Origin of the sequence: Nocardia sp. NPDC060255, from assembly GCF_042727395.1 — a bacterium.
Classification (GTDB): Bacteria; Actinomycetota; Actinomycetes; order Mycobacteriales; family Mycobacteriaceae; genus Nocardia.
Map to the genome: position 1 here is coordinate 1 of NZ_JBHXAU010000017.1, position 57,671 is coordinate 57,671.

Sequence of the window (57,671 nt, forward strand, 5' to 3'; positions counted from 1 at the left end):
CCTTGAACGCCTTCGCTATCACCTTCGAAGGCCGCATCACGCCGAGTAGTAACTAACCGATGCCAGGGCAGATCCACCGTTAATCTGACACTCCCTGGCGAGGTTGGGTGGTTGCTGGGAGAGTGGGTTGGTGGGCTTTTATGGTGATCGGGTTGTGCCGCGGATCGTTGATGCCGCTTGTGGGATGCGGTTCAATGAGCCGTTGCGTGAGCGGGTCTGTTCGGGGTTGCGCGGGCGGGTGGTGGAGATCGGGTTCGGGTCGGGGTTGAATGTGCCTTTCTATCCGGGGACGGTGGACTCGGTCAGTGCGGTGGAGCCTGCTGATCTCGGGTGGAAGCTGGCGAGTGAGCGGGTTGCCGCATCGAAGGTGCCGGTCGAGCGGGCCGGCTTGGATGGACAGTCACTCCCCTTCGCGGACAACACCTTCGACTCTGCCGTGTCCACCTGGACCCTGTGCACAATCCCGGACGTCGCTACCGCATTGACCGAGGTCCGCCGAGTGCTCGCCCCCGGCGGAACCCTGCATTTCGTCGAGCACGGCCTCGCCCCGGACCACAAGGTCCAGGTATGGCAGAACCGCCTGAATCCGATCCAGAAAACCCTCTGCGGCGGCTGCAACCTGAACCGAGACATTCGCGGCCTGCTGACCACCGCCGGCTTCGCAATCCAAGACATCGACATCTTCTACGGCGAAGACGCCCCCCGTTTCCTCGCCGCCCAATCCCTCGGCGTCGCCGTCTCCCCTTAGCCGCTGCATCCGATCCCGCCTACCGCGCAAACCCTCGGCGGCTACCGTCCGAGCTGCTCCATCCCGTAGACAGCCGTCAGCCGCCAAGTTTCTCGCTCACGACACTTCAAAGGCAGGTCACGGAATGGCCAGCGCAAGCTTCAACGCAGTATTCAAAGCCATCACGGTGCTTGGACTGATCGTGCCGAGCAAGGCGCCGAGATCAGCGCGGAGCACCTGCTCGAGATCGTCGGTGACGATGTTGCCGACCAGAGGGTCCGCCGAGGAGAGCTGGACCCAAGTCGGCAGAACCGCACGTTTCTTTGTGGTGGTGATTCGGGCTGCCAGTACATCGGACAGCAACCGATTCCTCCGGTTGTTCGAGACGATCAACCACGGTTTCGGGCCGTAGCCGACGTCGGCTCGATATATCTGCCCACGGACCGGTGCGGAGTTCGTCACTCGGCATCACCTCTCGCATGCTCAGCCTCGCGGCGACGACGGAACTCTCGAGCCTCGTCCTCGTCGTGCACGTCTGGCCACATTGCGGCGAGTTCTGCATAGCCCTGCTCCAGCGCCTCATCGATCAGCACCTGGGCACCGATCGACATCAACACTCGGATCACGGTCGCTTCGGAGGCGTCGGGAGTGAGGGAGTAACCGAGGTGGGCGGCAATGGATTCGAACAGCACCCACTCAGCCCCCTTTCGGTCACCGAGCGTCGCCAACGTGCGTTCCTCCCGCTCGGTCAGAGTCAGGGTGGTTCGTCTGGTCATGCATCAGATTCTACATCGATCTCGATGCGCTATCCAGCATCAATTAGTGATGCACCTATTCGCACCACATATATTGAAATGATCGGTTCAAAACCGTGCTAGCCTCGTTCGCATGGCACGACCGAGGCAGTTCGACGAGGAGCGGGCCGTGGATGCTGCGATGCGGGCGTTCTGGACCGCGGGCTATGAGGCGACCTCTACCCAGGATCTTTGTGACGCAACCGGGTTGGGGCGCAGCAGTATCTACAACACCTTCACGAGCAAGCACGAGCTGTTCGAGCGGGCGTTGCGGCGGTACATGGCGACGAAGAATGCCACCACCTTCGCGACGCTCGACGGTGCCGAGTCGCCGAGGGCGAAGATGCGGGCGCTGTTGCAACAGATCGTGGACGCACCGCAGGACGATCCACTCGGCTGCCTGGTCGTCAATTCGATGATCGAGCTCGCGCCGCGCGATCCGGAAGTGGCGGCGGCGTTGCGGAAAGATCAGGAGCTCCGACTGGCCGCGCTGACGGAAGTACTCGAAAGCGGCAGGCGCGCAGGGGAAATCGACAAAGCCAAGGATGCCCGCGAGCTGGCGCACTTCATCAACGCCACCATTGCGGGTATGCGGGTGGCCGCGCGTGGCGGTGTCGGACGCGACGCGCTGCAAGCCATCGCCGCGACCGCGCTGAACGCCCTCTGACTTAGTCCCCCAAGACATCCCGAGACAACAGTCGCTTGCCACGTGCCAGTTTTGAACTGAATGATCCAAAACAGAGAGGTACCCGATGCCGTTCGCCGTCTACATCCTGGGCTTGTCCATTTTCGCCCAGGGCACCTCGGAGATGATGCTCTCCGGCCTGCTCACCGAGCTGTCCACCGATCTCGGTGTCACCATTCCGCAAGCGGGCCTGCTGATTTCGGCGTTCGCCCTCGGCATGCTGGTCGGCGCGCCGATACTCGCCGTCACGACGCTACGGCTGCCCCGGCGCAGTGCACTACTCGCGTTCCTCGCGGTGTTCGTCGGCGCCCACGTCGTCGGCGCGCTGACCTCGGACTACTGGGTACTGTTCGCGACGAGGGTGGTCGGTGCGTTCGTGTACGCCGGCTTCTGGTCGGTCGCGGCAACCACCGCCATCGGCCTGGTGCCCGCGAACGCCCGCGGCAAGGCGATGAGCATCGTCGCGGGCGGTCTCACCATCGCCACCGTGATCGGGCTGCCCGCAGGCACCGTGATCGGTCAGCACCTCGGCTGGCGCGCGGCGTTCTGGGCGGTCGCGATCATGTCCGCGCTGGCCATGATCGGCGTGCTCGCCAAGATCCCCGCCGGTCGTTCGGAAACACAGCCGGACCTTCGAAAAGAACTGCGCAGCATCGCGAATCCCCGGCTGTGGCTGTCCTACGGCACCACCGCGCTCTCCATCGCCGCGCTGATGGTCACCTTCGCCTACCTCGGCGCGCTGCTGTCGAAGACGACCGGCCTCACCGACAGCTGGATCCCGATCGTGCTGGTCGTGTACGGCGTCGGCAGCTTCCTCGGCATCCTCATCGGCGGCCGCACCGCCGACGCCCACCCGATCCGCACCCTGTACATCGGCATCACCGGCCTGATCATCACCTCGATCCTGCTCGCCCTCACCGCCGAGCACCCCGCCCCCGTCGTCGCCCTCACCTTCCTCCTCGGCGCCTTCGGTTTCGGCACCAACCCCACCCTCAACAGCCGAGTCTTCAACATCGTCCCCAACGGCCCAACCCTCGCCCCCGCCTTCAACGTCGCCTCCTTCAACGTCGGCATCACCGTCGGCCCCTGGCTAGGCGGCCTGGCCATCGGCGCCGGCCTCGGCTACGCCTCCATCGCCTGGATCGGCGCCACCCTCGGCCTAGCCACCCTCGCCGTAATCACCTGGGAACAACTCCTGAACCGCCACCCCACCCCCACCCCGTCTCCCCACAAGCAGCCCGAACTCATCCACTGACCCCAACACCCACCCCCTTCGACGAGATCCGCCCCCTCCCCGAGCACCTCCACCGAGGCGCAATCCCAAGAGCGAGTGCGGATCCCGCCGATCACCACACGATTCAAGATCACGGGGAACTGGTGCAGGCATCGCCCGACTCGGCATTGCCTGCACCAGTTCCGCACGATCTTGAACGACACCCCACCTCCATCGCCGCACCCACCTCCATCGCCGCACACCGACTCAGGAGTCGCTCTCCCCCGACACCCTTCAACCGGCACAACCCCGAAGCCGAGCCCCACCCACGCACACGCGACCGATGCCAGCAAAATCCGCACCCTGACTCGGGATCAGCACCGACTCTAGGGCCCTATTCCGAGTGCAGATCCCGAGAGCCAGTGCAGATCCCGAGCAACCCGGCCCCGCACCCCGGCCACGGGTAGCGCTGATCGACGCCGCTGCGGCCCCACGTGCCGAACCCACAGACCGTGCATACCCTTCACAACAGTTAGACACCCTGTGAGGAGTATGCACACTCTGTGAACCCCTTCCCTGCCAACAGGTTTCAGCACGCCGGGAGTGTTGGGGCGCGACCACGGCCAGGCCGCCACGCCGGAACTCAATCGCACCCTCTCCAAAGACCTGCACTCTCTCCCGGGATCGGCACCGACTTTAGGGCCCTATTCCGAGTGCAGATCCCGAGTCAGGGTGCAGATCCTGGGCAACGACCTCCGATGCCGATCCGGTGATCTTGGTCTCCGCTCGACCCACCCCCTTGGGCCTCACCCCACCGCGCACCGCCCGTCGAACCCACAGAGCGCGCATACCCTTCACAACGGTTAGACACTCTGTGAGGGGTATGCACGCTCTGTGAACCCCTTGCCTGCCACCGGGTTTCATCGCATCGGGGCCGGCACGGCGTAACCGCGGCCCGATCGGCACGCGAAAACCTATCCGGGCACCCACTGTGTCAGCCCGACACCGCCTGTACTGGGTGTCGGGCTGACACAGCGGGGGCGCGGCTGTAGCTTCACCACCTCCGGAGGCGAGATTCGCTGGTTCTCGAGCTCTCGAAACGCAACCACAGCCAGATGACCACCTCGGGAACCCGACACCTCGCACCTGACCGATAACTAAAGCCGGGTACCCCACCTGACGCGCCCAGCACTACTCGGTCATTCCCTTGGATAAGTACACCTATCGGATAGGTGCACCTAAGGACTTCCCACCCGCAGCATCTTCGACAAAGCCCGCCACCGAGAATCCGAAACGTGCCCGATCAGAACCTCAAACCGCCAAGCACCCCGGCCCGAGCAACGCTTTCAGATCACCCATCAACGCCGACGACGGCGTAACCCGCAGACTGTCATCGAGTTTCAGCAACGTCGTCTTCTCCCGAGCCCCCACATGCCGCACGTGCACATCGGCGGTGCCGGGATGCCGGGACAGAATGCGTTTGAACTCGCCGATCTTGTCGGGGGTGCACATCCGGGTGGACATGACCACGGCCAGCGGCTTCGCGACGCCGATCGACGACAGGTCGGGTACGGCAAGATCGTTGGCGATCAACGAGATCCGGTCGTCACGCACCGAAACCCGCGCCTTCACCAGCACCACCGCGTCTTCGACCACGTCCATCCCGTACACCGAGTACGCCTGCGGAAAGAACAGCACCTCGATGCCACCGGCCAGGTCTTCCAGCTGCGCCGAAGCCCACGCCAGGCCGTTCTTGTTGATCCGCCGGTTCACCGAGGCGAGAATGCCGCCGACGGTCACCTGGGTGCCGTCCTTGATGTCGCCTTCGAGGATCGCCGGAATCTGTGTATCCGATTGCGCCGCAAGGACATGCTCGACGCCGTTGAGCGGATGCCCCGACACGTACAGGCCGAGCATCTCGCGTTCGAGCGCCAGCTTGTGCTTGGACTCCCACTCGTCGTCGGGCACCTTCACGTTGAACACCGACGACACCGATTCGTCCGCGTCCACCCCGCCGAACAGATCGAACTGCCCGATCGCCTCGGCCTTCTTGGTGGACATCACCGCGTCGATGGCGTCGGAGTGGATCAGCAGCAGACCCTTGCGCGGATGCTCCAGCGAGTCGAATCCGCCCGCCTTGATGAGGGATTCGGTGACCTTCTTGGTGCAGGCGACCGCGTCGATCTTGTGCAGATAGTCGGAGAAGTCGGTGAACTTCGACTTCTCCTTGCGCGCCGCGATGATCGAGGACACCACGTTCGCGCCGACATTGCGCACCGCGCCCAACCCGAACCGGATGTCCTTGCCGACCGAGGCGAAGTTCAGCTCGGATTCGTTGACGTCCGGCGGCAGCACGGTGATGCCGAGGCGGCGGCAGTCCGACAGGTAGACCGCGGCCTTGTCCTTGTCGTCACCGACGGAGGTGAGCAGGGCGGCCATGTACTCGGACGGGTAGTTCGCCTTGAAATATGCGGTCCAGTAGGAGATCAGGCCGTAGGCGGCGGCGTGCGACTTGTTGAACGCGTAACCGGCGAACGGGAGGATGGTGTCCCACAGCGCCTTGATGGCCGGCTTGGTGAAGCCGTTCGCCTGCATACCCGCTTCGAAGCCCTCGAACTCGGCCTCCAGCACCGACTGCTTCTTCTTACCCATCGCGCGGCGCAGAATGTCTGCTCGACCGAGCGAGTACCCGGCCACCTTCTGCGCGACGTGCATGATCTGCTCTTGGTAGACGATCAGGCCGTAGGTCTCGCCGAGGATTTCTTTCAGCGGTTCGGCCAGCTCCGGGTGGATCGGCTTGACCTCTTGCCTGCCGTTCTTACGGTCGGCGTAGTCGTTGTGCGCGTTCATGCCCATCGGGCCCGGCCGGTACAGCGCGCCGACGGCGACGATGTCCTCGAAGGCGGTGGGCTGCATGCGGCGCAGCAGGTCACGCATGGGGCCACCATCGAGCTGGAATACGCCGAGGGTGTCGCCGCGGGCGAGTAGTTCATAGGTGGCCTTGTCGTCCAAGGCCAAGGTGTCGAGGTCGATATCGACGCCGCGGTTCATTTTCGCGTTGTCGATGGCATCACCGAGCACGGTCAGGTTGCGCAGACCGAGGAAGTCCATCTTCAGCAGGCCGATGGCCTCGCAGGACGGGTAGTCCCAGCCGGTGATCAGCGCACCGTCCTGGGGGCGCTTCCACACCGGGATCGCATCGGTGAGCGGATCACAGGACATGATGACCGCGCACGCGTGCACGCCCGCGTTGCGGATCAGGCCCTCGAGGCCGCGGGCGGTCTCGTAGATCTTCGCGACATCCGGGTTGTTGCCGATGAGTTCGCGGACCTCGGCGGCTTCCTTGTACCGCTCGTGTTCCGGATCGGTGATGCCGGCCACCGAGATGTCCTTGGCCATGATCGGCGGCGGCAACGCCTTGGTGATCTGGTCGGCGATGGCGAAACCGGGCTGGCCGAACAGGACTCGCGCGGAGTCCTTGATCGCGGCCTTGGTCTTGATGGTGCCGAAGGTGATGACCTGGGCGACCCGGTCGGTGCCCCACTTCTCACTCGCGTAGCGGACCATTTCACCGCGGCGGCGATCATCGAAGTCGATATCGATATCGGGCATCGATACGCGTTCGGGGTTGAGGAATCGCTCGAAGAGCAGACCGTGCGGGAGCGGGTCGATATTGGTGATGCCGAGCGCGTACGCGACCAGCGAACCGGCGGCCGAACCACGGCCGGGACCGACCCGGATACCGACCTCGTGCGCGTGCTTGATCAAGTCACCGACGACGAGGAAGTAGGCGGGGAAGCCCATCTCCAGGATGACGCCGATTTCGAACTGGGCCCGGTCGAGGTATTCCTGCGGCGCGCCGTCGGGGAAGCGGCGCTGCAAGCCGAGATCGACCTCGCGGCGCAGCCAGGTGGCCTGGTTGTAGCCCTCCGGCACCGGGAAGATCGGCATCCGGTCGCGGTGTTCCCACACGTCGTCGTAAGGCTGCACGCGCTCGCCGATGAGCACGGTGTTGTCGCAGGCGCCGGGCACCTCGGCGTCCCACAGCGCGCGCATCTCCTCGGCGGACTTCAGGTAGTAGCCGTCACCGTCGAACTTGAACCGAGTCGGGTCGCTGAGCGTCTTGCCGGTCTGAATGCACAGCAGCGCTTCGTGATTGGTCGACTGATCCTTGGTGACGTAGTGGCAGTCGTTGGTCGCGATCGGCGGAATGCCGAGCTTCTGGCCGATCTCGATGAGGCCCTCGCGGACCCGGCGTTCGATGGACAGCCCGTGGTCCATGATCTCCAGGAAGAAGTTGTCCTTCCCGAAGATCTCCTGCCACTTGGCCGCGGCCTCCAGCGCCTCGCGATCGTGGCCGAGGCGCAACCGCGTCTGCACCTCGCCCGACGGGCAGCCGGTGGTCGCGATGATGCCCTCGGCGTACTGGGCGATGATCTCCTCGTCCATGCGCGCCCACTTGCCGAGCTGTCCCTCCAGCGATGCCAGCGAGGACAGCTTGAACAGGTTGCGCAGCCCGGTCGCGTTCTCCGCGACCATGGTCATGTGGGTGTAGGCGCCGGAGCCGGAGACGTCGTCGCCCTTCTGGCTCGGATCGCCCCACTGCACGCGCTTGGTGTCGAACCGGGAGGCGGGGGCGATGTAGGCCTCGATGCCGATGATCGGCTTGATGCCCGCCTTCTTGGCCGAGTTGTAGAACTCGGAGGCGCCGTACATGTTGCCGTGGTCGGTCATCCCCACCGCGTTCATCCCCAGCCGATTCGCCTCCGCGAACAGTGGCGATATTTTGGCCGCACCGTCGAGCATGGAGTACTCGGTGTGGTTGTGCAGGTGAACGAACGATCCGGACGAGGCGGCCAAGACGGTCCTTCCTCCCAAGGTCTCGACGGGGGTTGGCCTAGCGATTCTAGGCACGTCGGTATGACATTTTTTCCGAGGCGCGCGGCGCGCAACGTGACGTCCCAGGAGGGCCCGGCGTGTCGGTGTCGAAGATCACCGGCGCGTCTGGCGAGTCGCCCTGGAGCTGTCTGATTTCCGCGAGTGACGTCTAGCGCGGACCGGTCGACCTTACTCTGACCCATTCGCGCCATTCGCGGCAGTCGGCCGCGACACACACGGTCAGGTCTTCTTCCGCCAGACGAATTTCAAACTGGACCAATCATTGTCGAGCGCGGCGACCTTCACGTCCACGACGCCGATCGGCAGCAGCAGCTCGCGCAGATCGTTCTCGGCGATGTCGCTGACATGTCCGCCCGCCTTGCGCGGCCACGCGATCCACAGCATGCTCCCGCGCGGCAACTGCGCCGCGAGATTCGGCGCCTCGCCGGCCAGGTCGGCATGCGTGCGGTAGAAGGCGAGCAGCACATCGGCGGTTCCGGCGTCGACGATCTCGACGTCGGCGGGGAGATCGGGGATCTGCCAGCCCGGCGGCCGGTGCCGCAGCACGACTCGATGACCGGGCTTGATGCCCAGCTTCTTGGCCAACGGTGTTCCGGAGTAACCGGCTGTCATGGTTCGACTGTAGGTCCGTGGCGACCGGATGCCCCGGGAATCGGGGGCAGCAAATCGGGGATATCAACCTGCGGAAGGGGCATAGTCAAGGAGATACAGAGTGATCCCAAACCTGTCGAGGTGTTGATGAATTCGCTCAGAGCACTCTTCGCAATCCCCGCCGTACCGGCCGTCGCCGTGGCAGCCATGGTCGCCACTTCGGCCCCCGCCGCAGCCCAAATCGTCGACCAGTTCGACAGTTTCTACTCGCTCACCGAGGGCCTCTGCGTCGCCCAGGTCAGCTCCGCCGTGACGAGCAACGCCTATCCGGAGCACGCGGCGTTCAGCGTGGCGACCACCATGTTCGGCGCAGGCAGCTGCCACCTGTCGCTCACCCTGAACTGGCGCAATGCCGAAACCGGCGAGACCGGCGACTTCACCGTGACCGCGAACGGACCTGGATACTGGAGCAACAGCGGCTATTCCGCCCTCTTCCACCCCGGCATCGGCCGATTCACCGCGACCATGACCGTCGGCGCCGCCCACATCCCCGAGCCCGGCTCGGTCGAATTCCGAGTCGACCCGTACCACGGATAGGCAAGCCACCAGCCCGGCTCAACCCGCCCGACTGTCCGCGAGCCGCGCACCCTTCCAACCACGCGCCACAAGCAAGGCTGTGGTTCTCACTTGACGTACATTGCGTCCTCTTGACGCGTGCTGCAGCATGCGTCAAGAAGGTGCAACGTACGTCAAGTGCGAGGAATACGCCGCTTCACTCGCGGCGAAAGCCATAATCGGCGGATGAGCGTGCTGTGTTGGTTTTCGGGGCGGCGATGACGACAACTGTTGTCGCCCTCGTTGTCTCGGCGGCTTTGATTGCCGGGGCGCTGGTGATCTGGCCGCGGACTCGGCGGGTGGTGACTACGCCTGCTGAGCGGGCGGTGCATTCGGCGTTGCATACCGCGTCCTTGGCGGCTATTCCGTTGCGGCGGGGGCTCACCGCGCAGTCGGCGCAGGAGTCCGCGCCGTATTTGCGGGTGCTCACGGGGGCCGATGCGCTCGGGGTGGCCGATCCGGACGGCACGTTGCTTGCCTGGGATGGGTCGCATGCCGAACTGGCGGAGCACTTCACGGAGGCGGCCAAGCGTGCGGTGGCCGGGGAGCGGCCGGTGCTGGTCGCCGGGCCGGGGAGTGGTGAGCATGCGGGGCGCACGCTCATCGCGCAGCCGCTGCTGATCGACAGCACGGGGGTGGCGGGGGCGATCGGGGTGGTCACGACTGGGCAGCCTGGGCCGGGGTGGCTCGGGGCGGTGGCCGAGGTGGCCAGGTATGCCTGCGGGCAGCTCGAATTGGCCGAGCTGGATGCCTCGCGGGCCCGGCTCGACCGCGCCGAGGTGCGGGCGTTGCGGGCCCAGATCAGTCCGCATTTCATCTACAACGCGCTCAACACCATCGCCTCGTTCGTGCGCACCGACCCGGACCGGGCCCGCGAACTGATCCTCGAATTCGCCGACTTCACCCGCTACTCGTTCCGTGCCGCGGGCGAATTCACCGTGCTGGCCGACGAATTGCGCAATATCGAGCGCTATCTCGCCCTCGAACGCGCCCGCTTCGGCGACGCACTCGACGTGCGCCTGCAGATCGCGCCGGAGGTCCTCGGCGTGGTCCTGCCCTTCCTCGCGCTGCAGCCGCTGGTGGAAAACGCGGTCCGGCACGGTCTGGCCGGTGCCACCCGCGGCGGCACCGTGAGCATCACCGCCACCGACGCGGGCACCGACTGCCTGATCAGCGTCGAAGACGACGGTGTCGGCATGGACCCGGAACTGCTCCGCTCCGGCGCCCTCGACGCCGTCGAAACCGGCAGCGGCCCGGCCGGTTCCCGCGAATCGGCCCACGTCGGCCTCGCCAACGTCGACGACCGCCTGCGCGCCGCCTTCGGCAACGACTACGGCCTCATCGTCGACACCGCCCCCGGCGCGGGCACCAAGGTTTCCCTCCGCGTCCCCAAGTTCCGCGCGGGCATCCAAGCGTGAGCGCGGAGACTCGGCGTCGGGGATACGGACCGAGCGCCTGGGCTGATTGCTTACGATGGAGCGGTTGTGACGCGGACCACCGATAACACCGTCGGCACCTTGCGGGTGCTGGCCGTCGATGATGAAAAGCCTGCTCTGGACGAGCTGGTGTATCTGTTGCGCGCGCAGCCAGGGGTCGGTGAGATCCACGATGCGGCCGATGCGACCACCGCGCTGCGGGTGTTGCGGGCGCATCCGGTCGACGCGGTGTTCCTGGATATCAACATGCCGGGGCTGGACGGGATGGAGTTGGCGGGCATCCTGTCGGAGTTCGCGAACCCGCCCGCGGTGGTTTTCGTGACGGCACACGATGATCGGGCGGTTGCCGCCTTCGATCTGGGTGCAGTCGACTACCTGTTGAAGCCGTTGCGTGAGGCGCGGCTGGCCGAGGCGGTTCGCCGCATCGCCTCGACCCGCGGCACACCGGCTCCCGTTCTCGATGAACCGCGGGCCGATCCGAGTGAGGTCATTCCCGTCGAACTCGGTGGCGTGACCACGCTGGTGCCTCGGTCGAGCGTCAGTTGGGTGGAGGCGGACGGCGACTACGCGCGCCTGCACACCAGCGGCGGCTCCCATCTGGTGCGGATTCCGTTGTCCGCATTGGAATCCCGGTGGCAGGACGCGGGATTCCTTCGCGTGCACCGTTCTTACCTGGTCGCGCTGCGGCTGGTGACCGGTCTACGCACGGTCGGCACCGGAACGGTGGTGTGCCTGCGCGCCGACGGCAGCACCGCGGCGGTGGAATTGCCGGTCAGCCGCCGACAGGTACGCGAGCTGAAACAGCGTCTGGTGCACGGCCCCCGGCAACAATGGACCGGCCAATGACCGGGCCACACCGCCCCGCCCGCCAGCGCGTCGTACTGTCGGAACGTCGTGGCGCGCGCCGAGTGCGCACCCGGATGGAAGTGGCAGAGCAGACCGAGATCGGCGAGGCCTTGATCGGCGGCCTGATCCGCGCCCAACTCGGTCTCGCGCTCCGCCTCGGCTTGGTCACCGTCGTCGTATTGTGCTCACTCCCCGTCCTTTTCGGCATCGGCACCGTCGGCTCGACGGTCATAGTCGGCATCCGCCTGCCCTGGCTCCTACTCGGCGTCGCCGTCTACCCACTGCTGTACCTCGTCGGACGGCTATACGTCCGCCTGGCCGAACACAACGAGCAGGACTTCCTCGACCTGGCCGAGGACTGACATGAACCGCCGAACCACAGCCGATGTCAGGCCGACCGCACCACAACCTCAATTGCCACACCACCCTGCGGCCCCGGCACGGTGGCCGCGCACTGTTCAGCCTGCCGCGCACGAAACAGCTGGCAAACCTTTACGCGGCGGCCCAAAACGGGCGCGGCACGCAAAGGCGTGCGCGCTGGCATCGGCACCATCGCTGGCCTGCCGCGCGCAATTTTCGCAGTCGCGCACAGAACAGTGGGCGATTCAGTGCGCGGGGGGCAAAACGGTGCGCGGGCTGCGGCAAGGTCCGCGATGAGGCGAGTTGCGCTGGCGGGGCGTCAGGGAGTCGCTTGGTGACCGCGGGATCGGTGCCGTTATTGACGGTGTTCGCGCTGCTGTTCGCCGCTCTCGCCACCGTCGCGATCGGCGCTTACGGAGTTCGTTTGGCGCGCACCACCTCTGACTTCCTGGTGGCTTCGCGCAGCGTGCGATCCGGGTGGAATGCCGCCGCCATCTCCGGCGAATATCTTTCGGCTGCTTCATTTCTCGGCGTTGCGGGGCTGATCGCGAAGTACGGGGCGGATGCGCTGTGGTATCCGGTGGGTTTTACCGCCGGTTACCTTTCGCTGCTGCTTTTCGTTGCTGCGCCGCTGCGGCGATCCGGTGCCTACACGGTGCCCGACTTCGCCGAATTCCGTTTGGGCTCGGTGCGATTGCGCAGGATGGCGGCCACCGTGGTCGTCCTTGTGTGCGCTGTTTATCTGATTCCGCAGTTTCAAGGCGCCGGGTTGACGTTGCACACGTTGCTCGGGTTGCCGGATTGGGTGGGGGCGGCGGCGGTGGGGGCCATCGTGATCGCGAATGTGGCCGGTGGCGGGATGCGGTCGATCACGTTGGTGCAGGCGTTTCAGTACTGGTTGAAGTTGACCGCAGTGGCGATTCCGGCGCTGGTACTGCTCGGTCATTTCCTGGCGGAGGACCAGCAACTGGGTGCGCCCGCTCCGCCGGTCGTCACCGAGCGCACCACGGTGGACGTCCGCACCGACGTGGTGGTGCAGGTCGGTGCGACACAACAGGTTTCGATCACCGGACGACTCGACGATCAGCCGGTCGATGGCCGCGTCCTCCTGGCCCCCGGTACGCACGAACTGTCGGCGGGCACCGAACTGATACTGGAGGCGGGCACCGCGGTACCGGTGGTCGCCGGTGCGCCGGCGGACGGTGCCGAATGGCTGGAGCCGGGCGGCGGCTTCGGCGGCGCACATCCGACATACCAGGTGTATTCGCTGATCATCGCGACATTCCTCGGCACCATGGGTCTGCCGCATGTACTGGTGCGCTTCTATACGAACCCGGACGGACGGGCCGCGCGCGCGACCGCCGTCGCGGTGATCGGACTTGTCGGGCTGTTCTACCTATTCCCAGTGCTGCTAGGGGTTTTCGCGCGACTGTACGTGCCACAACTGTTGATAACCGGCACCTCCGACGCGGCGGTGGTACTGCTGCCCGGCTCGGTCGTCGGCGGACTGCCGGGCCAATTGCTGGCCGCGCTGGTGGCGGCGGGCGCGATCGCGGCGTTCCTGTCCACCTCGTCGGGCCTGCTGGTGAGCATCGCGGGCGTGCTCAGTACCGACATGCTGCGCGGGCGCATTCGCGACTTCCGGGCGGCGGCACTGGTGGCCGGTGTTGTGCCGCTTACCCTTTCGCTCACCGTGGCCTCACTCGACCTGTCGCGCACCGTCGGTCTCGCGTTCTCGGTGGCCGCCTCGACGCTGTGCCCACTGCTGGTACTCGGCATCTGGTGGCGCGGACTGACCGCGACGGGCGCGGCGGCCGGGCTGACCGCGGGCGGCCTCGCCTCCGGCGGCGCGACGGTGGTGTCGGTGACCGGTGGTCTGTCCGGCGAGGTAGCGGGCGGGTGGCCGGCCGCGCTGATCGGCTATCCCGCGGCAATCAGCGTCCCGCTGGCGTTCGCGGCAATGGTACTGGTCAGCAAGGTGACTCAAGGTCCGGGCAGCCGACGGGTCGGCCGCATCTTCGTCCGCATGCACGCCCCGGAACGACTGGGCATGGGCGCCGACCGCGAACGCGCGTTGCGCTCGAACTGAGCCGTCGAATGGGGCGCACCCGCCGACCGCTCGTCGTGCCACACCGACCGTTCACCGCACAATCGGCCGCCTTCCCGGAGTGATCCACGCCACATCATCGTTTCCTCACGCGGGCCTGGCTACGGTGCTCTGCAAGTAAGCCATGTCACAAGCTAGGACGCCCATGACCAGTACCGAACTCGACGGCACCGCCCCACGGCGCACGCCGAGTGCAGAAGAATTCATCGACGTGCAGGCCGGCCCGGACTTTCAAGAATTACGAACGCGCCTGCGCCGCTTCGTGTTTCCGATGACTGCCCTGTTCCTGGTCTGGTACCTCAGCTATGTGCTGCTCGGCGCCTACGCGCATGACTTCATGGCGCACAAGGTCTTCGGCAACATCAACCTCGGATTGCTGCTCGGCCTGGGCCAGTTCGTGTCCACCTTCGCCATCACCGCGCTCTACGTCCGGTTCGCCAACCGGGAACTGGATCCACGCGCGGCGGCCATCCGCAGCAAGCTCGAGGGAGGCCACGCGTGACCAACGTCAGTACCTACGCGGCCGCTACGACCGTCGGCAACCCGACGGCCAATATCGCCATCTTCGCGGTTTTCGTCGCGATCACCATGGTCGTGGTCGTCCGGGCCAGTCGTAACAACGCCACCGCCGCCGACTTCTTCACCGGCGGCCGCGGCTTCTCCGGCCCGCAGAACGGCATCGCCATCGCGGGCGACTATCTTTCCGCCGCAAGCTTTCTCGGCATCGCGGGCGCCATCGCGGTGTACGGCTACGACGGGTTCCTGTACTCCATCGGGTTCCTGGTGGCCTGGCTGGTCGCGCTGCTGCTGGTCGCCGAAATGCTCAGGAACACCGGCAAATTCACCATGGCCGATGTGCTGAGCTTCCGGCTCAAGCAGGGCCCGGTACGCACCGCGGCGGCGTTGACCACCCTCGCGGTGTCGCTGTTCTATCTGCTCGCGCAGATGGCCGGCGCCGGTGGCCTGGTCGCGCTGCTGCTCGACATCTCCGACAAGACCGGGCAGTCCATCGTGATCGCCGTGGTCGGCGTGCTGATGATCGTGTACGTGCTGGTCGGCGGCATGAAGGGCACCACATGGGTGCAGATCATCAAGGCCGTGCTGCTGATCGCAGGCGCGGCGCTGATGACGGTGATGGTGTTCGCCAAGTTCGGCTTCAACCTGTCCGACATTCTCGGCTCGGCCCAGGAGCATGTGACCGGGTCGAAGGCCAAGGGCGTGGCCGCCCGCGACGTGCTCGCGCCCGGTGCGCAGTACGGCGCCAACGCCACCTCGAAACTGAACTTCCTGTCTCTCGGTTTGGCGCTGGTGCTCGGCACCGCGGGTCTCCCGCACGTGCTGATGCGCTTCTACACCGTGCCGACCGCGAAGGAGGCGCGCCGATCAGTTGTGTGGGCGATCGGGCTGATCGGCGCGTTCTACCTGTTCACGCTGGTGCTCGGCTACGGCGCCGCCGCGATCGTCGGACCGGATCGGATCCTGGGCGCGGCGGGCGGACAGAACTCCGCGGCACCGCTGCTCGCGTTCGAGCTCGGCGGTGTGGTGCTGCTCGGCGTCATCTCCGCGGTCGCCTTCGCCACCATCCTCGCGGTGGTCGCCGGGCTCACCATCACCGCGGCGACCTCGTTCGCGCACGACATCTACGCCGGAGTCATCAAGCGCGGCAAGGTCGATGACGCCAAGCAGGTGCGGGTGTCCCGCATCACCGCGGTGGTGATCGGCTTGATCGCGATCGGCCTCGGCATCCTGGCCAACGGGCAGAACATCGCGTTCCTGGTCGCGCTGGCGTTCGCGGTGGCGGCGGCGGCGAACCTGCCGACGATCCTGTACTCGCTGTTCTGGAAGCGGTTCAACACCACCGGCGCGCTGTTCAGCATGTACGGCGGCCTGATCTCGACCATCGTGCTGATCGTGTTCTCCCCGGCCGTGTCGGGTACCGCGACCTCGATGCTGCCCGGCTCCGATTTCGACTGGTTCCCGCTGTCCAACCCCGGAATCGTCTCCATTCCACTGGCTTTCGTGCTCGGTGTGGTCGGGACGTTCCTCGGCAAGGCCGACGAGAACCCGGCCAAGCAGGCCGAGATGGAGGTCCGCTCGCTGACCGGCGTCGGCGCCGAGAAGGCGGTCGTGCACTGACCCACTGACCGATAGTTGTTGTCCCCCTTGTTCTCTCGATAGGAGATATCGCGTGACCAGCGCAACCACCGATCCCCGCGACACCACCGCACCGGCGTCCTACCGCCCCGGCGATTCCTTCGCCGCGACGGCGAATGCCGATGCGGGACTGTACGACCTGGCGGCGGCCGATCGGTTGGCGTTCTGGGCCGAGCAGGCGCGACGGCTGTACTGGGAACAGCCGTGGTCGCAGGTGCTGGACTGGAGCGACGCGCCGGTCGCGCAGTGGTTCGTCGGCGGCAAGCTCAATGTCGCCTACAACTGCGTCGACCGGCACGTGCTGGACGGGCACGGTGACCAGATCGCCATTCACTGGGAGGGCGAGCCCGGCGACTCACGCGATATCACCTATAGCGAACTTCGTGACGAGGTATCAAGGGCGGCAAACTATCTGACCGAGCTGGGGTTGCGGGCGGGTGATCGGGTCGCCATCTATCTGCCGATGGTGCCCGAGGCCATCGTGTCGATGCTCGCCTGCGCCCGGCTCGGGCTGACCCATTCGGTGGTGTTCGCCGGCTTCTCCCCCACCGCCCTGCGCCAGCGGGTGGACGACGCGGGGGCGCGGCTGGTGATCACCACCGATGGGCAGTGGCGGCGCGGCACGGCGGTGCCGCTCAAGGCGGCCGTGGACGAGGCGCTGGGCGGCGCGCGATCGACCGTCGAGCATGTACTCGTGGTGCGGCGCACCAACATCGACGTGCCGTGGACCGAGGGCCGGGACCTGTGGTGGCATGACACCGTCACCGATGCCTCGCCGGAACACGAGGCGCAGGCGTTCGACGCCGAGCATCCGCTGTTCATCCTCTACACCTCCGGCACCACCGGAAAGCCCAAGGGCATCCTGCACACTTCTGGCGGATATCTCACCCAGGCCGCCTACACCCATCACAACGTCTTCGATCACAAAGCGGGACAAGACGTTTACTGGTGCACCGCCGACATCGGCTGGGTCACCGGGCACAGCTATATCGTCTACGGACCGCTCGCCAATCGAGCCACCCAGGTGGTCTACGAGGGCACGCCCAACTCCCCGGACGAGCACCGGCATTTCCAGATCATCGAAAAGTACGGCGTCACCATCTATTACACGGCGCCGACCCTGGTTCGGACCTTCATGAAGTGGGGCCGCGAGATCCCCGACGCCCACGACCTGTCCTCGCTGCGACTGCTCGGCAGCGTCGGCGAGCCGATCAACCCCGAAGCCTGGCGCTGGTACCGAGAAGTCATCGGCGGCAACCGCACTCCGATCGTGGACACCTGGTGGCAGACCGAAACCGGTGCCATCATGATCTCCCCGCTGCCGGGCGTCACCGCGACCAAGCCCGGTGCCGCGATGGCCGCACTGCCCGGCATCTCGGCCAAGGTGATCGATGACGACGGCACCGAACTCGATAACGGCACAGCGGGATTGCTGGTGCTGGACCAGCCGTGGCCGTCGATGCTGCGCGGCATCTGGGGCGACCCGCAGCGCTTCCGCGAGACCTACTGGGACCGATTCGCCGCCGCCGGTTGGTATTTCGCCGGTGACGGCGCCAAGCTCGACGACGACGGCGACCTCTGGGTGCTCGGCCGGGTCGACGATGTGATGAACGTGTCCGGCCACCGCATCTCCACCGCCGAGGTCGAATCCGCGCTCGTCGGGCATGCCGCGGTCGCCGAGGCGGCGGTCGTCGGCGCCAGCGACGACACCACCGGCCAGGCCATCGTCGCCTTCGTCATCCTCACCGCGGGCGCGACGAACAGCGGCGACCCGCTCGTCAAAGAACTCAAAGCGGCGGTGTCGCACGAGATCAGCCCCATTGCCCGGCCACGCGAGATCCATCTCGTCCCGGAGCTGCCGAAAACGCGCAGCGGCAAGATCATGCGCCGCCTGCTCCGTGACATCGCCGAAGGCCGCGAGCTGGGCGATACCTCGACCTTGGTCGATCCCAAGGTTTTCGAGGCCATCGCCCGCGGGTAGCCCCCGCCCCCGCGACGGACCCGGCCACCCGTAATGGCGATGAGGGGACGGGTCCGTCGCCCAGGGAATCGAGGGCATGTGCAGAGCTCGGCGCGTGGTCTACGCTCGCGGTGTGCGAGTCACCGCGCTTCGCCTCTCCGCCGTCCTCGGCTCCTTTCTGCTGATCGCCGCCTGCCTGCTGTCCGGCGCGCCGGGCGCGCAAGCCCAGATCGACAAGCGCTGCTTCACCAATGGTGCGGGCACCCGCTGCTACTACCTGCATCTGCCACCAGGAGACGCCGCGGGCAAGCCGCTGATGGTGTACCTGCACGGCTGTGACGATCCGATCGACCATCCGGAGCCGACCGGCTTCTCGCTCACCACGGTCGCCGACGAAATGGGTTTCGTGCTCGCCTACCCGCTGCAGGATCCGGCGGCGAACAAGGAGCTGTGCTGGAACTGGGACAAAGCCGGGAACCAGCAGCGTGGTGAAGGCGAGCCGTCCATCATCGCGGGCATCACCACCGCGCTGATCGATGAATTCCAGCTCGATCGCTCGCGCGTCTACCTGGGTGGATACTCGGCGGGCGGCGCCATGACCACCAATCTCGGTGCCACGTACCCCGACCTGTACGCGGCGATCGCCCCGATGGCGGGCGCGCCGTATCTGAGCAAGCCCGAAGGCGAGGTCATCATCGACGCGATGGGCCCACGAGTCCGCCCGATGCCGACCTACTTCCTGCAGACCCTTTTCGATGAGATCAGCACCATCGTCATCGGCCGAGCCAACCTCGCCCAGTGGCGCGCGGCCGACAATCTCGCCGATCCGGGTTCCGTACCGACGCTGCCGACCGAGGTACAGGTTCTCGATCTCGGGCGGGGCATACCGAACCCGCTCATCGTCGAGCATTACGCCAGCCCCCGGGGATGCGAACTCGCACAGTTCACTACACCGCTGCTCGCCGAGCACGGGATCGGCGCGTGGCTGATGCAGCAGGATCACGGCATCGAAATGCAGCGAAACCTGATGCGATTCCTCTTGGCGCATCGCATGCCGCCCGCCCACCAAACCTGCTGAAATCCACAGCGCCGCAAGATCACCCCGATCGAATCCGAGGTTTCCGAGGCGATCGCCCGGGGGTAACCCCAGAGCGGCGGACCTGGCCACCGCAGCGTTGAGGGGGGCCGGGTCTGCCGCCGAGCTAGGGCACGAACGGGGTGGTGGCGCGGGCGGTGTGCAGGGCGGTGGCCCACCACACGAGTTGGTCCAGTAGGGCGTTGACGGATTCGTCCAGGTCAGGGTCGCGGCGGGGCCAGGTGCCGTCGGCGGCGAAGCGCTGCCAGGTTTTCGTGATGGTGAGGGTGCGACGGATCGGGACGGCGTTCAGTTCGGCGAAGACCTGGCGCAACTGGGCTGCGGCATGGCCGCCGTCGGTGTCGCTGCCGTAGCCGACGATTGTGACGGGCTTGGCGGCCCATTCGGTGTCGAACCAGTCGATGGCGTTCTTCACCGCGGCGGGGAAGCTGCGGTTGTATTCGGGGGTGACCACGACGAAAGCGTCGGCGGCGGACAGTCTTTCGCCGAGCTCTCGTACCGGTACGGGCGGTGGCTCGTCGTGGCCGGCCAGTTGGTCGGGCAGCTGCGCGGTCGCGAGGTCGATGCGATCGAGGTCGAGGGCGCGGCGGCGGAGTCGGCCGGCGAACCAGTCGGCGACGGTGGGGCCGAACCGTCCGGTGCGGGTGCTGCCGACGATCAGCGCCACCCGCAACCGGTTCGGGTCGGTCATCGGACGGGCGCGTCGAGGAAGGCCGGGATCATCGGCAGCAGCAGTTCCGGACGGTGCACCAGGGTGATGTGCGAGGTGCCGGGCAGGATGGCCAGTTGCGCGTTCGGCAGGCCGGCCGGGGTGTCGCCCATGACGCCGCCGCCGAACAGCCGGAACATCTCGACCGCGTGCTCAGGCCGGATGATGTCGGCATCGCCGATCACGGTCAGCGTGGGCGCCTTGATCTGGCGCACCGCGTCGGCCGCGAACACAGGGCTCGCGTGCTGATCGTGTTCGGTTACCCGGGCGACCAGGCGCGGGAAGTCCTCGGGGCGAGGGGCGTTCGTCAGATAGTCATTGTGGAAGGGTGTGCCATATAGCTGTTCTGGCTGCAGCTCGGCCAGACCGTCCAGCAGACCGGGCTGCATCGCGGAGGCGTCGAGACCGCCCGCAGCCAGGATCTGCTTGCGCACCAATTCCGGGTGGGTGAGCGAAATCTGCAGGGCGACACCGGCACCCATGCTATAGCCGAGGATGTCCGCGCGCTGGACGCCGAGGGTGCGCAGCAGGGCCACGGTGTCCTCGGCCATCTGCGGGGTGCGCAGCGGGCGGTCGATGTCGGCGGTGTGGCCGTGCGCCTGCTGTTCCACGGCGATGACCTGACGAGTCTTGGACAGTTCCGGGATGAGCTGGCCGAAGTCGGTGCCGATGCCGGACAGCGCGCCGTGCAGCAGGAGCAGCGGGGGCTGGTCGGTCGGGGCGCCGTGCACCTCGTAGTACATGTGCAGGCCGTTCACGTCGGCGTAGGCGCCGGGCTTGCTGGTGTGGCCGGTGGCACCGCAGCCGGTCAGCAAAGCGGTCGCGGCCAGGGCGGCGATGGCGAAGACGGTGGTGAGTTTCATGTCCGGGCTCTTTTCGGTGGGTTGATTTCCGCGTTGTCACCAACTGTGGCCGGGGCACCTTCCGGTTTGTTTACGATGCGTTTCCGCTGAGCAGGGCCGTCGCTAAGCTGCCGGTATGCGTTTCGGTGTGCTCGGTCCGTTGGCGGTCTGGACGGATTCCGGTACTCCCGTACCGATCCCCGGCACCAAGGTGCGGGCGTTTCTGGCGGATCTGCTGGTCAACGCCGGGCAACCGGTGTCGGGTGATCGGCTCATCGATGACATCTGGGCCGAGGATCCGCCCGGTAATCCGGCGGGCACGCTGGCCGCCAAGGCGTCTCAGCTGCGGCGGGCGTTGGAAGACGCGGAGGCCGGTGGGCGCGACCTGGTGGTCTCACCGCCGCCCGGGTATCGGCTTGCGAGCATCGATCTCGATTCGCTGCGGTTCCGTGCGCTGATCGCGACCGCACGTGCGGAGACCGACCCCAAGGAGCGAGCCCAGGTATTGAGCGAAGCGCTCGGTCTGTGGCGTGGGCCCGCGTTCGCGGATTTCCGTGATGCCGTGTTCGCGCAACCGGCCATCGCGCAGTTGGAAGAGCAGCGACTCGTCGCGGTGGAGGAGTTGGCCGAGGCGCGGCTGTCGCTGGGCGAATACCGCGATGTTGCCAGTGAACTCGCCACCGCGGTCACCGAACATCCACTGCGCGAACGGCTTCGGGCCGCTCAGCTGCGGGCGCTGTACGGTGCGGGGCGACAAGCCGAGGCGCTGGACAGTTATGAGGAGCTGCGCAGGCAACTGGCCGATGAGCTCGGTCTCGATCCGAGTCCCGAACTGGTTGCGCTGCAATGGTCGATCCTCGGTCAGGAGCTGGAACTCGCCGCTAGGCCGGAAACCGTGCTCCGGCGGCGCAGTTCCAATGTTCCCGCCCAACGCACCGAACTCATCGGCCGGGCGGCGGATCTCGTCGAGCTGCAGCGCGCGGTCGGCGAGGCTAGGCTCGTCACGTTGACCGGTCCCGGTGGCGTCGGCAAGACCCGGCTCGCGCTGGCGACCGCGGCTGCGTTGACTGACCGATTCCCGCACGGCACTTGGCTGGTCGAGATGGCGCCGCTGCAGCCGACCGCGGCCGACGGCGCGACGTTCCTCGTCGACGCAGTGTCGCAGGTGCTCGGCATCCGGGCTGCCGACGGCGCCGATCCGACCGATCTGCTCTGTGAAGTGCTTGCCGAGCAGGAATTGCTGCTGGTCCTGGACAATTGCGAACACGTCGTGGAGCATGCCGCCGAACTCGCCGAATTACTGCTCAGTGCGGCACCGAAGTTGCACATTCTGGCCACCAGCCGCGAGCAGTTGCGCCTGCCCGGCGAGGACGTTGTCTCGGTGGAGCCGCTCGCGGTGCCCGCGCCGGATGCGGAGGTGGCGGAGCTCGAACAGTCCAGTGCGGTACAGCTTTTCGTTACCCGTGCGCGGGCGAGTGCCCGTGATTTCGTCCTCGATACCGCTACCGCCGAACCGGTCGTGACCCTGTGCCGCAGGCTCGACGGTATCCCGCTCGCGCTGGAGTTGGCGGCGACCCGGGTACGCGCGCTCGGCGTGCACGAGATGGTCGCCCGGCTCGATGATCGGTTCCGGCTGCTCGCCACCGGGCATCGTGGTGCGCCGCCGCGGCAGCAGACGCTGACCGCGATGATCGACTGGAGTTGGGAGCTGCTCGACGAGACCGAGCAGGCGGTGTTGCGACGGCTGGCGGTGCATGCGAGTGGGTGCACGCTTGATGCCGCCGAAGTCGTCTGCGCCACAGCTGGTTTCGAGAATTACGCGACGCCTGCCGCCGGGTGTTCCCCCGAACCGAACTCCCTTGCGGGGATCGGCGAAGGTTCGCGCGCCCAGGCCACGACGGGCGTGCGGCTCGATGAGTCCACGGTCGCCGATGTTGTTGCGCGACTGGTGGATCGGTCGCTTGTGCAGGTCGCGGGCCGACGGTATCGACTGCTGGAGTCGGTCGCGGCGTTCAGTCTGGATCGGCTGACCGAGGCGGGCGAGTTCGAGGGAGTGCACCGCGCGCACCATCGGTACTACCTGGCGCTGGCCGAGCAGGCCGCGCCCGAACTGCACGGTGCTGATCAGCAGCGCTGGTTGCGTCGGCTCGATGCGGAGGCAGCGAATCTGCGTGCCGCACTGGTCGGATTCGTACGAGCGGGTGCCGCCGACGAGGCCTTGCGTCTGGTCAACGCACTCGCCTGGTACTGGCTGCTCCGCGGACGGCTGGCCGAGGCACAACGCTGGTTCGACGCCACACTGGCACTGGGCGGGGCCGCGCGCTGGCGCGCACCCGCACTCGCCTGGCGGGTCGGATTCACCTTCCAGCAGGGCGAATTCATCGATGGCGCGACCAGGCGGCGCGAGATAGCGGCGATCTACGACACCGTCGACGACCCGGCGGGCCGGGCCCGCGCCGAACTGTTCCTCGCCTTCTCCGCGCTCGAGTCGGGCGAGGTCGCCGAGCTGGAAACCCTGGTACGCAAGGCACTTCCGGTATGCGAGCAACTCGGCGACCACTGGGGCATCGCCCTCGGACACGTCGCCTTGGCGAAGTCCGCGCACAGCCGCGTCGACCTGGCCGCGCTCGAACACCACGCCCGCGCCGCCGCCCGGCTGTTCGCCGAAATCGACGACCGCTGGGGCAGGCTACAGGCCGCCGAATGGTTGGGTGGCCTCGCCGAATTGACCGGTGACCTCGCCGACGCCACCGACATCCACACGGAAGCACTGGGTTTGGCCCAGGATCTGGAGCTGTGGGGCCAGGTATGCACCCACCTCTGCTGGCTCGGCTGGATCACCATGCAGCACACCGACTTCGACCGCGCCCAAGCCCTCGGCGAACAAGCCATCCGCATCGCCGCCGAACACGGCTACGGCCCCGGCCGCATCTTCGCCTCCGTCGTCCTCGCCTTCACCGCCCGCCGCAACGGCAAACCCGAAGTCGCCGAACCCATCCTGCACGAACTACTGGCCTTCACCCCCACCGATGGCGAGGAAACACCCCTGTTCATCCCCATGCTCCAGGTCGAACTCGGCTACCTCCTCGAACAACGCGATCCCGCCGCCGCACTGGCCATCTCCCTCACCGCCCTGGACGGCGCCCAACGCATCGAAGCCCCCCGCGACACCGCCTTCGCCCTAGCCGCCCTCTCCGCAGCCACCGCCGCCCTCGGCCACTTCGACACCGCCGCCCAACTCCTCGGCGCCGCCCACACCGTCCGCGAAACCAACGGCATCCCCCTACTCCCCGCCGAACGCCCCGACATCGACCGCCCAACCACCACCACCCGAGCAGCCCTTGGCGCCACCTTCACCGCGGCCCACACCGCAGGCACAAAACTGACCATCCCCGAAGCCCGCGCCCTCGCCGCTACAGCAGCCCCGTAACCACCGTTCCGGGCCCAGGTCTGCCGCCTAGCCTGTCCTCACCACCGCAGGTCGTCCGTTGTCCCTGGCAACACCTCTCGCAACTCTTCGCGCTGACCAGAGACGTCCGGGCCGAGCCGATCCAGCTCTTGGACGATCTCCGCTGCCGAAATCCACTGCCTCCGCCGAGCCAACGGGACAATCCTCGCGACCGGGCGGCCACCCTTCAGGATTTCGATCTCCTCACCACCTTCGACACGTCGCAAAACCTCCGCGGTGCGATTGCCCAGTTCACGAATGGTCAGAGAATTCACGCTGCGACGGTAGCCCTCCAACCGAACATTCAGGGTGGCGCGACACGTTCGATCGACACGCCGAAAATTGGGTGTCGCGAATGTCCAGTTGAACCAGTGGGTGGGCTGTCCCGTTGACATTGCGAAGAGCGGTGCCGGTACAGCCTGACGTTCGGGGATCGCTTCGGCCGGATTGCCGACGGTCGGATATTGAGGAGATCCTGTGAAACGTTTTGGGCCTTGGCTCACTCTGGCGGCGGTGGCCGTGCTCGGCATTGTGTTGTTGGTCGTCAATATGTCCAAAGAGAGCGAACCGGCGGCGGCGAAAACGAATACGCCGGTGGTGACGAGTAGTGCCGTTGTGGCACCGTCGACTACCGCCCCACCACCGACGAGCAACGCACTCGCACCGGTGCTATTTCCATCGAAAGCGGACTACGTCGGCAAAATTCCGTTGGCGACCGGTGCGCCGATCACGCTGTCGATCACTGTCCAGGGGGACAAAGCGACTGCCTATGCCTGTGATGGGAAGGCGGTCGAGTCGTGGTTGCAGGGTAGTGCGGCCGGTGGCGCGCTGCAGCTGACCGGGAAGAACGACGCCAGGCTGGATGGGCGTTACGACGGCAAGGTGGTCGGCGGGACGTTGTGGCTGGGCCCCAAGAAGTGGGAATTCACCGCCGCGCCAGTGCAATCGCCCGCCGGACTCTATGTCTACAGCGAGGGTGGTGCGCGGCAGAGCTGGATCGTCGATGGCAACGGCAACGTCACCGGGGTGCAGCGCGCCGCCGACGGTGCGACCTCCCCGGCCCCGAGGCTGAGTCCGGACGCGACGGCAATCGTCAACGGCAAGAAGATAACTGCGAACAAGGTAAGTGGTGGTGACAGTGTCGGCTGATCGAGAGACGCCGCCCGGCGGGCGGCCGCAGCCGAGTGCAATGGCGGTCGCGGCCATCGCGATCCCGGTGCTGATCGGCGCGGCGGTGTCGGTGCTACTCGGCGTCTACGCCAAAACGCATGAGCCAACGGGCTTCTCGATCAATGTCGCGGGATTCTCCAGCCCGCAGGCGGTCAAGACGTGGCTGGCCACCATTGCGTTCTTACTTGCCATCTTCCAATTCGTCTCCGCGCTGGCGATGTACGGCAAGCTGCCGGTCAGCGCCCCGTCCTGGATCGGCACCGCGCATGTTTGGTCGGGCAGGCTGGCCGTGCTGGTCAGCGTCCCGGTCGCGGTGCACTGTCTGTACGCCTTCGGTTTTCTGCAGTACGACACCCGAGTGCTGCTGCATTCCCTGCTCGGCTGTTTCTTCTACGGCGCGTTCGTCGCCAAGATGCTGCTGCTCACTCGAAAAGGGTTGCCCGGCTGGGTGATCCCGGTCGCGGGCGGCCTGGTGCTGGCCGGCCTGACCGGCCTCTGGCTCACCTCATCGCTCTGGTTCTTCCAGCACAACGGCCTCACCTTCTGATCGGAGATCCATTACATGACCAACGACGAATCGGTTTTCACCCGCCGCAGTGTGGTCGCGGCGGGCGCTGGCGCCGTTGTCGCGGCTGCGGCACTGACCGCATGCACCACCTACGGCAAGGAAAACACCGCTCCCGCACCGAATCCCACACCGGCCGGCACCCCGGCCGCCCCGGGCCAACCCGCGGGCAACGCACTCGCCAAGACCGCTGACATCCCCGTCGGCGGCGGCGTGATCGTCGGCGACACCGTGGTGACGCAGCCGAGCGCAGGCACCTTCGTCGGCCTGTCCGCGACCTGCACACACGCCGGTTGCACGGTCGCCTCGGTAGCCAACGGCACGATCAACTGCCCGTGCCACGGCAGCAAGTACAAGCTGGACGGCTCGGTCTCCAACGGCCCGGCCACCAAGGCGCTGGCCGCGAAAACCGTTCGGGTCGTCGGTGATTCGGTGGTGACGGGCTAGCCCGTCACGGGCCGGGAACACCCTGCAGCCGACGCACCTGCGCGGCGGTGAGATCGCTGAGCACCCCGGCCTCGACGGGTTCCGGCGCGGTCACCGCCACCTGCGCCAGCGTGCTGCCCACCTGCACGATCGCGACCGAGGAGTACAGCGTCAGCCCGTCACTGGTGGCGCGCACCTGAAACGCGGTGGCCGCGTCACCGGCCTGCGGCGGGGTGAGACCACCGACCCGGTAGTCGACCGCGATGCCGGTGGCGTCGTTGCCGGAGTAGTGGGTGCAGCGCCGCAAGGTCGCCTGTACCTCCGAAAACGCGGGCGCCACTACGTCGTTCGCGAAGCTCGCCGCATCGATATCGACGCTGGAGAAATTCGGGCCCGAGTACTGAACAGCTGCCTTGGCAAGCGAGCCCGGCCGCTGCGCACTCAGTGGCGTAAGCACTTTCGCGCATTCCGCGGGATCGGTCGGCGAGTCCTGCGCACCGGCGGGCGCATCGACCCGGGTGGGCAGCATGGTGAAGTTCGGCGGCAGATTCGTACTGGTCAGCAGCTGATCGTGCAACCGGTCGGCATCGGTGATCGGGGCGACGGTCACCGGTGCGGCGGTCGCGGCCGGACCGAGCGGCGGTAGTTCCGCCGAAGCGGGAGCCGCCGATTTCGACGATCCGCACGCCGCGACGAGCGCGGTGCTCGCGGCGGCCAGCAACAGCCCGAACCCGCGGCTCACTCCGTCCACGACACCTGCGTGTCGATCGTCTGCTGCAGCACGCTCGCACTGCGCGCGTCGCGGTACCCCTGATGGCCGCCGACGGTGATGGACCCGGCGACCGGCAGCGGCAATCCGAGATCGACGGTGATGGTGCCGTTGCCCTGCATGACGTAGTCCTGGATGTCGAGCTTGCCCGCGTTGTTGGGCAGGTTCCATACCGCGGACTTCGGCTGCTGGATGACATCGAGCTCGATGGTCAGCCGGTCGCCGTCGCGTTTGGTCAGCGTCGCCGTGGTGACCTGATCGAGGGTGACGCCGCCGCTGATCTCCTGCCGCACCGTCCAGACCGCGCCCTCGCCGACCGGCTGATCGGGGAACGCGATCGAGCGGTAGACCGCTTGATAGAAGGCCTGCTCCAGCGCGGCCCGCGCCGGGTTGGAGGTGTCCGGCGACGGCTCGAGCCGCAGTGCGGTGATGGCGCCGAAATCGCTGAGGTCGAATCCGGCATGCGAGCCGCCGGTCTTGATGAGCGCCTTGGCCAGCGACGGGTCCGGCGTGGTGACGGCGCCGAGCGTCAGATCGATGCCCTCGGCGTCGGTCTGCGCGGTCATCGGGATGGACAGGGCGGGCGCGGAGAAGTCGCGCGCGGGCTGATCGTTGATCTGCTGCGCGATCCGGTGCGAGGTATGCAGCGTCACCTGCTGCACCGTGCCCGCCGGGTAGTCGCGGTGCAGCATCGAGCGCGGCTCGGCGCCGGGCGAGACGAGGACGGTGGTCGCGGCCGGGATCGGCACGGTCACTTGCTTGCCGATGCCGAGCGGCTCGGTGCCGTCGGTCTCCGAGCGCGACTCGGTGCCACCGCTGCAGCCGGTTCCGAACGCGGTCAGGCCGACCGCGAGCACTATCAGCAGCACACCCGACCGCGCGAACCGGGGGATGTGGGGGGAAGACAACACCGTCACGAGCATCAGCGTACGACCGGATCCTGAGTGTCAGCTTTGACTTGCGGGTGACCACCGCACAACGTGTCGGGTAGCTCGAGAGATGATGGTGCGTGTGAGTGAAGAGCCGCCGTCCGAGGAGAGCCCAGCGAATACCGCCGAGGAGGCGACACCAGCGAGTCCGCCACAGCGGCTGCGGACCCTACTAATCATCGCCGGAGTGCTGCTCGGCCTGGACTTACTCACCAAATGCATCGTGGTGGCGAACCTGAAGCCGGGCGAGCCGGTGTCGATCATCGGCGACTTCGCGCGGTTCAGCCTGGTGCGTAATCCGGGCGCGGCCTTCTCCATGGCGACCGGCATGACCTGGCTGCTGACCTTGGTCGCGGCGGCCGTGGTGATCGGCGTGGTGCGCATCGGGCGCACGCTGCGGTCGCTGTGGTGGGCGATCGGGCTCGGCATGGTGCTCGGCGGCGCGCTGGGCAACCTGGTGGACCGGCTGTTCCGGGCGCCGGGGCCGCTGCAGGGACATGTGGTCGACTTCATCGCGATCGGCTGGTGGCCGGTGTTCAACGTGGCGGACTCGTCGATCGTCTGCGGCGCGATCCTGCTGGTGGTGCTGACCGTGTTCGGTTTCGAGCCGAACGGGACGCGCACCGGGCGCGACGAGCCCGACACCGCCGATGACACGACCGAGACCACTGTCGAAGGGAACACCGCATGAGGGAAACACGAACCATGCCCGTTCCCGACGGGCTCGACGGCATGCGGGTGGACGCGGGCCTGTCCCGGCTGCTCGGCCTGTCCCGCACTGCGGTCGCCGCGCTCGCCGAGGAGGGCTCGGTGCAGCTCGACGGCATCGCGGCGGGCAAGTCCGATCGGCTCGCCGCGGGCGCCTGGCTCGAGGTGATCTTCCCGGAACCGAAGCGCGAGCTCTCGATCGAGGTCGCGCCGGTGGAGGGCATGCGGATCCTCTACGCCGACGACGACATCGTCGCGGTGGACAAGCCGGTCGGCGTCGCGGCGCACACCGGCGTCGGATGGACCGGGCCGACGGTGATCGGCGGGCTGGCCGCGGCCGGCTACCGCATCTCCACCTCCGGCGCGCACGAGCGTCAGGGCATCGTGCACCGGCTCGATGTCGGGACCTCCGGGGTGATGGTGGTCGCACAGTCCGAGCACGCCTACACGGTGCTGAAGCGGGCATTCAAGCAGCGCACCGTGGCCAAGCGGTATCACGCACTGGTGCAAGGACATCCGGACCCGAGCAGCGGCACCATCGACGCCCCGATCGGGCGGGCCCGCGGCAACGACTGGAAGTTCGCGGTGACCGCCGACGGACGTCCGAGCATCACGCACTACGACACCGTCGAGGCGTTCCAGGCCGCCAGCCTGCTCGACATCCACCTGGAAACCGGCCGCACCCACCAGATCCGGGTGCACTTCTCCGCGATCCGGCACCCATGCTGCGGCGACCTCACCTACGGCGCGGACCCGCGGCTGGCGCAGCGCCTCGGCCTGGAACGGCAATGGCTGCATGCCCGTTCGCTCGGCTTCCACCATCCGGCCGACGGCCGCTGGCTGGAGATCACCAGCGAGTACCCCGACGATCTGAAGCACGCGCTGGACGTCCTGCGCAATGCCTGACCGGCGGACGCCGCCCCTTGGGCGCATTGCCCTCGGGGCGGCGGCTGTCGCGCTGGTTGTCTTCATCGTGCTGCTCGGCGTGCTGAATCCGCCGCGCAAGGCGGGGGTGTTCACCGATCGACTCGGCCCGGAGCAGGGTGAGCGGGTCGCGGATTATCTTGCGCGCGCTCATGATTCGCTCAACGGCACGGACAGTGCTGAGCACTGGGCGCTGGTCTCGTTCGCCGAACCCCTGGTGCCGGAACAGATCCCACCGAACAGCGGTGGGATGCGGATATCGCAAGTGCTGTACCAGGTTCCGGTTCCCAGGGTGCAAACCCCGTTGGTCTCGGTCCCTGTCCCGGCGGGCGACGAGGCGGCGGTTACCTCCGCTGAGTCGGCCGCATGGCTACTCCCCCGAACCGCACCCGACGAACGCGGCACCCGCATCACCGCTCTCTCGGCCGCCCGTCTTCGCGCAGGCTGCGCCTGCACCGTCGGACTCGTTGTCCGCGGCCCACTCGACGGCCTCCGAAACCTGGCCTCCCGGAACGGAATCCGCGCGGTGCAGGCACTGCCCGCCGATGCCGTAGCCGGTCGATTCGGCGTCGTACCGCTACTCCCCGACCAACTCGACGTCGTCCTCCCCGGACCGAACGACGGCCCGGTCCCGGAGCAGTGACGCCCACGCGGCGCACCAGTTCTCCTGCCGCGCACGAATTCGCTGGCTGATTCGTGCGCGGGAAACCAAAGGATGCGCGTCAGTGGGGACAGACCTCCGCCGGGATGATTCATCCCCACTTCATCCCGGCAGAGGCCTGCGATCACCACGGCGGATCAATGATTCGCCGTGGTGACAGCGCACGACTCGGCGGCGCGGCCACGTTTCGTCGGCGCTATGGGCAGCGCGAGTCCTGTTGGCCGCGTACACGAGTCGCGAATGCTCGGATCAATCCGGCAGCTGGACAACCCCATCGAGGTACCGGCGGCACCGACCGACGAGCAGCACCCGGTCACCGGCGAGCTCACAGCGCAGGCTGCCGCCGCGCCGGGAGAGCTGGCGGGCGCTGAGCTCGGTCCGGCCGAGCTCACGCGCCCACAGCGGAACCAGTTGGGCGTGCGCCGATCCGGTGACCGGGTCCTCCAGCACGCCGACACCCGGCGCGAAGAATCGCGACACGAAATCGGCACTCTCGCCGGGAGCGGTGACGATCACGCCACGCGGCAACGGCGGGAACGCGGTGAAAATCGGTACAGCGTCGCGGACTTCCTGTTCGCTGGCCACCACGATCACCTCGTCGGTGCCGGTGAAGGCGCGCACGGCGCTCACGCCGAGCGCGGCGACGAGCACCAGATCAGGTTCGGTCTCGGTGGACGGCACCGCGGGCAGATCGAGCACGAATTCGTCGTCGTCGGTGCGGTCCACGTGCAGCCAACCGCTGCGGGTGAAGAAGCTCACCCGGTCGGCGCCGGGATGCATGTCCTCCAAAATCTGTGCGGCACTGGCTACCGTGGCGTGCCCGCACATGTCCACCTCCACCGTGGGCGTGAACCAGCGCAGGTGGAACGCGGGCCAGTCTCCCGGAGGCGCACCGGCCTCCGGCGGTAATTCCGTGGTGTAGAAGGCGGTTTCGGCGAGGTTGTTCTCCTCGGCCAGGTGTTGCAGCAACGAATCCGGGAGCCACGACGAGAGCGGCATCACCGCGGCTGGGTTGCCCGAGAACGGTGCGTCGGCAAACGCGTCGATCTGGTGCAGCAGTACCTCCATATTCGGAGAAGGTACTCCAACACTGAATGGTCGCTTCGCACAAGGCTTCTCGCGGCGCGCCGGGTCAGATGTCCAGTTTGTCAGGAATCGCCGTTATTCACGGTCGGGAACAGCTTCCCCTGCTCACCGAGCAGCTTCGCGCTGACCCACCACGCGACCTCGACCAGCACGATTCCGACAGCGCCGCAAATGAATGCGGCCGTGGTGAGCCCCACGTCCGACGGATCCAGCTTGAAGAAGTGCCGGGTGAACGGGACGGTGAACAGGATGACGTACGCGGCCACCGAGGCCCCGATCAGCACCACCTTCCACCACACATACGGCCTGGCCACGATGGCGAGCACCCACACCGCGATCATGATCAAGGTGATCAGCGCGGTGGTGCCTGCCTGCTCCTTCTGCTGCGCGGTGGCGTCGGGACCGGAGTAGGCGATCAGGTAGGCGACGAAGGTGGCGACGCCGATCACCACACCGGACGGGATGGCCAATCGCATGACGCGCCGGACGAATCCGCTGCGGGCGCGCTCGTTGTTGGGCGCGAGCGAGAGGATGAACGCCGGGATGCCGATGGTGAACCAGGCGGCGATCGTGACATGCCGCGGCAGGAACGGATAACCGATCGGGTCGTAGCCGAAGATCTGCGAGCCGATGCCCGCGATGCCGATCAGGAAGGCGAGCAGCACCGAGTAGACGGTCTTGGTGAGGAACAGATTCGAGACCCGCTCGATGTTGCCGATCACCCGGCGGCCCTCCCCCACCACGTACGGCAGGGTCGCGAACTTGTTGTCCAGCAACACGATCTGCGCGACCGCGCGGGTGGCCGGGCTGCCCGCGCCCATCGCGACGCCGATGTCGGCGTCCTTGAGGGCGAGCACGTCGTTCACGCCGTCACCGGTCATCGCGACGGTGTGGCCGCGCGACTGCAGGGCGGCCACCATGGCGCGCTTCTGGTCCGGGCGGACCCGGCCGAAGGTGGTCTCGTGGTCCAGTACATCGGCGAGTTGCTCACGGTCGTCCGGCAATTCGCGCGCGTCGACCGCGTGATCACCGCCGGTGAGGTCCAGCGAGGAGGCGACCGCGCCGACCGAGACGGCGTTGTCGCCCGAGATCACCTTGATCGAAACATTCTGGCTGGCAAAGTATTCGAGGGTTTCCTTGGCGTCCGGCCGGACCCGCTGTTCCAGCACGACCAGCGCGGCGGGGCGCACCGTGCCCGGCGCGTCCGCGGCGTCCACCGGGCGATCGCTGCGGGCCAGCAGCAGGATGCGCAACCCCGAGGAGCCGAGTTCCTCTGCGACCCTGGCCTCTTCGGAGTTCGGGTCGAGCAGCACGTCGGGCGCGCCGAGCAGCCAGTCGCCGTGCTCGCCGTAGGAGCAGCCGCTCCACTTCTTGGCCGAGGAGAACGGCGCGACCGCGGTGCGCTGCCAGCCGGGGCTGTCCGGCAACGCCTCGGCGATGGCCTGCACGCTCGCGTTCGGACGTGGATCGTCGGCCGCCAGCGCGGCCAGGGCCTGCCGAACGTCGTTGTCCTCGAACGATTCCAGGGTCTTGATGTCGGACAGGCGCATGCCGTTCTCGGTGAGCGTGCCGGTCTTGTCCGCGCAGACCACGTCCACCCGGGCCAGGCCCTCGATGGCGGGCAGCTCCTGCACCAGGCATTGCCGCCGCCCCAGCCGGACCACGCCGACCGCGAACGCGACCGAGGTCATCAGCACCAGGCCCTCGGGCACCATCGGCACCAGCGCCGCGACCATGCCGCTCACCGCGGGCCGCCACGACTCCTTGCTGGAGAACAGCTGGTTGTAGATGCTCAACAGGCCGGCCGGAATCAGCAGGTAGGTGATCACCTTCAGGATGGTGTCGATGCCGCTGCGCAGCTCCGACTTCACCAGCGTGAACTTGCTCGCCTCGTCGGCCAGCTTGGCCGCGTAGGCGTCCTTGCCGACCTTGGTCGCGCGGTAGCAGCCGCTGCCGGAGACCACGTAGCTGCCCGACATCACCTCCGCGCCGACCTGCTTGTCCATCGGGTCGGCCTCGCCGGTGAGCAGCGACTCGTCGATCTCCAGCAGCGAGGCCTCGGCGACCTCGCCGTCGACCACGATCTGGTCGCCGGGACCGAGCTCGATCAGATCGTCGAGGACAACCTCGCGCGGCGCCACCTCGACGGCCTTGCCATCACGGCGCACGGTCGGCTTGGTCTGGCTGACGATGGCCAGCTTGTCCAGGGTGCGCTTGGCGCGGACCTCCTGGATGATGCCGATCGCGCTGTTCGCGATGATCAGCAGGCCGAACATGCCGTCGATGATCGAACCGGTGGCCAGCACCAGGATGAACAGCACGCCGAGCAGGGCGTTGATCCGGGTGAAGACGTTCGCCTTGACGATGTCGCGGACCGAGCGGCTGGCCCGATCCGGCACATCGTTGGTGAGCCCGTCGCGGCGACGTTGCTCGACCTCCGCCGCGGTGAGTCCGGTGGCGCGCGAAGCCTGCACGGTTGTCGACATGACCGCAAGGCTACGTGAGAAGTAGCGTCGGAAGCGTGCAGCGGAGCAGGTCTATCCCGGGTGTTGCGTTCGGTATGAGCGCGTTTTTCCTCTGGGGTTTGTTCCCCGCGTTCTTCGGGTTGCTGGCGTTCGCCAGTGCGGCGGAGGTGGTCGCGCAGCGCATCCTGTGGACGTTGCTGGTGGTGCTCGCGGTGCTGATGGTGTCCGGACGGTTACGCGAGCTGCGTGGCATCGGCGCGCGGATCTGGCGGCTGGCCGCGGTGGCGTCGGCGGCGATCGCGATCAATTGGGGCGTGTACGTGTACGGCGTCACGTCGGGACATGTCGTGGAGTGCGCGCTGGGGTACTTCATCAACCCGCTCGTCACCGTCGCGTTCGGCGTGCTGATCTTCCGCGAGCGACTGGCGAAGGCGCAGTGGGCCGCGCTCGGGCTCGGCGCCGCCGCGGTGGCGGTGCTCACCGTCGACTACGGCAGGCCGCCGGTCATCGCGCTGATACTTGCCTGCTCGTTCGCGACGTACGGCCTGGTGAAGAAGGTGATCCCGCTGGACGCGTTGCGCGGCATCGCCGCCGAGGGGGTGGTCGCCGCGCCGTTCGCGCTCGCCTTCGTCATCGTGCTCGCGGTCACCGGCCGCAGCGAATTCGGTTCCAGCGCAGGGCATGCCGCGCTGATGCTGGCCACCGGCCCGGTCACGCTGGTCCCGCTGCTGCTGTTCGCCGTTGCCGCGCAACGGGTTCCGCTGTCCACCATGGGCCTGCTCCAGTACCTCACCCCCGCCCTCCAGATGGCCTGGGGCGTGGCCGTGGCGCACGAACCCATGCCCGCATCCCGCTGGGCGGGTTTCGCCCTCATCTGGACGGCCCTGGCCATCTTCACCGCGCACGCCCTGCTGCGCGCACGCCGCACGCATCGCGAGGGGCGCGACTTCGTCCAGAACTCTATGCAGAAATCTGCATGAGGGGGTACAGTTCTCTGCATGCGGACCACCCTTGATCTGGACGATGCGCTGCTTCGCGCCGCCAAACAACGGGCGGCGCGGGATGGCCGGACCCTGACCAGTCTTATCGAGGAGGCGTTGCGCATGTTGCTCGAAGAACTCACCGAGCGTGACACGGCCAAGATGGACATCGCCCTACCCACCTACGGTGGCGACGGACTCCAGGTCGGCGTCAACTTCGGCGACTGGAAGACCGTCCGAGACGCCGACTACGAGGAGGACGACGCGCGGCTGCGATCGGCACTGACCGATGCTGCTACCTGACGTCAATGTCCTGGTCTATGCCTACCGAGTCGAGTCGCCCGACCACTCTGACGTCCATGCGTGGCTGACCACACTGGTGAACGGGCCCGCCACCTTCGCACTGAGCGAACTGGTGCTCAGCGGATTCGTTCGGGTAGTGACCAACCCGCGCATCTTCCGGACGCCGACACCACCGGACCAGGCCCTCGAATTCACCGAAATCCTGCTCGGCGCACCGAATTCCCGGCCTGTACGTCCCGGGCCTCGCCACTACGAGATCTTCGCGGACCTATGCCGCGCGATGGACGCCAGAGCCAATGATGTTGCCGACGCGTACCACGCCGCGTTGGCCATCGAGTCCGGCAGTGAATTGGTCACGTGTGACCGTGGTTTCGCTCGGTTCCCCGGTCTTCGCTGGCAGCATCCGCTGCCGGCGAAGACGAAAGGCAAGCGCGCAGCCAGGTGAAGACACGAGACGGGTCCGCCGAGTATGCGACTTCGACGGACCCGCTCGATTACTCGACCAATTCCTCAGAGCGGCAGGACCTCCAGCGTGGACGTGCCGTGGGCTTCGCTGGCGCCGCCGAGCAGGCAGACATCGCCACTGAAGAGGGAGGTGTATTCACCGACGCCGGTGTAGTGCTGGTTCGCGAACCAACTTCCGCCGGTAACGGTGCCGGTCCAGGTGAAGGCCCTGGTGCCGTCCTCACGAGGCACCGTCGACACGAGGCCGGTAAGCGTGCTCGTACCGTCCGGGCCACCCGGGCCGGGATCGAACCACGTGTCATGTTCGGTGACGGCCTGTTGCACGATCTGCTGCGTCTTCAGTTGCAGGCAGCTGGTTTCGATGGTGGCCGAGCCGCCATAGGTGCCGTTGAAGGCCCGCAGGCTCGGCGGCAACAGCACCACCGAGTTGCAGGAATAGTTACCCGACCAGGTGATCGTTGTCGTTCGCAAGGTGTTCGTCAGTGGCGGACTGAAGTGGTAGTCGATCGGCCCGTCGCAGACCGCGTTCCTCGGCGACGGTGACGCGGAGGCCACGCCCGGCCAGACGACAGGCAACAGAGCAACCGCAGCGAAGGCGGTCGCGGTCGCAGCAACACGCGATCGCCTATGAGCGCGAGCACCAGACGTGACAGTCATGGCCTGGCAATCCGAAGTGTTCATGGTGTTTCTTCGTTCTCCTGGTGCCGCCGACTTCGACTACCAGTACTTACCAGCAGAATCCACGGCACGTGATGTAGATCACATCGATAAGATCGAATACTCCGTTACACCAGTGCAAACCCGCGTCAGCACAGCACAGCCGGGTCCATGCGGCCGCGCACAGACCCAGCCGACGAGATCCGTTCGCTACCAGTCGGTGTTGATGTGGCCGGGGGTCCAGGTGCCCCAGCGTTGGGTTTTGTCGATGGTGACGTGTGCGGGCTGGGCGTTGGGGTCGAGTGGGAGGTACTGCTCGATCGAGCCCCAGTCCCGGTCCCAGTCCTTGTCCAGATAAGTGGGCAGGGCGCGAGCGGTGAAGAGCAGTTGGGTCCAGCCGAGCGGGCCGCCACCGTCGTGGGCCTGCCAGAGGTTGGTGATGGTCGCACCGTTGCGGTCCGGCAGGATTCGGTACGCGGGCAGGTCGCCGACACCCGCGTGCGTGGGAACGAGGTTCTGGCAAGGGAAGTTCAGGCCGACCTCCCAGTCCAGCAGCACCGGTGTCCGCGAACCGACCACGGCGGTCATGGTTTTCGTCTGCGGCACGCGCGGCGGGGTCACCGCAAGCCACTGGTCCTTGCCGAGATCCTTGTCGCTCGCGACGATCCGGACGACGTCCGCGTCGCCGGGCAGCTGGTCGAATGGAACGCGCACGTTGCGCCATGTCGGGGACGGCCCGATGTCGATCGGGTCCACACTGCCGAGCGCGGTAGCCGTGCCGTCGGTTCCGGCGCGGCCGTACTCGACGCGCAGGTCCTGACCGGGATGCACGATGCCGTCGCTGTCGACGTGGCGGATCCGCCCGGCGACCGCGATCGAGATGATGTCGCCGCGACTTCCGTTGGTGGCGTTGGGAAGTCGATACCACCCTGATGTCAGCTCGGCCGGCACCTGGGTGCCTTCCCGATAGCTACCGAGCACCGGGGTTGTCGCCGGATCCAGGCCGTAGGGCAGCGGGACACTGCTGCCGTTGATGCCGGCACCCGACGTGCCGGTCTCGGACCCAGGCGATTTCGACCCGGCCTTCGGATCAGCCTTGTCCCCGGAGTCGGCGCTGGCGACGGAATTCGCCTTGCCCGTGGTGGATTCGACCTCATCAGAGGTGAGATCGGTCGCCACCCCGTTCGGCGTGAAGCCGGTCGCGTCGGCACCGGCGAGCGCCGTCGCGGCAGAGCCTGCCAGCGGGCGCAACATCGACGCGTTGGGATCTGTCTCGATCAACACGTCGTCGGCCATCCCGCAGCCGCCGGAGAAGGCCGCGGACAGGTTCGATTGCGCTATCGAATACGACGGGTACTGCGCCACTGCCGCTTTCGCGAACGACACCACCTCGAACAACACCATGGCGGCTGCGACGACAGCGAGCACGGGAACGCGCGCGATCCAACCCGGCACCAAGCCGAGACGCGGTCGGGGGGCGGCAGGAGGCGTAGCCGACGGGGTCGGCGAATACAGCGACTCCGGGCGAATGTGGAACCAGGCCGCGACCGCAAGCGCCAGCACCGAAAGCCCCGCGGCGAAGGTCGACAGTCCGAAGCCCGCGAATGTCGGCGGCTTGTCCCACCACGGAATTCCCCACGCCGACACGTACCAGTAGCCGTTGGCACCGACGAAGGTCAGCGCCATCGCGAAGAAGACACCGGCGGCGAACAGTGCCCGGTTGCGCAGCGGGCGCGTGACGGCGGGACTGATCGATACAGCGGTCAGTGCTGCGACACAGGCGGCCAGTCCCGCGAAAACGCCGAACTGGTGGGTCCACTTCGTCGGCGAGAACATCATCAACACCATTGCGGCGACGGTGATGCCGATGAGTCGTCGCCCGGGTCCGAGGGCGGTCCCCGGAATACGCCCGCCCCGGCGCAGCATCGTGACCACGCAGACCACCAGGCCGATCAGCATCATGAACATGCCGAACCGCCGGGTGATCCAGCCATCGGAGTTGATCTGCAGCAGATACTGGTAGCGCAGGAACTCGAAGAACCAGGACTCGCCGGGGCCGATCCTGCCGTGCACATAGAACATCTCGCGGGCCCCGGCCAAGGTCCGATCCGCGAACACCACGGTCAGCACGACCGTCCCGGCCGCGAGCACGGGTAGTAGCAGCGTCAGATAACCGGAGTTCTTGGCCCGCTGCACGAGCACCGCGGTCATCGTGCGTGCCCCGGCGGCAAGCGCGCCGAGACAGATCAGTCCCGACGGCGCGCAGGTCAACGTGAACGCCGCGATGATGATCGCGAACGCGTACGGCAACAGTCGCCGGGTGGCGATGGACCGCTCGACCGAGGCCCAGGTGAGGATAACGCCAAGCGCCACAAAAGGTTCGGCGCGCAAGCCATTGTTGTAGGGCAGCCAGAACGCGAGGAATACCAGTGCGCTGGTCCAGATGACGATCGCGTTGGCGCGCAAGGCAATACCGAGCCGGGGCAGGATCTCGCGGCTGATCACCCACCAGGCGACGACACCAACGAGCAAGGTGGGCAACCGAACCCACGGACTCGCCGACGACACGTGGGTCAGCAACGAGATCATGTCGGTATACGGCGTGTAGAACGGCCCCTCGTCGACACTGAACCAGCGGTAGTAGTTCGACATAAAGCCGGAACTCTGTGAGGCGCGCGCCATCCCGAGGATGTAGCCGTCATCGGAGGTGTTGGCGCCGATGAAGTGCCACACCAGCAGCGTCGCGAACACCAGGTAGTCCGGCGGCTGCAACCGCCACCACCGGGTGGGCAGGAACCGTCGCGACCTGCGGCCGTCGAGGCTGTCCAAGCGATACAGCGCCACCAGCGCAACGAGTGTCGCCAGCGCGGCGAGCGCGATCATGGCCTGCTTCAGCAGCGTCGGTGACGACGAAAAACGGGAATCGACTTGCACATTCACGTGCAGTCCGGCCGGCGCCGCGCCGGTGAGCTCACTGAAGACGCCGACGACCTGCGGGCGGATATCGCTCGTGAACTGCTTGTCCGCGTCCGCGAGACCGGGCGCCGACACCGTGGTCTGCTTGGTGTTCATGTCGATGCCGACCGAGCAGGACTGATCGCGGACCGCACTCAACGGCGACGACCACAGCAGCATGTTGCGCGACACCACGTCGACCCGGCCCGGGCGATCCGGCGCGTCGGCGACGACTTTGACGACGAATCCGTAGCGCTCCGCGTCGGGTGACTGATGCGGAATCGTCGACACCACAACGCCGCCCGAGCCCGCGAGAGCGCCGAACGCCGCGCACGGAATCTCGGCGGACAGAGTCATCGGCGCGTAGGTCAACAGTGGCGAGGTCACCGAGGTGACCGCGGCCGTCTGCGGCCACTGCACGCTGGACTGGTCCTGGCGGACCGGCAGGAACGGAAGCGACACCGCGGCGAGGACCGCGATGGCCCCGCTGATGAGAGCCAGCAACTTCAGGCGGCCGGAGGCGGTCCCCGCAGGGCGCCCCGCCGGATCCTGCTGATCTCCCCGCTGTGCCGAGGGTTGGGCGGACTCACGCACAGCGTCACTGACAGTCACGACGGTGGATGCTAGCGCGAAATCATCGGACGACACAGAGTCCCAGCTACCGGCACCCGAATCACCAACTCAGCCTGCACATTCGGCAATCGAGCGGTACCGGGCAAAACGGCCGTTGCCGCGGCCGACTCGCAGGGAGTCGGCCGCGACGAAGCGTTTTAGCCGCAGGCCGTGGAGGTCTGGCCGAGGTTGGTCAGCATGGCGCAGGCCCAGGACTTCTGGATCTTCCACTTGCCGTTGTCGGCGACGAACGGCACGTCGACGATGTTCTCCTGGCCGTTGACGACGAACTTGGCCTTCGCGTTGACGCTGTCGCCGAAGCTGGAGACGTCGGTGACCTCGATCTTCACGTCGGCACCCTTGGCGGCCTGGGAAAGACGATCGGGCAGGGTCGGGTCGGCCTCGGCGCCCTGGACGCCGTCCAGCTTCTCCGCCGCCGGGACGGACGGGTCGAGCGCGCGGGCCAGCGCCGTGTTCAGCTCCGCGGGGGTCGGGATGGGCGGCAGGTTCGCGGCGTTGGCCGACGCAGACGCGCTAGCGCTGGTCGACGTCTTGGCGGCGGGCTTGCTGTCCTTGTCGTCACTGCTGCATGCGGTCATGCCCAGCGCGGCAACGACGGCCAGGCCGGCGATCGCGATGCGGCCAGTCTTACGAAGCTTCAACTGCTCGTCCTTTGCGTTCGAGTAGGTCCGTGTCATGTCCACCAATGGCAGCCTCCACCCGACCGGCGGCGCTGCACGAGCTCCCAGGCTACCGGCACAGCAGAGAACCGCGTGGACCCACACGGGACAGACTGATGTCGTCGGCAGCGAACGTACGCGGTGGGCTCGGCGATGTCGAGCCGTTCGCTGGCCGCGTCACCGCAGACTGTCCAGCGGATCGGCTCTGGTCAGGCTCGGATCGTCGGCCGGGAAGGTGCGGGCCGGGCCCGGGCCGGTCGAGCGGGTCTCGAAGCGGACGGTCACCACGCCGTAGCCGCCGCCCTGCACCCAGCCGTGGCCGTGCTCGGGATGTTCGACGTCCATGCCGGGGTGCCAGAGCGGGACCGATAGCGGGGTCGTGCGCGCCGCGGGCTCCCCTGCCGCGTTGTCTTCGGCAGGAACGGTGGTCTGCTCCCAGTCCTCGGCGACCGGCGCCTGATCCAGTTCGGGAAACAAGGATTCCTGTCGCACGGTGGACAATCCGCCGTAGCCGACGCCGACCAGCCGGATCGGGCCGAGCTCGGCCGGGTCGATCGCCGAACGCTGCGCGGCGGTGGTGAGCGTGACGAGGTCTTCGGTCGCGTACGGCAGGGTGAACGAGCGCGTCACGATGCTCATGTCGGATTTGCGTAGCTTGAGCACCACGGTGCGGGCGGCGCGACCATCCTTGATCAGGCGGCGATGCGCGGCCGCCGCCATCGATTCGATGGCCGGGCGCAGGTGCGCCAGCGTGACGATGTCGGTCTCGAAAGTGGTTTCGGCGCTGATCTGTTTGGCCTCATTGCGTTCGGCCACCGGCCGGTCATCGATGCCGCGGGCCAGCCGGTGCAACGCGGCGCCGACGCTGCCACCCAGGATCGACATCGCCTCCGATTCCGGTAGCGCGGCGAACGCGCCGACCGTCTCGATGCCGAGCGAGCGCAGCTTGTGCTCGGCCACCGGGCCGATCCCCCACAGCTTGCGCACCGGCAGGGCGGCCAGCATCTGTGGCTGCTCGACCGCCGAAACCACCCGTACCCCATCGGGTTTGGCGAGGGCCGAGGCGATCTTGGCGAGTTGCTTGCCGGTGCCCGCGCCGACCGAGGCGGTCAGGCCGGTGCGTTCGAGTACCACCGCGCGCAGTTCCTCGCAGAACTCCTGTACCCGGGCCACCGTCGCGCCGGCCAGTTCGGCGGGCTCACCGAACGCCTCGTCGAACGACAGCGTCTCCAGCACCGGGATCCGGCTGCGCAGCGCGTCGAACACCTGCCCGCTCAACGTGCCGTACACGACGCCGCGCGGCGGCACCACCACCGCGGTGACGCCGACCAGCCTGCGCGCCATATGCATCGGCATCGCCGAACGCGCGCCGTACACCCGCGCCTCGTAGCTCGCGCCCGCGACCACGCCGCGCCCGCCGGTGCCGCCGACCAGGACCGGCCGCCCGCGCAAGGTGGGCCGGGTCAGCTGTTCGACGGACGCGTAGAACGCATCCATGTCGATGTGCAGCACCCAGCGGCGAGCCGTGCTCTGCGCGTCGGCGCGCACAGAGCTCCCCACATCGACGGCAACGCTCCCCACATCGGGTGGTACCGCGCCCCGCACGTCGGTAGGGACCGCGCCCCGCAGGTCGATGCGCCAGCGCGGATGCTGCTCGCTCACCGTGGTTTCGCCGAGGGTTTCCTGGACTTGGGTACGCGCACCGGCAGCTGGTCGGTGGTGCGCTGCACGAACTGTCCCAACCAGGCCGAATCCGCCAGTCGCGGGGCAGGCACCCGGTAGTAGTCCTTGGCGCCGGGATACGGCGGCGCCAGCCAGGATTCCTCGGCGTAGTCGGTCGCGACCGCGGTGGGTTTCACGAACAAATGATCGTCGGCGATCAGCGCGACCAGCTTGTCGTCGCAGTACAGACCGTACTCACCGAACATCGCCCTGGCCCGCACATCCAGCGGCTCGAGCTGCTCGAGAATGTCGGCGACAATCGCCTTGTCGGTACTCACGAACGGAAATCTACGCCCGGGCACCGACAGATCCGGACAGGTCCCGACGCTGGGTAGTCACTACGTACTTGCTGTTGATTTCCTGTCGAGAGCACAAGCGGCCTATCACCCGGCGAACACCAGACCTCGAGCGGACAACCGGCCCACGACCTGGGCGGATATCGACCGCGCCCACGCACTACACGGCTTCGGTAAACAGTTGACGAAGCACGGGGACCGCCCTTGCGGTCCAGCTTCGTATGTGATGATCGGACCCATGAAGATCCGCAAGGCCGTGATCCCGGCCGCCGGTATCGGTTCCCGGCTCCTCCCGCTGACCAAGGCCATCCCGAAGGAGATGCTGCCGGTCGGCGACAAGCCGGTCATCGAACATACGGTCCGCGAGCTGGTCGCGTCGGGTATCACCGACATCACCATCGTGGTCAGCAGCGGAAAGTCGTTGATCCAGGACCACTTCCGGCCCAACCCGGCCCTGGTGGCGCAGCTACGCGCGGACGGCAAGACCGCATACGCCGACGCCGTCGAAGAGGTCGGCGAGCTGTCCAGGCTCGGCCACATCACCTACCTGGACCAGCACGGCCCCTACGGCAACGGCACCCCGGTGCTCAACGCGGCCCGCAATCTGGGCGACGAACCGATGCTGGTGCTGTGGCCGGACGACGTGTTCGTCGCCGATGTCCCGCGCGCCCAGCAGCTGATCGACGCCTACGAGACGACCGGCGCCCCGGTGCTCGCGCTGATGCCGATGGACCCGGCCGAGTCGCAGCGCTACGGCGTGCCGGTGGTCGCCGACGACCAGGGCAACGGGCTGCTGCGGATCACCGGCCTGCGGGAAAAGCCCAAGCCCGAGGACGCGCCGTCGGACTTCGCCGCGATCGGCGGCTACGTGGTCACCCCCGGCATCATCGACGAGCTGCGCACCCAGACCAGGGCCTGGTACGAGCACCGCTCCGGCGAGGTCTACCTGACCGACGCGATCAACGTGCATGCCGCCGACAACCCGGTGTTCGGCCAGGTGATCCAGGGCCGGTGGTACGACACCGGCAACCCGGCGGACTACCTGGTCGCCCAGTTCGCCTCGGCACTGGCCAATCCGAAGTACGCGCCGGTGCTGCGTAGCCTCGTCGAAGAGACCGACTGAGCCGTACTGATCCTGTTGTCCCGCACCGGAATTCGCATTTATTTTCCGGTGCGGGAAGTTGTGCGGGCTAGAAGCGCCGAATCGCGTAGATGTCGAACTGGCGCAGCGGGCTGAGCCCGACGGGGACGCCCCAGTCGTAGGCGTTGAAGATCTGACCGAAGCCCGCGTAGATGCCGACATGCGAGCCGTCGGTGTTCAGCACCACCACGTCGCCGGGTGAGAGCGCGAAGAACGGGACGGGCGCGCCCGCTCTGGCCTGCTCCCATGTGGTGCGCGGGATGTTGACGCCGACCTGCCGGAACGCCCACTGCACCAGGCCGGAACAGTCCCAGGCGAACGGGCCGGTGCCACCCCACTCGTACGGCTTTCCGGTCTGCGATGTGGCCGCCGCCAGCGCACCTACCCCGTGCGAGCTGGGCAGCGGAATCGCGGCCGAACCGGAGGCGGACAGGGATTCGGCGCTGCCGGTCCCGCTCCCGGTGTCCGACCAGCCCGGTCCGGCCAGGAGCAATGTCGCGGCCGTGGCTAGGAGGAATCCGAAAGCGATGCGACGCAAGGGTTTTCTCTTCACGTGCTCGTCCCTTCCGGCGGCCCGGCGTGCGGGTCACCGTCCGGCGGTCCCGGCTGACGCCTGGGTCGAGCAGCGTCATCCATGAGGAGCCGCAGCCGCTGGGTTCACGAACTCACTGCTGCCCCAGAAGTCGATATCTGCAACAACAGCACCAACTCTGATTCTGCCGCGCGGCTCGGACCTGCGACAACAGTTCAGCAAATTTCTAGCATGTGATCTACATCACATTGATGATTAATACTGGCAACTCGTTGCCGCGGTGCGGCCTTCACACGGGTCGCGCCTCGGCCACCGCGGCGCGCACCAGCGCGCGGGCCGCCCAGCTCATCGTCTCGGTGGCCGCTTCGGGATCGAGCCCGCAGGTGTCGCGCGTGGAGACCAGGGCTTCGACGCCGAACACCAGCACGACCGCATTGACCAACCGCTCCAGCCGCTCGGCCGAGAGCGTGTCACGCAGCGGCTCCAGCGCGACCCGCGCCATCTCCAGCCGGGTCACCCCGCGCACCGGAACCCGTTCCGCCTCAGGCACATCGACCTGACCGAACCAGCGATCGAGGGTTGCCCGGAGTACGCCACGCCACACCACTTCGTCCGCGAACTGGAAGGCACAGCACTCGCGCACCACCCGGTCGATGCGGGCCTCCACATCGTCGGGCAGGTCGTCCAGGAAGTCCGGATGGCCGCCGGTGAACCCGGCCTGGCGGGTGGCCATATCCGACCACAGCGACTGCGGATTCGGGAAGTACCGGTACGCGGTGGCGGTGGAGACCTTCGCGGCCTCGGCGACCTCGGCGATCGACGGCGAGTGACCGTTGCGGGCGAGTTCGAGCGCGGCGTTGATGAGGGCTTCCCTGGTGCGCATCTTTTGATTGGCCGCTCGACCGCTATTGAGAATCTCGTCTCGCCGTGAGAAAGTCATCTCACCACGATAGCAGAATCTCACTACGGAGGGCGTGTGTCATGACCAGAGAAGAGATGGACGAGCTGTTCGAGCGGCACTGTGCGGCCGAGGCAGCCAACGATGTGGACGCGATCATGGCCACGCTGGCCGATGAGGTCGAGCACGACGCCGTCGGCGATCCGCAGGGCACGCTGCGCGACCCGGCCGCGATCGCGCAGCGCTACCGCGACCTGTTCGAGGCGATCAGCGAGGACAAGATGGAGTCCATTCACCGGTATTACGGCGAGGACTTCTTCGTCGACGAATCCGAGTGGCACGGCAGGGCGACCGGCATGTTCCTCGGCGTCCCCGGCAACAACCGGCCGATCAGCTTCCGGATACTGCACGTCTGCGAGGTCCGCGACAACAAGATCAGCCGGGAGAACGTCTGGCTGGACTCCGCCGCGATCATGCAGCAGTTGCTGGCACCGGCCTGATGGGTGCCTACAAGGCGGCCAAGCGCGGGGTCGCGGCGCAGCAGCAGGAGCGACGCGACCGGCGCTGGGACAGCGTGATCGCGCACTGGGCGCCGCCGCCCGGGAATTACGCGACGGCGCGACCGGCCCAGCCCGGCCCGGGGATAGCGCCGAAATAGTAAGGGCGGGACCGACTTCGGCCCCGCCCCTGCTATGTCGAACCGTCAGGCCTTGGTGACCTGAGCGCGCACTCCGCCGACCAGGTCGGCGGCGTCGGCACCCACGTCGCCGAGGGTGAGGGTGGTGGCGAGGATCTCGCCCGCGATCAGGTCGCGGTGCGTCTCGGCCCACGCGGCCCGGTCCGCGGGCACCGCGAGCACCACGGTGATCCGGTCGGACACGTCCAGCCCCAACGACTTCCGGGTCTCCTGCAGATCACGGATGAGGTCGCGGGCCCAGCCCTCGGCCTCCAGCTCCTCGGTGACCACCGAGTTCAGCACCACCAGGCCGGCATTGCCGGGCAGGGCGGCGGTGGACTCCGGTTCGGCGGCGACCAGTCGCTGCGTGTATTCCTCAGGGAGCAGGGCGATTCCGGCGGCGGTGACGACGCCGTCGGCGCCCTCGGACCATTCGCCCGCCTTCACCGCCTTGATCACCGTCTGCACGTCCTTGCCGAGGCGCGGGCCTGCGGCACGGGCGTTGACGACCAGTTCGAACCGGCCGTGCACGGCGACGTCGGTGGTCAGGTCGACCTTCTTGACGTTCACCTCGTCGGCGATGATGTCGGCGTAGGGCGCCAACCGCTCGGCATCGGCCGCGGCGATGGTGACCTCGGCCAGCGGCAGCCGCACCCGCAGGTTCTGCGCCTTGCGCAGGCTCAGCACCGTCGAGCAGACCACGCGGGCCTCGTCCATCGCGGCGACCAACTCCGGATCGGCGGGCAGCTCACCGTCTTTGGGCCAGTCGGCCAGGTGGACCGATTCGCCGCCGGTGAGTCCACGCCAGATCACCTCGGTGATCAGCGGAAGCAGCGGCGCGGCCAGCCGGGTGACTACCTCGAGCACCGTGTGCAGCGTGTCCACCGCATCCGGTTCCTCGCTCCAGAAGCGCGAACGCGACCGGCGCACATACCAATTGGTGAGCGCGTCGGCAAAACCCCGCAACTGATCGCAGGCACCGGCGATGTCGTAGGTCTCGAACGCCTCGGTCATCGCGTCACGGGTTTCCGCGAGCTTCGCGAGGATGTAGCGATCCAGCACGTGCGGCGAATCCGTGCGCCAGGTACCGGGTTTCGAGGCGTACAGCTGCAGGAAGGTCCATGCGTTCCACAGCGGTCGCAGCGCATGGCTGACACCCTCGCGGATGCCGCGCTCGGTGACGATGAGGTTGCCGCCACGCAGGATCGGCGAGCTCATCAGGAACCAGCGCATCGCGTCGGAGCCGTCCCGATCGAACACCTCGTTCACGTTCGGGTAGTTGCCCTTGGACTTGCTCATCTTCAGTCCGTCGTCACCGAGCACGATGCCGTGCGCGACAACGGTTTTGAAGGCGGGACTGTCGAAAAGGGCGGTCGAGAGCACGTGCAGGTTGTAGAACCAGCCCCTGGTCTGCCCGTTGTACTCGACGATGAAATCGCCGGGGAAGTGGTTGGCGAACCACTCCTTGTTCTCGAACGGGTAGTGCACCTGAGCGAACGGCATGGAGCCGGACTCGAACCAGCAGTCGAGCACCTCGGGCACCCGGCGCATGGTCGACTTGCCGGTCGGATCATCGGGATTCGGGCGAGTCAGCTCGTCGATCATCGGCCGGTGCAGATCGGTCGGGCGCACACCGAAGTCACGCTCCAGGTCATCGAGCGACCCGTAGACGTCGGTGCGCGGGTAGGCCGGATCGTCGGACACCCACACCGGGATCGGGCTACCCCAGTAGCGGTTGCGGCTGATGTTCCAGTCCCGCGCGCCTTCCAGCCACTTGCCGAACTGGCCGTCGCGCATGTGCTCGGGCACCCAGTCGATCTGCTGGTTCAGCTCGACCATCCGGTCGCGGAACTTGGTAACCGCGACGAACCAGGACGGCACCGCCATGTAGATCAGCGGCTGACCCGAGCGCCAGCTGTGCGGGTAGGAGTGCTCGATCGTCTCGTGCCGCAACAGCTTCCCGGCGGCCTTGAGGTCCTTGATGATCACCGGGTTGGCGTCGAACACCATCAGGCCCTCGTACGGCGGCACCATCGAGGTGAACTTGCCGCCCAGATCGAGCGGTTGCACGATCTCGATGCCGTTGGCGGTGCAGACATCCATGTCCTCTTCACCGAAGGCCGGTGCGAGGTGCACGATTCCGGTGCCGGAGTCGGTGGTCACGTAGTCGGCGTTCAGCACGCGGTGCGCGCGCGGGTGGCCGAGGAAGAAGTCGAACGGCGGCGTGTAGGCCAGGTCGGTCAGCGCGGCGCCGTCGAACTCGCCGAGCACCTCCGGCTCGTCGCCGAACTCGCGGGTGTAGTGCGACACGCGTTCGGCCGCCAGCAGATAGCGCTTGCCGTCGGCGCCGCGCAGGTGCACGTAGCGCACATCGGGGTGCACGGCGATCGCGAGGTTGGACGGCAGGGTCCACGGGGTGGTGGTCCAGATGATCGCGTTGGCGCCGTCGAGCGCGTGCAGCGGATGCTCGGCGGGCACGCGCAGCACCATGTCGACGGTGACCGCCGGGTCCTGGCGCATCTTGTACGCGTCGTCGAGGCGGGTTTCCTGATTCGACAGCGGCGTCTGCTCGTACCAGCTGTAGGGCAGCACCCGGAAACCCTGGTAGATCAGGCCTTTCTCGTGCAGCGACTTGAACGCCCACATCACCGACTCCATGAAGTCGAGATCAAGAGTCTTGTAGTCGTTGTCGAAGTCGACCCAGCGCGCCTGACGTGTCACATACTCGCGCCATTCGTTGGTGTAGCGCAGCACGGAAGATTTAGTGGCCGCGTTGAATTCGGCGAGGCCCATTGCTTCGATCTGTGATTTGCCCGTGATACCGAGCTGCTTTTCTGCCTCGAGCTCGGCGGGCAATCCGTGACAATCCCAGCCGAAACGCCGGTCGACACGCTTACCGCGCATCGTCTGGAAACGCGGGACAAGATCTTTGACGTATCCGGTGAGCAAATGCCCGTAATGCGGCAGACCGTTGGCAAACGGCGGTCCGTCGTAGAAGACGAACTCCGCTGCCCCGGAACGGTTTTCGATGCTCGCGCGGAAGGTGTCGGCGGCCGCCCATGCGTCTAGCACGCGGCGTTCCATCTCGGGGAAGGCCGCTCCGCCGCCGACGCCCAAGTCGACGCGCGGGTATGCGCTGTTGCTGGAAGTTTCCGCCATGGCGGATGCATCTCCTCGTGCCGTTTCCGTTGGCACGGGGACGATGCCGGCGCCGGTGCGCCGATACCGCGGTACCACCCCGCTTGTCCGGCCAGAGCTGCCGGACCTCTCGTTATGAGCTGTGACGGGCTCACCCGTTCGGTTCTACTGAGCCTCGCCGCTCAGCGCCGCGAGTGCTGTTCTTCCGAAGACTCCCCGGTGATGGCCGGATCAACGCCATGTTCATGTTTGATTCTAGCCAGTGCGGTCAAACCTGTTTACGGCCCACCTAGCGTTTCGCGTGGCGGCCCGGCGGCGGAGCGGAATCTTCGTCCGGCTTACGCATAGACAGGGCACTGACCAGCAAGAGCACCGCACCGAGCACGCACACCACGATGCAGCCCCACGCCCAGATCACCGATCCGGTGGTCAGCGCGGCTACCAGTAGTGCGAATCCGACGGCGGCAAGGACAAGCGTCAACACGAGCATGGTGACCCCCCGGGGGTTGGCGAGGAGGCGAAGCCGACGGGGTGGGTAAATCGAGCCATGCCAGGCGGCTCGACAGTTCCCTTAGTTGTGTGAACTGCGGTGTGCTCGGTGTGAGCGGCTTACTTGCCACCCTTGGCGAACGTGGCGGGCTGCAGGTTGTTGGCCGTGTTGGCGTCGGCGAAGGCCTCGCCACCGTCGACCGGCACCGCGGAGCCACGGTTCTCCAGCTCTTCGAGCTGCGACTCCAGGTAGGACTTCAGCCGCACCCGGTACTCCCGCTCGAAGGTCTTGAGCTGCTCGATCCGGCTCTCCAGCACGCTGCGCTGCTGGGTGATGGTGGCCATGATCTCGGTGTGCTTGCGCTCGGCGTCGGCCTGCAGTGCATCGGCCTTTTCCTTGGCCTGACGCAGCTGGTTGTCCGAACGGGACTGCGCGTCCGACAGCATCGCGTCGGCCTTCTGGCGAGCGTCGGCGATCATCGCCTCGGACCGGGTCCTGGCATCGCCGACGAGACGCTCGGAGTTTGCCCTGGCGTTCGACAGCAGGTTTTCCGCTTCGACCTTCGCGTCGCTGGTCAGCCGGTCCGCCATCTCCTGGGCGAGGCTGAGCACCTTGGCGGCCTGCAGGTTCGCGTCCGCACTCGGCGGCTCCTTCGGGGCCGGCGGCGCGGGCATCGGGGCAGGCGGGGCCTGCTGCACCGGCGGCTTGATCGGCTCCGGAGGCGGCGGCGGGGCCTGCTGGACAGGCGCTTTCACGTTGTTCGGGCCGACCGGGCCACGATTCTTTTTGGCATCGGCCAGTTCCGCGTCGAGTTCGGCGACCCGCTGACGCAGATCGGCGTTTTCCTCGATCAGACGCGAGAGTTCCTGCTCGACGAGATCCAGGAAGGCGTCGACTTCATCCTCGTTGTAGCCGCGCTTCCCGATCGGCGGTTTGCTGAACGCGACGTTGTGCACATCGGCTGGAGTCAGCGGCATGGAAGGATCCCTTCACGCGTCTTTTGGAGATCTAGCAGATCTAGCAAGCTACTTCACGGCCCATTCTGTCACACCGGGGCTACCGGTTGCCCGAGCCTGCCCACGATCGACATCAAGATGAAGACGATGAAAAGCAAGACCATAATCGACAGATCCAGGCGAATTCCTCCCAGTGACACCGGTGGTATCAACCGCCTCAGGAGTTTCACCGGAGGGTCGGTGATCGTGAAGATCACCTCCAGGATGATGACCACGACACCGGTAGGGCGCCAGTCACGAGCGAAGCTTCGGATGAACTCGACGATCACCCGGCTGATCAGCAACAGCCAGAAGATGAACAGTACGAAGTACAGCACCGCGAACAAGGCCACGACTTCACTCTGCCGCAAAATCCGCTTTGCGCAAAATGACCGCGCCGCCCCACCTGCGACCGGTCCGCAACACCCCCCAGATCACGACCTTATTTCTGGTTGTAGAAGCCGGTTTCGGCGATGCGTCGGCGTTCCTCGGCTGATACGTCGACATCGGCCGGTGAGAGGAGGAACACCTTCGTAGCAACCTTGTCGAACGAGCCACGCAGCGCGAACGCGAGTCCGGCGGCGAAGTCGACGAGGCGCTTGGCGTCGGCGTTGCTCAGATCGACCAGGTCCATGATCACCGGGTTGCCCTCACGGAACCGCTCGCCGATGATCCTGGCCTCGCTGTAGTCGCGCGGGCGCAGTGTCGTGATCTTGGACAAGGGGCCTCCGTCCTCGAAGATCCCTGGCCTGCGCGCGGGCGCCGGCTCGGGGCGCACGCGCTCCTCGAGCCTGCGCTCCTCGGCGTCGGGATCGACGGCGAGCGCGCCACGGGTGGTGCCACGCAGCGGCGGCGCGGTGCCGCCCGCCCGGAACCGGCCGGACGACGGCGCGGTCTCGATGCGGGTGGGACGGCGCTGCGTCTCGTAGCGGTCCTCGCCGTACGGCTCGTCGGCGTACTCGTCGCGGCGGGAGACGGGGTATCCGGCCTTGTACGGCGACTTGTACGCAGGCTCCGGGTACCCGGCGTCCTCGCGTTCGAATCCATCGGCGGCGTAATGATCTGCGCCGTAACGGTCTTCGGCGTAGCGATCGGCGGCGTAGCCGTCGCGTTCGGGGTAGTCACGGGGCCGAGGGCGACGCGCGACACGATCGTCACTACCCCGAGGGGCGCGATCGTCCACGTAGTCGTCTTCGTAATCCTCCAGAGGAACCATGCCGAAGTACGCCTTGAACTTATGCAGCGTGCTCATGACTTCGCCTCGCTGACGCTCGGCGCAGCCATGACCACGAGGGTGGCTGCGTCCATTGGCCGCTCGCTGCGCTCGCTCATGACCTGACCCCGCTGACGCTCGGCGCAGTCATGACCACGATGGTGGCTGCGTCGAGAACTCGCTCGCTGCGCTCGCTCATATTGGTCGACCTTCCTTCGGCCCCGGTGGCGGCCGGGTGTTGAAGTCTTGCTCAGCCCTCGTCTGCCTCAAGCATATGTGTCGAATGTGACTGATGAGGTTTCTTTGCTACGCCGAGGTTATCGGTCGAGCGCCCATCAAGGCGGTACCGACACGCACACACGTGGAGCCGTGTTCGATGGCGGTTTCCAGATCGCCGGACATTCCGGCGGAAAGTTCTGTCGCAGCGGGATGCTCGGCAAGCAGCATGGTGTGCAATGTCGCAAGTCGTGCAAATGCCGCATCAGACTCGGCCCCCAATGGCGGAATGGCCATCAGACCGGACAGTCGTAATCCGGTAGACCCCGCAACATGTTCCGCGAGGCGCGCCAATTCCTCGGGTGCGACACCGCCGCGCGACGGGTCGTCATCCAGGCTCACCTGCAGTAGGACGCGCACCGGCTCGGCCCGCTCCCCCGCGTCCAACGCGGTCCGCGCACCCGCGTCAAGAGCCGTTGCCAGCCGTTCGCTGTCGACCGAGTGCACGGCGTGCGCCCAGCGCGCGACGACCCGTGCTTTGTTGCGCTGCAAGCGTCCGATCATGTGCCACTGCACATCCGGGAGGTCTTCGTCACTGTCGGCGTTCTGCCCTACCGAATGTGGCTGCCCGACCAAAGTTGGCAGGGCTGCCACCTTTGCGGTGGCCTCCTGCTCGCGCGATTCGCCGAACTCGCGCCGACCGAGGCGATAGAGGATCGCCACGTCCTCGACGGGAAAAAACTTCGTCACGGGGAGTAGACGCACCGAGTCCGGTTTGCGCCCCGCCGCGAGACAGGCCGCGTCGACCCGCTGCAGCAGCGCGGCGAGATTGGTGGCCAGCTCGGCGGTCCGCGCGTCGACTTGCGGCGCAACAGCTTCCGGATTGGTCACTACCGCACCTCCGCCCAGATCACGCTGCCGAGCCGACCGGTCGGTGCACCACGACGATGGCTGAACAGGGTGCGATCTTCGATGGTGCAGCGCGGATCGACGGCGACACCGTTGACGCCGGCTTCGATGAGCTGCCTGGTGATTCCGGCACGCAGGTCGAGCGAAGGCGTCTTGCGCACGGTGGTCGAAGCACTACCCGGCAGATGCTTCTCCACATCGGCCTGCATCGCCGCAGGCACTTCGTACTGACGCCCCGACGCGGCAGGCCCGAGGAACGCGCCGATCCGATCAACCCGCGCACCAATGGACACCATCGCCTCGAGCACCCGAGGCACAATCCCGATCCGAGCCCCGATCCGTCCCGCATGCACGGCAGCGATAACTCCCGCCTCATCATCGGACAACAAAATCGGCACACAGTCAGCAGTCAACACCACCAGCGCAAGCCCAGGAACGTTCGTCACAAGCGCATCGGTAGCAGGCACCGGCGCATCCCGAGCCCCATCGACGATCTCGACATTCCGCCCATGAATCTGTTCCATCCACACAAGCCGATCCGGCGTAAGCCCAATCCCCTCAGCCAGCCGATCCCTGTTGCGCCGCACCGCCCCCGGATCATCCCCCACATGATCGCCCAAATTGAACGACTCATACGGCGGAGCCGAAAACCCACCCGCCCTAGTCGTCGTCACTCGTCGAACAGTCAGCGTAGGGGCAGAAGTCATGTCAACGAGCCTAGTAGCGCCCCGAACCCCCGACGACCCACCAGCCGAGGCTTACACCACACCCGATCACCCTTCCCCCGAGCCGGACACCCCCTATACGCCCGGGTGTGAGGCTCACGGAAAGGGTGATCGGCCACCACAAAGGGCACGCATCGAACACCAGCGACCCCGGACCCCCGGCAGCAGAATCTGCACCCTAACTCGGGACCTGCACTGGCTTTAGGGCCCTATTCCGAGTGCATGTCCCGAGTGAGAGTGCAGATCTTCAGCGATACCGCCGGGGAGCCACGTTCGCAGGGCTGATCGACGCCCTAACCGGCCCAACCGTCACGATCCCCTCGTGTCCAAAGCGCTTGGGACCCAACCACAACCCGATCGCCACGTGAGACCTATCCGTACACCCACTGTGTGAGCCGAACACCGTCTGTACTGGGTGTGAGGCTGACACAGCGGGAGCGCGGCGGTAGCTTCACCACCCCCGGGAGCCGAGATTCGCTGGTTTTCGAGCTCTCGAAACGCCACCACAGCCAGGTGACCACCTCCAGAACGTGACATCGCGCGCCTGACGCACACCTAAAGCCGGGTACGGCACACGACGTGCCCAGCACTACTCACAAGAAAACGTGGATAGGTCTTCAGCTTCTATGGACAGGTCATCGCCTGGAGTCCTAAGAAGCACTTGCCCGGATAGGTCCACCTTTCCGGGGGTCTCTTTGTGTACTGGTCCGGGTTGGTGTACGCACAGAGAACTCCGGTGGTGTGCTGTCCTGGGGTTGTCGACTGGTTCATCGGATGACCGGAGTAGTGCTGGGCGCGTCAGGTGGGGTACCCGACCTGCTCTACCGCGGCCTGGGTAATAAAGGTGCGGTTGGGAGCGGGAGGACTGGCTGTGGTGCTGTTCTCGAGCGCTTAGGACGAAGAGAGTGTCGTGGGGCGGTTTGCGGGGCGCGGGGGCTCCGATGCGCACCCGTGTTCCGGACGTACAGACTTTCCGTACGCCTCACAGCAGGTATAGCGGGTGTGAGGCGTACGGAAAGTCTGTACGGCTGACGGAGGGGTCTGTGGTTGCACGGTCAACGGGGCCCGGGGTGGTGCTGTCGGCGAAATCTGCACCCTCACTTGGGATCTGCACTCGGAATAGGGCCCTATTGCGAGTGCAGATCCCGAGTGAGGGTGCAGATTTGGCTGGGGGGTCATTGTCGGCGGAATGCGCACCGTGTCTTGGGACCTGTGCTCGCTCTCGGCGCCTAGAGGGGCGTAGATCCCGAGATGGGGTGCAGATCTGGGAGGCGGCGCGAAGGCGCGAAGGCCCTGATCCCGGTTGGGGTCAGGGCCTTCGCGGTTCAGCTTGAGCTGTCACCTTCGCATGAAGGAGGGGACGTCGACGTCGTCGTCATCGTCGTCGGGGGGTTCGATGTGGGCGCGGGTTTGGGCCAGCGTCGGGTCCATTCGGGCCTTTTCGGTTTCGCGGTAGCTCGGAACGGCGCCGCGGGTGGAGCTTGCGGTGGCGGCGGCTACGTCGGTGCTGCGTGCCGCTACCTCGGCGGGACGGTTCTGGCCGAGCTCGCCTGCGCGAGCCGGTCCGATGGTGCCCGACCGGGTGGTCTCGAAGGTACGCCGGGCGGGTCCTCCACCGTCAAAACCCGCTGCGATCACGGTGACTCGCACTTCGTCGCCGAGCGAGTCGTCGATCACCGTGCCGAAGATGATGTTGGCCTCGATGTGCGCGGCCTCCTGGACCAGCGACGCGGCCTCGTTGATCTCGAATAGGCCGAGGTCGGAGCCGCCCGCGATGGACAGCAGCACGCCGTGCGCGCCGTCCATGGACGCCTCCAGCAGCGGCGAGTTGATCGCTGACTCGGCCGCCTTCACCGAACGGCCCTCGCCGCGCGCCGAACCGATGCCCATCAGCGCGCTGCCCGCACCGGACATCACGCTCTTGACGTCGGCGAAGTCGACGTTGATCAGGCCGGGGGTGGTGATCAGGTCGGTGATGCCTTGCACACCGTTGAGCAGCACCTCGTCCGCCGAGCGGAACGCGTCCATCAGGCTCACCGCCGCGTCGCCGAGCTGTAGCAGCCGGTCGTTCGGGATCACGATGAGCGTGTCGCAGGACTCGCGCAGCTGGCCGATGCCCGTCTCGGCCTGGCCGCCGCGCCGCTTGCCCTCGAAGGAGAACGGGCGGGTGACGACGCCGATGGTCAACGCGCCGAGCTTGCGCGCGATCTGGGCGACGACCGGGGCACCACCGGTACCGGTGCCACCGCCCTCGCCCGCGGTGACGAAGACCATGTCGGCGCCCTTGAGCACCTCTTCGATCTCGTCCTTGTGGTCCTCGGCCGCGCGGCGGCCGACCTCGGGATCGGCGCCGGCGCCGAGGCCACGGGTGAGTTCGCGGCCGACGTCGAGCTTCACGTCGGCATCGCTCATCAGCAGGGCCTGCGCGTCGGTGTTGACCGCGATGAACTCGACACCTTTGAGGCCCTGTTCGATCATCCGGTTGACGGCATTCACACCGCCGCCGCCGATACCGACGACCTTGATCACTGCAAGGTAGTTGTGCGGGGGCGTCATGGGCTCTCGCCTTCCTTCGATCTAAAGCCTGTCGTTTTCGGATTCGAGACACTTCGCCGGTTTCGCCTGAGCGGCTTCACTCAGCGAACCGCCGCCCGGGCAAACCCTAAACCTCAACCATAGGGTTAGCGTTATGTCAAGTATCCGACTGCTGCGGAACGCTATTCGCCGCCGCCGCAATACGCGCGCAGGCGCGCCGAAACGAAAGACAGAATCTTGTGTGATCCCTCTCGTCTCGCAGCGCCGCACGACGTATGGTGAACGGTTGCCCCCCGGCGCTCGGTAGCCGGCGCGAGGGCCGGTGGCGTGAGCGTCAGGCCCGGAAGCGGCAGCTCGCGCGACTATGGAGGGTCTGCGAACGCCACCCGTCGAATACTGCAATTCGACGCGGGCGCAATGGGTATCGCTCACTTTACCGTGACCAGGTTGGGACTCGACACATCGAACACCGTTCCGGGGCGGGTCAGCAGCGGGAGCACGACGGCCGACTTGCGTTCGGCGTCGTTCGTCCCGCCCCAGAGTACCGTGCGCCCGTCCTTCAGATTCAACGAAACATCCGAAATGGACCGCGCCACAACCTCGTCCACCTGAACCACCAGCCCCGGCGGTAGCGCGGCGAGCACCGCGACCGCGGCCCTGGTCACGGGCGCGTCACTGGCCGGACGATCGGTGATCAACTTGGGCACGCCGATCGGCGCGTCCTCGATCGCGAACTCCACGCTCTCGGCGTCGAGCAGATGCGCACCCTGCGGACTGTCGAAGAACAGCACCGGAGTCCGCTCGACCACGGTCACCCGCACCGTCGACGGGAAGACTCGCTGCACCCGCGCCGAGCGCACCTTCGGAATGCTCGCCACCCGACGCGCGATCACGGTGGTGTCGATGCGCAACATCGAGCGCCCGGACGGGATTTCGAGCAGTTCGCGCACCTGCTGCTCGGGCACCGCCACCACGCCCTCGATCTTGACGGTGCGCACCGAGAGCACCGGCGTGAACCACGCGACGGCACCGACGATTGCAAGAACGCACACGCCCAGCAATCCCCACAGCCGAACCCGCCGCCACCCGTTCGGGCCGAGTCGCGCACCCACCGACCGCGCCGCGCCGAAACGCCGCTCGCGCACCGCTCCGCCTCGTGTCAAGGCCTCACCGCCCGTACTGTGGACGCGCCCGTAAACCGTCGAGGATCTGGCTGCCGAGCATGGTCACATCGCCCGCCCCCATGGTGATCACGACGTCACCGGGCAGCGCGAGCTTGGCCACCTGACGGCCGACCCGCGACATATCCGGCTGGTAGTGCACCGGTTTGGTGACCGACTGGGCGACC

At 66.8% G+C, this 57,671-nt stretch carries 53 protein-coding genes (1 of these 53 running past the window's edge); 25 read left to right on the forward strand and 28 right to left on the reverse strand.

All coding sequences use genetic code 11. The features are described from left to right. The first annotated feature begins 130 nt into the window (after positions 1–130). Entirely contained in the window at positions 131–748 is a 618-nt protein-coding gene (locus ACFWF1_RS27550) for a class I SAM-dependent methyltransferase (RefSeq protein ID WP_379287207.1), read from the forward strand. Between the two features lie 117 nt (positions 749–865). Here ACFWF1_RS27550 and ACFWF1_RS27555 read toward each other — a convergent pair whose 3' ends face one another. Then, positions 866–1,189: a type II toxin-antitoxin system PemK/MazF family toxin gene (locus ACFWF1_RS27555; RefSeq protein ID WP_379287205.1), complete on the reverse strand. Its 324-nt coding sequence runs from the start codon at positions 1,187–1,189 to the stop codon at positions 866–868. After that, positions 1,186–1,503, reverse strand: coding sequence for a hypothetical protein (locus ACFWF1_RS27560; protein WP_379287203.1), 318 nt, complete (start codon positions 1,501–1,503; stop codon positions 1,186–1,188). The genes ACFWF1_RS27555 and ACFWF1_RS27560 overlap by 4 nt, the downstream gene beginning before the upstream one ends. A 112-nt stretch (positions 1,504–1,615) precedes the next feature. On the opposite strand from ACFWF1_RS27560, the gene ACFWF1_RS27565 reads away from it, so the two are divergent. Further along, positions 1,616–2,188, forward strand: coding sequence for a TetR/AcrR family transcriptional regulator (locus tag ACFWF1_RS27565; protein WP_379287201.1), 573 nt, complete (start codon positions 1,616–1,618; stop codon positions 2,186–2,188). 85 nt (positions 2,189–2,273) lie between these two features. Then, positions 2,274–3,461: a Cmx/CmrA family chloramphenicol efflux MFS transporter gene (locus tag ACFWF1_RS27570; protein WP_379287199.1), complete on the forward strand. Its 1,188-nt coding sequence runs from the start codon at positions 2,274–2,276 to the stop codon at positions 3,459–3,461. Between the two features lie 1,269 nt (positions 3,462–4,730). Here the strand turns inward: ACFWF1_RS27570 and dnaE are convergent. After that, a complete protein-coding gene (dnaE, locus tag ACFWF1_RS27575) occupies positions 4,731–8,279 on the reverse strand; it encodes a DNA polymerase III subunit alpha (protein ID WP_379287197.1) in 3,549 nt (1,182 codons plus the stop codon). Positions 8,280–8,537: 258 nt separating this feature from the next. After that, on the reverse strand, positions 8,538–8,930 hold the full coding sequence (locus ACFWF1_RS27580; RefSeq protein WP_379287195.1) for a DUF3052 domain-containing protein: 393 nt from the start codon (positions 8,928–8,930) through the stop codon (positions 8,538–8,540). Between the two features lie 126 nt (positions 8,931–9,056). Between ACFWF1_RS27580 and ACFWF1_RS27585 the strand changes: the two genes are divergently transcribed. The 9 genes from ACFWF1_RS27585 (at position 9,057) to ACFWF1_RS27625 (ending at position 19,465) form a co-directional block, all read left to right on the forward strand. Continuing rightward, on the forward strand, positions 9,057–9,506 hold the full coding sequence (locus tag ACFWF1_RS27585) for a hypothetical protein (RefSeq protein ID WP_379287193.1): 450 nt from the start codon (positions 9,057–9,059) through the stop codon (positions 9,504–9,506). Positions 9,507–9,742: 236 nt separating this feature from the next. Next, positions 9,743–10,942 (forward strand): sensor histidine kinase, encoded by a 1,200-nt coding sequence (locus ACFWF1_RS27590; RefSeq protein WP_379287191.1) that lies wholly within the window; start codon positions 9,743–9,745, stop codon positions 10,940–10,942. Positions 10,943–11,008: 66 nt separating this feature from the next. Beyond that, complete coding sequence (locus ACFWF1_RS27595; RefSeq protein WP_379287189.1) at positions 11,009–11,806, forward strand: LytR/AlgR family response regulator transcription factor; 798 nt, start codon at positions 11,009–11,011, stop codon at positions 11,804–11,806. Further along, a complete protein-coding gene (locus tag ACFWF1_RS27600; protein WP_379287187.1) occupies positions 11,803–12,168 on the forward strand; it encodes a hypothetical protein in 366 nt (121 codons plus the stop codon). The genes ACFWF1_RS27595 and ACFWF1_RS27600 overlap by 4 nt, the downstream gene beginning before the upstream one ends. A 332-nt stretch (positions 12,169–12,500) precedes the next feature. After that, entirely contained in the window at positions 12,501–14,255 is a 1,755-nt protein-coding gene (locus ACFWF1_RS27605; RefSeq protein ID WP_379287185.1) for a cation acetate symporter, read from the forward strand. Between the two features lie 163 nt (positions 14,256–14,418). Then, on the forward strand, positions 14,419–14,775 hold the full coding sequence (locus ACFWF1_RS27610) for a DUF485 domain-containing protein (protein WP_357391251.1): 357 nt from the start codon (positions 14,419–14,421) through the stop codon (positions 14,773–14,775). Further along, positions 14,772–16,409 carry a cation acetate symporter gene (locus tag ACFWF1_RS27615; RefSeq protein WP_379287182.1) on the forward strand — a complete coding sequence of 546 codons (1,638 nt, stop codon included), beginning with the start codon at positions 14,772–14,774 and terminating at the stop codon, positions 16,407–16,409. The genes ACFWF1_RS27610 and ACFWF1_RS27615 overlap by 4 nt, the downstream gene beginning before the upstream one ends. A 52-nt stretch (positions 16,410–16,461) precedes the next feature. Next, complete coding sequence (gene acs, locus ACFWF1_RS27620) at positions 16,462–18,408, forward strand: acetate--CoA ligase (protein WP_379287181.1); 1,947 nt, start codon at positions 16,462–16,464, stop codon at positions 18,406–18,408. A 112-nt stretch (positions 18,409–18,520) separates the two neighbouring features. Beyond that, positions 18,521–19,465: an alpha/beta hydrolase family esterase gene (locus ACFWF1_RS27625; RefSeq protein WP_379287180.1), complete on the forward strand. Its 945-nt coding sequence runs from the start codon at positions 18,521–18,523 to the stop codon at positions 19,463–19,465. A gap of 124 nt (positions 19,466–19,589) precedes the next feature. On the opposite strand, the gene ACFWF1_RS27630 is transcribed toward ACFWF1_RS27625, so the two are convergent. Together ACFWF1_RS27630 and ACFWF1_RS27635 are read right to left on the reverse strand one after the other, a co-directional pair. Further along, a complete protein-coding gene (locus ACFWF1_RS27630) occupies positions 19,590–20,174 on the reverse strand; it encodes an NADPH-dependent FMN reductase (protein WP_379287178.1) in 585 nt (194 codons plus the stop codon). Next, entirely contained in the window at positions 20,171–21,055 is an 885-nt protein-coding gene (locus tag ACFWF1_RS27635) for an alpha/beta fold hydrolase (protein WP_379287176.1), read from the reverse strand. The genes ACFWF1_RS27630 and ACFWF1_RS27635 overlap by 4 nt, the downstream gene beginning before the upstream one ends. Positions 21,056–21,170: 115 nt before the next feature. Here ACFWF1_RS27635 and ACFWF1_RS27640 point away from each other — a divergent pair, with 115 nt between their 5' ends. Next, the gene (locus tag ACFWF1_RS27640) at positions 21,171–24,464 is read left to right on the forward strand and encodes a BTAD domain-containing putative transcriptional regulator (RefSeq protein ID WP_379287174.1); all 3,294 of its coding nucleotides are present in this window, start codon (positions 21,171–21,173) and stop codon (positions 24,462–24,464) included. Between the two features lie 38 nt (positions 24,465–24,502). Here the strand turns inward: ACFWF1_RS27640 and ACFWF1_RS27645 are convergent, their stop codons facing one another. Continuing rightward, complete coding sequence (locus ACFWF1_RS27645; RefSeq protein ID WP_379287172.1) at positions 24,503–24,757, reverse strand: type II toxin-antitoxin system Phd/YefM family antitoxin; 255 nt, start codon at positions 24,755–24,757, stop codon at positions 24,503–24,505. Positions 24,758–24,959: 202 nt separating this feature from the next. Between ACFWF1_RS27645 and ACFWF1_RS27650 the strand changes: the two genes are divergently transcribed. Genes ACFWF1_RS27650 through ACFWF1_RS27660 form a run of 3 tightly spaced genes read left to right on the forward strand, consistent with a single transcriptional unit; the run spans position 24,960 to position 26,664 of the window. Further along, positions 24,960–25,631 carry a hypothetical protein gene (locus ACFWF1_RS27650; protein ID WP_379287170.1) on the forward strand — a complete coding sequence of 224 codons (672 nt, stop codon included), beginning with the start codon at positions 24,960–24,962 and terminating at the stop codon, positions 25,629–25,631. A 40-nt stretch (positions 25,632–25,671) separates the two neighbouring features. Next, complete coding sequence (locus ACFWF1_RS27655) at positions 25,672–26,199, forward strand: DUF6529 family protein (protein ID WP_379287224.1); 528 nt, start codon at positions 25,672–25,674, stop codon at positions 26,197–26,199. 15 nt (positions 26,200–26,214) lie between these two features. Then, positions 26,215–26,664, forward strand: coding sequence for a ubiquinol-cytochrome c reductase iron-sulfur subunit (locus ACFWF1_RS27660; RefSeq protein WP_379287169.1), 450 nt, complete (start codon positions 26,215–26,217; stop codon positions 26,662–26,664). A gap of 4 nt (positions 26,665–26,668) precedes the next feature. On the opposite strand, the gene ACFWF1_RS27665 is transcribed toward ACFWF1_RS27660, so the two are convergent. Next, positions 26,669–27,394, reverse strand: coding sequence for a hypothetical protein (locus ACFWF1_RS27665; protein WP_379287168.1), 726 nt, complete (start codon positions 27,392–27,394; stop codon positions 26,669–26,671). Continuing rightward, positions 27,382–28,335: a hypothetical protein gene (locus tag ACFWF1_RS27670; RefSeq protein WP_379287167.1), complete on the reverse strand. Its 954-nt coding sequence runs from the start codon at positions 28,333–28,335 to the stop codon at positions 27,382–27,384. Before ACFWF1_RS27670 ends, ACFWF1_RS27665 begins: the two co-directional genes overlap by 13 nt. A gap of 76 nt (positions 28,336–28,411) precedes the next feature. On the opposite strand from ACFWF1_RS27670, the gene lspA reads away from it, so the two are divergent. From lspA to ACFWF1_RS27685, 3 genes are read left to right on the forward strand one after another with little or no spacing between them, the layout of a single operon-like run. Next, a complete protein-coding gene (lspA, locus tag ACFWF1_RS27675) occupies positions 28,412–29,032 on the forward strand; it encodes a signal peptidase II (RefSeq protein WP_379287166.1) in 621 nt (206 codons plus the stop codon). Next, positions 29,029–29,955 carry an RluA family pseudouridine synthase gene (locus ACFWF1_RS27680; RefSeq protein WP_379287164.1) on the forward strand — a complete coding sequence of 309 codons (927 nt, stop codon included), beginning with the start codon at positions 29,029–29,031 and terminating at the stop codon, positions 29,953–29,955. The genes lspA and ACFWF1_RS27680 overlap by 4 nt, the downstream gene beginning before the upstream one ends. Next, complete coding sequence (locus ACFWF1_RS27685) at positions 29,948–30,616, forward strand: hypothetical protein (RefSeq protein WP_379287163.1); 669 nt, start codon at positions 29,948–29,950, stop codon at positions 30,614–30,616. Before ACFWF1_RS27680 ends, ACFWF1_RS27685 begins: the two co-directional genes overlap by 8 nt. A gap of 267 nt (positions 30,617–30,883) precedes the next feature. On the opposite strand, the gene ACFWF1_RS27690 is transcribed toward ACFWF1_RS27685, so the two are convergent. Both ACFWF1_RS27690 and ACFWF1_RS27695 read right to left on the reverse strand, forming a co-directional pair. Further along, positions 30,884–31,702, reverse strand: coding sequence for a PhzF family phenazine biosynthesis protein (locus ACFWF1_RS27690; RefSeq protein ID WP_379287161.1), 819 nt, complete (start codon positions 31,700–31,702; stop codon positions 30,884–30,886). An 80-nt stretch (positions 31,703–31,782) separates the two neighbouring features. Beyond that, the gene (locus ACFWF1_RS27695) at positions 31,783–34,206 is read right to left on the reverse strand and encodes an HAD-IC family P-type ATPase (RefSeq protein WP_379287159.1); all 2,424 of its coding nucleotides are present in this window, start codon (positions 34,204–34,206) and stop codon (positions 31,783–31,785) included. Between the two features lie 35 nt (positions 34,207–34,241). Between ACFWF1_RS27695 and rarD the strand changes: the two genes are divergently transcribed. From rarD to ACFWF1_RS27710, 3 genes are read left to right on the forward strand one after another with little or no spacing between them, the layout of a single operon-like run. Next, a complete protein-coding gene (gene rarD / locus ACFWF1_RS27700; protein ID WP_379287157.1) occupies positions 34,242–35,165 on the forward strand; it encodes an EamA family transporter RarD in 924 nt (307 codons plus the stop codon). Between the two features lie 18 nt (positions 35,166–35,183). Further along, positions 35,184–35,468 (forward strand): type II toxin-antitoxin system VapB family antitoxin, encoded by a 285-nt coding sequence (locus tag ACFWF1_RS27705; RefSeq protein ID WP_379287155.1) that lies wholly within the window; start codon positions 35,184–35,186, stop codon positions 35,466–35,468. Then, a complete protein-coding gene (locus tag ACFWF1_RS27710; protein ID WP_379287153.1) occupies positions 35,455–35,913 on the forward strand; it encodes a type II toxin-antitoxin system VapC family toxin in 459 nt (152 codons plus the stop codon). The genes ACFWF1_RS27705 and ACFWF1_RS27710 overlap by 14 nt, the downstream gene beginning before the upstream one ends. 65 nt (positions 35,914–35,978) lie before the next feature. On the opposite strand, the gene ACFWF1_RS27715 is transcribed toward ACFWF1_RS27710, so the two are convergent. From ACFWF1_RS27715 to ACFWF1_RS27735, 5 genes are all read right to left on the reverse strand, one after another. After that, positions 35,979–36,509 carry a hypothetical protein gene (locus tag ACFWF1_RS27715; protein WP_379287151.1) on the reverse strand — a complete coding sequence of 177 codons (531 nt, stop codon included), beginning with the start codon at positions 36,507–36,509 and terminating at the stop codon, positions 35,979–35,981. Between the two features lie 291 nt (positions 36,510–36,800). After that, positions 36,801–40,157 (reverse strand): arabinosyltransferase domain-containing protein, encoded by a 3,357-nt coding sequence (locus tag ACFWF1_RS27720; protein WP_379287149.1) that lies wholly within the window; start codon positions 40,155–40,157, stop codon positions 36,801–36,803. 158 nt (positions 40,158–40,315) lie between these two features. Next, on the reverse strand, positions 40,316–40,819 hold the full coding sequence (locus ACFWF1_RS27725) for a hypothetical protein (protein WP_379287147.1): 504 nt from the start codon (positions 40,817–40,819) through the stop codon (positions 40,316–40,318). A 195-nt stretch (positions 40,820–41,014) separates the two neighbouring features. Then, the gene (locus ACFWF1_RS27730) at positions 41,015–42,334 is read right to left on the reverse strand and encodes a DNA polymerase IV (RefSeq protein ID WP_379287222.1); all 1,320 of its coding nucleotides are present in this window, start codon (positions 42,332–42,334) and stop codon (positions 41,015–41,017) included. Between the two features lie 161 nt (positions 42,335–42,495). Further along, positions 42,496–42,837: a TfoX/Sxy family protein gene (locus tag ACFWF1_RS27735; protein ID WP_379287146.1), complete on the reverse strand. Its 342-nt coding sequence runs from the start codon at positions 42,835–42,837 to the stop codon at positions 42,496–42,498. Positions 42,838–43,093: 256 nt separating this feature from the next. On the opposite strand from ACFWF1_RS27735, the gene ACFWF1_RS27740 reads away from it, so the two are divergent. Then, positions 43,094–43,978 (forward strand): UTP--glucose-1-phosphate uridylyltransferase, encoded by an 885-nt coding sequence (locus tag ACFWF1_RS27740; protein ID WP_379287144.1) that lies wholly within the window; start codon positions 43,094–43,096, stop codon positions 43,976–43,978. Positions 43,979–44,045: 67 nt separating this feature from the next. Here ACFWF1_RS27740 and ACFWF1_RS27745 read toward each other — a convergent pair whose 3' ends face one another. Continuing rightward, positions 44,046–44,549: an NlpC/P60 family protein gene (locus ACFWF1_RS27745; protein ID WP_379287142.1), complete on the reverse strand. Its 504-nt coding sequence runs from the start codon at positions 44,547–44,549 to the stop codon at positions 44,046–44,048. 268 nt (positions 44,550–44,817) lie between these two features. Further along, the gene (locus ACFWF1_RS27750; RefSeq protein WP_379287140.1) at positions 44,818–45,468 is read right to left on the reverse strand and encodes a TetR/AcrR family transcriptional regulator; all 651 of its coding nucleotides are present in this window, start codon (positions 45,466–45,468) and stop codon (positions 44,818–44,820) included. Between the two features lie 41 nt (positions 45,469–45,509). Between ACFWF1_RS27750 and ACFWF1_RS27755 the strand changes: the two genes are divergently transcribed. After that, complete coding sequence (locus ACFWF1_RS27755; protein ID WP_379287139.1) at positions 45,510–45,926, forward strand: ester cyclase; 417 nt, start codon at positions 45,510–45,512, stop codon at positions 45,924–45,926. Then, complete coding sequence (locus ACFWF1_RS27760) at positions 45,926–46,084, forward strand: hypothetical protein (protein ID WP_379287137.1); 159 nt, start codon at positions 45,926–45,928, stop codon at positions 46,082–46,084. The genes ACFWF1_RS27755 and ACFWF1_RS27760 overlap by 1 nt, the downstream gene beginning before the upstream one ends. Before the next feature lie 45 nt (positions 46,085–46,129). On the opposite strand, the gene ileS is transcribed toward ACFWF1_RS27760, so the two are convergent. The 10 genes from ileS to murC all read right to left on the reverse strand — a co-directional run. Beyond that, positions 46,130–49,261, reverse strand: coding sequence for an isoleucine--tRNA ligase (gene ileS, locus ACFWF1_RS27765; RefSeq protein WP_379287136.1), 3,132 nt, complete (start codon positions 49,259–49,261; stop codon positions 46,130–46,132). A 268-nt stretch (positions 49,262–49,529) separates the two neighbouring features. Then, the gene (locus ACFWF1_RS27770; RefSeq protein WP_357391202.1) at positions 49,530–49,730 is read right to left on the reverse strand and encodes a hypothetical protein; all 201 of its coding nucleotides are present in this window, start codon (positions 49,728–49,730) and stop codon (positions 49,530–49,532) included. A gap of 119 nt (positions 49,731–49,849) precedes the next feature. Further along, positions 49,850–50,707, reverse strand: coding sequence for a DivIVA domain-containing protein (locus ACFWF1_RS27775; protein ID WP_379287134.1), 858 nt, complete (start codon positions 50,705–50,707; stop codon positions 49,850–49,852). Between the two features lie 68 nt (positions 50,708–50,775). Next, on the reverse strand, positions 50,776–51,078 hold the full coding sequence (locus tag ACFWF1_RS27780; protein WP_014983168.1) for a YggT family protein: 303 nt from the start codon (positions 51,076–51,078) through the stop codon (positions 50,776–50,778). Between the two features lie 89 nt (positions 51,079–51,167). Beyond that, positions 51,168–51,977, reverse strand: coding sequence for a cell division protein SepF (locus ACFWF1_RS27785; RefSeq protein WP_379287132.1), 810 nt, complete (start codon positions 51,975–51,977; stop codon positions 51,168–51,170). A gap of 267 nt (positions 51,978–52,244) precedes the next feature. After that, positions 52,245–53,045, reverse strand: a complete 801-nt coding sequence (locus ACFWF1_RS27790) for a YggS family pyridoxal phosphate-dependent enzyme (protein ID WP_379287130.1) — start codon at positions 53,043–53,045, stop codon at positions 52,245–52,247. After that, positions 53,045–53,770: a peptidoglycan editing factor PgeF gene (pgeF, locus tag ACFWF1_RS27795; RefSeq protein WP_379287128.1), complete on the reverse strand. Its 726-nt coding sequence runs from the start codon at positions 53,768–53,770 to the stop codon at positions 53,045–53,047. The genes ACFWF1_RS27790 and pgeF overlap by 1 nt, the downstream gene beginning before the upstream one ends. 1,356 nt (positions 53,771–55,126) lie before the next feature. Then, the gene (ftsZ, locus tag ACFWF1_RS27800; protein ID WP_379287126.1) at positions 55,127–56,344 is read right to left on the reverse strand and encodes a cell division protein FtsZ; all 1,218 of its coding nucleotides are present in this window, start codon (positions 56,342–56,344) and stop codon (positions 55,127–55,129) included. A gap of 407 nt (positions 56,345–56,751) precedes the next feature. Then, complete coding sequence (locus ACFWF1_RS27805; protein WP_379287124.1) at positions 56,752–57,486, reverse strand: cell division protein FtsQ/DivIB; 735 nt, start codon at positions 57,484–57,486, stop codon at positions 56,752–56,754. A gap of 4 nt (positions 57,487–57,490) precedes the next feature. Further along, positions 57,491–57,671, reverse strand: the 3' portion of a protein-coding gene (gene murC, locus ACFWF1_RS27810) for a UDP-N-acetylmuramate--L-alanine ligase (RefSeq protein ID WP_379287221.1). Its footprint extends 1,259 nt past the window's final position; only the last 181 of its 1,440 coding nucleotides appear in the window; its start codon lies off the right edge, out of view; it ends in the stop codon at positions 57,491–57,493.

Excerpts from the sequence above, each read along its gene's own strand:
- ACFWF1_RS27730 (WP_379287222.1), bottom strand. The coding sequence starts at position 42,334 with ATGGATGCGTTCTACGCGTCCGTCGAACAGCTGACCCGGCCCACCTTG.
- ACFWF1_RS27610 (WP_357391251.1), top strand. The coding sequence starts at position 14,419 with ATGACCAGTACCGAACTCGACGGCACCGCCCCACGGCGCACGCCGAGT.
- ACFWF1_RS27560 (WP_379287203.1), bottom strand. The coding sequence starts at position 1,503 with ATGACCAGACGAACCACCCTGACTCTGACCGAGCGGGAGGAACGCACG.
- ACFWF1_RS27580 (WP_379287195.1), bottom strand. The coding sequence starts at position 8,930 with ATGACAGCCGGTTACTCCGGAACACCGTTGGCCAAGAAGCTGGGCATC.
- ACFWF1_RS27705 (WP_379287155.1), top strand. The coding sequence starts at position 35,184 with ATGCGGACCACCCTTGATCTGGACGATGCGCTGCTTCGCGCCGCCAAA.
- ACFWF1_RS27685 (WP_379287163.1), top strand. The coding sequence starts at position 29,948 with ATGCCTGACCGGCGGACGCCGCCCCTTGGGCGCATTGCCCTCGGGGCG.
- ACFWF1_RS27750 (WP_379287140.1), bottom strand. The coding sequence starts at position 45,468 with ATGACTTTCTCACGGCGAGACGAGATTCTCAATAGCGGTCGAGCGGCC.
- ACFWF1_RS27570 (WP_379287199.1), top strand. The coding sequence starts at position 2,274 with ATGCCGTTCGCCGTCTACATCCTGGGCTTGTCCATTTTCGCCCAGGGC.
- ACFWF1_RS27630 (WP_379287178.1), bottom strand. The coding sequence starts at position 20,174 with ATGACCGACCCGAACCGGTTGCGGGTGGCGCTGATCGTCGGCAGCACC.
- ACFWF1_RS27690 (WP_379287161.1), bottom strand. The coding sequence starts at position 31,702 with ATGGAGGTACTGCTGCACCAGATCGACGCGTTTGCCGACGCACCGTTC.
- ACFWF1_RS27755 (WP_379287139.1), top strand. The coding sequence starts at position 45,510 with ATGACCAGAGAAGAGATGGACGAGCTGTTCGAGCGGCACTGTGCGGCC.
- ACFWF1_RS27710 (WP_379287153.1), top strand. The coding sequence starts at position 35,455 with ATGCTGCTACCTGACGTCAATGTCCTGGTCTATGCCTACCGAGTCGAG.
- ACFWF1_RS27785 (WP_379287132.1), bottom strand. The coding sequence starts at position 51,977 with ATGAGCACGCTGCATAAGTTCAAGGCGTACTTCGGCATGGTTCCTCTG.
- ileS (WP_379287136.1), bottom strand. The coding sequence starts at position 49,261 with ATGGCGGAAACTTCCAGCAACAGCGCATACCCGCGCGTCGACTTGGGC.
- ACFWF1_RS27660 (WP_379287169.1), top strand. The coding sequence starts at position 26,215 with ATGACCAACGACGAATCGGTTTTCACCCGCCGCAGTGTGGTCGCGGCG.
- ACFWF1_RS27565 (WP_379287201.1), top strand. The coding sequence starts at position 1,616 with ATGGCACGACCGAGGCAGTTCGACGAGGAGCGGGCCGTGGATGCTGCG.
- ACFWF1_RS27600 (WP_379287187.1), top strand. The coding sequence starts at position 11,803 with ATGACCGGGCCACACCGCCCCGCCCGCCAGCGCGTCGTACTGTCGGAA.
- ACFWF1_RS27590 (WP_379287191.1), top strand. The coding sequence starts at position 9,743 with ATGACGACAACTGTTGTCGCCCTCGTTGTCTCGGCGGCTTTGATTGCC.
- ACFWF1_RS27655 (WP_379287224.1), top strand. The coding sequence starts at position 25,672 with ATGGCGGTCGCGGCCATCGCGATCCCGGTGCTGATCGGCGCGGCGGTG.
- ACFWF1_RS27585 (WP_379287193.1), top strand. The coding sequence starts at position 9,057 with ATGAATTCGCTCAGAGCACTCTTCGCAATCCCCGCCGTACCGGCCGTC.
- ACFWF1_RS27680 (WP_379287164.1), top strand. The coding sequence starts at position 29,029 with ATGAGGGAAACACGAACCATGCCCGTTCCCGACGGGCTCGACGGCATG.
- ACFWF1_RS27640 (WP_379287174.1), top strand. The coding sequence starts at position 21,171 with ATGCGTTTCGGTGTGCTCGGTCCGTTGGCGGTCTGGACGGATTCCGGT.
- ACFWF1_RS27740 (WP_379287144.1), top strand. The coding sequence starts at position 43,094 with ATGAAGATCCGCAAGGCCGTGATCCCGGCCGCCGGTATCGGTTCCCGG.
- pgeF (WP_379287128.1), bottom strand. The coding sequence starts at position 53,770 with ATGACTTCTGCCCCTACGCTGACTGTTCGACGAGTGACGACGACTAGG.
- ACFWF1_RS27670 (WP_379287167.1), bottom strand. The coding sequence starts at position 28,335 with ATGCTCGTGACGGTGTTGTCTTCCCCCCACATCCCCCGGTTCGCGCGG.
- ACFWF1_RS27775 (WP_379287134.1), bottom strand. The coding sequence starts at position 50,707 with ATGCCGCTGACTCCAGCCGATGTGCACAACGTCGCGTTCAGCAAACCG.
- ftsZ (WP_379287126.1), bottom strand. The coding sequence starts at position 56,344 with ATGACGCCCCCGCACAACTACCTTGCAGTGATCAAGGTCGTCGGTATC.
- ACFWF1_RS27635 (WP_379287176.1), bottom strand. The coding sequence starts at position 21,055 with ATGAAACTCACCACCGTCTTCGCCATCGCCGCCCTGGCCGCGACCGCT.
- ACFWF1_RS27760 (WP_379287137.1), top strand. The coding sequence starts at position 45,926 with ATGGGTGCCTACAAGGCGGCCAAGCGCGGGGTCGCGGCGCAGCAGCAG.
- lspA (WP_379287166.1), top strand. The coding sequence starts at position 28,412 with ATGATGGTGCGTGTGAGTGAAGAGCCGCCGTCCGAGGAGAGCCCAGCG.
- ACFWF1_RS27770 (WP_357391202.1), bottom strand. The coding sequence starts at position 49,730 with ATGCTCGTGTTGACGCTTGTCCTTGCCGCCGTCGGATTCGCACTACTG.
- ACFWF1_RS27695 (WP_379287159.1), bottom strand. The coding sequence starts at position 34,206 with ATGTCGACAACCGTGCAGGCTTCGCGCGCCACCGGACTCACCGCGGCG.